Annotated in this window: 40 protein-coding genes and 1 tRNA gene; 36 read left to right on the forward strand and 5 right to left on the reverse strand. The window is 42.7% G+C overall.

The window, feature by feature from the left end:
• Positions 1–216: 216 nt before the first annotated feature.
• From PLF31_03065 to PLF31_03100, 8 genes are all read left to right on the forward strand, one after another.
• The gene (locus tag PLF31_03065) at positions 217–594 is read left to right on the forward strand and encodes a hypothetical protein (GenBank protein HRH26420.1); all 378 of its coding nucleotides are present in this window, start codon (positions 217–219) and stop codon (positions 592–594) included.
• A 55-nt stretch (positions 595–649) separates the two neighbouring features.
• Positions 650–1,420 (forward strand): peptidoglycan-binding protein, encoded by a 771-nt coding sequence (locus PLF31_03070; GenBank protein HRH26421.1) that lies wholly within the window; start codon positions 650–652, stop codon positions 1,418–1,420.
• 62 nt (positions 1,421–1,482) lie between these two features.
• Entirely contained in the window at positions 1,483–2,019 is a 537-nt protein-coding gene (locus PLF31_03075; protein ID HRH26422.1) for an RpiB/LacA/LacB family sugar-phosphate isomerase, read from the forward strand.
• Positions 2,007–2,702, forward strand: a complete 696-nt coding sequence (locus tag PLF31_03080; GenBank protein ID HRH26423.1) for a hypothetical protein — start codon at positions 2,007–2,009, stop codon at positions 2,700–2,702. The genes PLF31_03075 and PLF31_03080 overlap by 13 nt, the downstream gene beginning before the upstream one ends.
• Positions 2,703–2,709: 7 nt before the next feature.
• Positions 2,710–3,585 (forward strand): transketolase, encoded by an 876-nt coding sequence (locus PLF31_03085; GenBank protein ID HRH26424.1) that lies wholly within the window; start codon positions 2,710–2,712, stop codon positions 3,583–3,585.
• Positions 3,582–4,574, forward strand: a complete 993-nt coding sequence (locus PLF31_03090; protein HRH26425.1) for a transketolase C-terminal domain-containing protein — start codon at positions 3,582–3,584, stop codon at positions 4,572–4,574. Before PLF31_03085 ends, PLF31_03090 begins: the two co-directional genes overlap by 4 nt.
• Before the next feature lie 63 nt (positions 4,575–4,637).
• On the forward strand, positions 4,638–4,859 hold the full coding sequence (locus PLF31_03095) for a hypothetical protein (protein HRH26426.1): 222 nt from the start codon (positions 4,638–4,640) through the stop codon (positions 4,857–4,859).
• Positions 4,860–4,864: 5 nt separating this feature from the next.
• Positions 4,865–5,734 carry a type II secretion system protein gene (locus tag PLF31_03100; protein HRH26427.1) on the forward strand — a complete coding sequence of 290 codons (870 nt, stop codon included), beginning with the start codon at positions 4,865–4,867 and terminating at the stop codon, positions 5,732–5,734.
• 2 nt (positions 5,735–5,736) lie between these two features.
• Here PLF31_03100 and PLF31_03105 read toward each other — a convergent pair whose 3' ends face one another.
• Positions 5,737–6,759: a carbohydrate kinase family protein gene (locus tag PLF31_03105; protein HRH26428.1), complete on the reverse strand. Its 1,023-nt coding sequence runs from the start codon at positions 6,757–6,759 to the stop codon at positions 5,737–5,739.
• Positions 6,760–6,819: 60 nt separating this feature from the next.
• On the opposite strand from PLF31_03105, the gene PLF31_03110 reads away from it, so the two are divergent.
• The 14 genes from PLF31_03110 (at position 6,820) to PLF31_03175 (ending at position 20,374) form a co-directional block, all read left to right on the forward strand.
• Positions 6,820–7,689 carry a class II fructose-bisphosphate aldolase gene (locus PLF31_03110; protein ID HRH26429.1) on the forward strand — a complete coding sequence of 290 codons (870 nt, stop codon included), beginning with the start codon at positions 6,820–6,822 and terminating at the stop codon, positions 7,687–7,689.
• 51 nt (positions 7,690–7,740) lie between these two features.
• Positions 7,741–8,400 carry a 50S ribosomal protein L25 gene (locus tag PLF31_03115; GenBank protein ID HRH26430.1) on the forward strand — a complete coding sequence of 220 codons (660 nt, stop codon included), beginning with the start codon at positions 7,741–7,743 and terminating at the stop codon, positions 8,398–8,400.
• A gap of 76 nt (positions 8,401–8,476) precedes the next feature.
• The gene (locus PLF31_03120) at positions 8,477–9,859 is read left to right on the forward strand and encodes a lytic murein transglycosylase (protein HRH26431.1); all 1,383 of its coding nucleotides are present in this window, start codon (positions 8,477–8,479) and stop codon (positions 9,857–9,859) included.
• A 13-nt stretch (positions 9,860–9,872) separates the two neighbouring features.
• On the forward strand, positions 9,873–10,163 hold the full coding sequence (rpmE, locus tag PLF31_03125) for a 50S ribosomal protein L31 (GenBank protein ID HRH26432.1): 291 nt from the start codon (positions 9,873–9,875) through the stop codon (positions 10,161–10,163).
• A gap of 54 nt (positions 10,164–10,217) precedes the next feature.
• Positions 10,218–11,213, forward strand: coding sequence for a PCRF domain-containing protein (locus tag PLF31_03130; protein ID HRH26433.1), 996 nt, complete (start codon positions 10,218–10,220; stop codon positions 11,211–11,213).
• A gap of 46 nt (positions 11,214–11,259) precedes the next feature.
• Positions 11,260–11,973, forward strand: a complete 714-nt coding sequence (gene rpsB / locus PLF31_03135; protein HRH26434.1) for a 30S ribosomal protein S2 — start codon at positions 11,260–11,262, stop codon at positions 11,971–11,973.
• A 37-nt stretch (positions 11,974–12,010) separates the two neighbouring features.
• Positions 12,011–12,601 (forward strand): elongation factor Ts, encoded by a 591-nt coding sequence (tsf, locus tag PLF31_03140; GenBank protein ID HRH26435.1) that lies wholly within the window; start codon positions 12,011–12,013, stop codon positions 12,599–12,601.
• A 9-nt stretch (positions 12,602–12,610) separates the two neighbouring features.
• On the forward strand, positions 12,611–13,012 hold the full coding sequence (locus PLF31_03145; GenBank protein HRH26436.1) for a hypothetical protein: 402 nt from the start codon (positions 12,611–12,613) through the stop codon (positions 13,010–13,012).
• Positions 13,003–13,075 (forward strand) — tRNA-Thr (locus tag PLF31_03150). Before PLF31_03145 ends, PLF31_03150 begins: the two co-directional genes overlap by 10 nt.
• Positions 13,070–14,611 (forward strand): glycosyltransferase family 2 protein, encoded by a 1,542-nt coding sequence (locus PLF31_03155; protein ID HRH26437.1) that lies wholly within the window; start codon positions 13,070–13,072, stop codon positions 14,609–14,611. Before PLF31_03150 ends, PLF31_03155 begins: the two co-directional genes overlap by 6 nt.
• Positions 14,612–14,632: 21 nt before the next feature.
• Positions 14,633–15,448: a hypothetical protein gene (locus tag PLF31_03160; GenBank protein HRH26438.1), complete on the forward strand. Its 816-nt coding sequence runs from the start codon at positions 14,633–14,635 to the stop codon at positions 15,446–15,448.
• Positions 15,449–15,467: 19 nt separating this feature from the next.
• Complete coding sequence (locus PLF31_03165; GenBank protein HRH26439.1) at positions 15,468–16,148, forward strand: phenylalanine--tRNA ligase subunit alpha; 681 nt, start codon at positions 15,468–15,470, stop codon at positions 16,146–16,148.
• 1 nt (position 16,149) lies between these two features.
• A complete protein-coding gene (locus PLF31_03170; GenBank protein HRH26440.1) occupies positions 16,150–18,096 on the forward strand; it encodes a phenylalanine--tRNA ligase subunit beta in 1,947 nt (648 codons plus the stop codon).
• 214 nt (positions 18,097–18,310) lie between these two features.
• Positions 18,311–20,374: a DNA topoisomerase subunit B gene (locus PLF31_03175; protein ID HRH26441.1), complete on the forward strand. Its 2,064-nt coding sequence runs from the start codon at positions 18,311–18,313 to the stop codon at positions 20,372–20,374.
• Between the two features lie 497 nt (positions 20,375–20,871).
• Here the strand turns inward: PLF31_03175 and PLF31_03180 are convergent, their stop codons facing one another.
• Positions 20,872–22,011 (reverse strand): hypothetical protein, encoded by a 1,140-nt coding sequence (locus PLF31_03180; GenBank protein ID HRH26442.1) that lies wholly within the window; start codon positions 22,009–22,011, stop codon positions 20,872–20,874.
• Between the two features lie 167 nt (positions 22,012–22,178).
• On the opposite strand from PLF31_03180, the gene PLF31_03185 reads away from it, so the two are divergent.
• Positions 22,179–23,294: a sortase gene (locus PLF31_03185; GenBank protein HRH26443.1), complete on the forward strand. Its 1,116-nt coding sequence runs from the start codon at positions 22,179–22,181 to the stop codon at positions 23,292–23,294.
• 101 nt (positions 23,295–23,395) lie between these two features.
• Positions 23,396–26,230 carry a PKD domain-containing protein gene (locus PLF31_03190; GenBank protein HRH26444.1) on the forward strand — a complete coding sequence of 945 codons (2,835 nt, stop codon included), beginning with the start codon at positions 23,396–23,398 and terminating at the stop codon, positions 26,228–26,230.
• Between the two features lie 73 nt (positions 26,231–26,303).
• On the opposite strand, the gene thrS is transcribed toward PLF31_03190, so the two are convergent.
• On the reverse strand, positions 26,304–28,058 hold the full coding sequence (gene thrS / locus PLF31_03195; GenBank protein HRH26445.1) for a threonine--tRNA ligase: 1,755 nt from the start codon (positions 28,056–28,058) through the stop codon (positions 26,304–26,306).
• 127 nt (positions 28,059–28,185) lie between these two features.
• On the opposite strand from thrS, the gene PLF31_03200 reads away from it, so the two are divergent.
• Positions 28,186–28,782, forward strand: coding sequence for a hypothetical protein (locus tag PLF31_03200; GenBank protein ID HRH26446.1), 597 nt, complete (start codon positions 28,186–28,188; stop codon positions 28,780–28,782).
• 72 nt (positions 28,783–28,854) lie between these two features.
• Here PLF31_03200 and dnaE read toward each other — a convergent pair whose 3' ends face one another.
• Positions 28,855–32,100, reverse strand: coding sequence for a DNA polymerase III subunit alpha (gene dnaE, locus PLF31_03205; protein HRH26447.1), 3,246 nt, complete (start codon positions 32,098–32,100; stop codon positions 28,855–28,857).
• 54 nt (positions 32,101–32,154) lie between these two features.
• Between dnaE and PLF31_03210 the strand changes: the two genes are divergently transcribed.
• The 5 genes from PLF31_03210 to PLF31_03230 are packed head-to-tail and all read left to right on the forward strand — an operon-like array spanning position 32,155 to position 37,030.
• On the forward strand, positions 32,155–32,781 hold the full coding sequence (locus PLF31_03210) for a ribonuclease HII (protein HRH26448.1): 627 nt from the start codon (positions 32,155–32,157) through the stop codon (positions 32,779–32,781).
• A gap of 50 nt (positions 32,782–32,831) precedes the next feature.
• Entirely contained in the window at positions 32,832–33,098 is a 267-nt protein-coding gene (gene rpmF, locus PLF31_03215) for a 50S ribosomal protein L32 (GenBank protein HRH26449.1), read from the forward strand.
• Between the two features lie 33 nt (positions 33,099–33,131).
• Complete coding sequence (gene nusB / locus PLF31_03220) at positions 33,132–34,034, forward strand: transcription antitermination factor NusB (protein ID HRH26450.1); 903 nt, start codon at positions 33,132–33,134, stop codon at positions 34,032–34,034.
• A 4-nt stretch (positions 34,035–34,038) separates the two neighbouring features.
• On the forward strand, positions 34,039–34,752 hold the full coding sequence (gene rnc / locus PLF31_03225) for a ribonuclease III (protein HRH26451.1): 714 nt from the start codon (positions 34,039–34,041) through the stop codon (positions 34,750–34,752).
• Between the two features lie 7 nt (positions 34,753–34,759).
• Positions 34,760–37,030, forward strand: coding sequence for an AAA family ATPase (locus PLF31_03230; protein ID HRH26452.1), 2,271 nt, complete (start codon positions 34,760–34,762; stop codon positions 37,028–37,030).
• Position 37,031: 1 nt separating this feature from the next.
• On the opposite strand, the gene rnr is transcribed toward PLF31_03230, so the two are convergent.
• The gene (gene rnr / locus PLF31_03235) at positions 37,032–39,035 is read right to left on the reverse strand and encodes a ribonuclease R (protein ID HRH26453.1); all 2,004 of its coding nucleotides are present in this window, start codon (positions 39,033–39,035) and stop codon (positions 37,032–37,034) included.
• Between the two features lie 110 nt (positions 39,036–39,145).
• On the opposite strand from rnr, the gene PLF31_03240 reads away from it, so the two are divergent.
• The 6 genes from PLF31_03240 to PLF31_03265 form a co-directional block, all read left to right on the forward strand.
• Entirely contained in the window at positions 39,146–39,649 is a 504-nt protein-coding gene (locus PLF31_03240) for a hypothetical protein (protein ID HRH26454.1), read from the forward strand.
• 120 nt (positions 39,650–39,769) lie between these two features.
• Positions 39,770–40,129, forward strand: a complete 360-nt coding sequence (gene rpsP, locus PLF31_03245) for a 30S ribosomal protein S16 (GenBank protein HRH26455.1) — start codon at positions 39,770–39,772, stop codon at positions 40,127–40,129.
• A gap of 91 nt (positions 40,130–40,220) precedes the next feature.
• Positions 40,221–40,526 carry a KH domain-containing protein gene (locus PLF31_03250; GenBank protein ID HRH26456.1) on the forward strand — a complete coding sequence of 102 codons (306 nt, stop codon included), beginning with the start codon at positions 40,221–40,223 and terminating at the stop codon, positions 40,524–40,526.
• 128 nt (positions 40,527–40,654) lie between these two features.
• Complete coding sequence (locus PLF31_03255; GenBank protein HRH26457.1) at positions 40,655–41,143, forward strand: hypothetical protein; 489 nt, start codon at positions 40,655–40,657, stop codon at positions 41,141–41,143.
• Positions 41,144–41,251: 108 nt separating this feature from the next.
• Entirely contained in the window at positions 41,252–41,932 is a 681-nt protein-coding gene (locus PLF31_03260) for a tRNA (guanosine(37)-N1)-methyltransferase TrmD (GenBank protein HRH26458.1), read from the forward strand.
• A 57-nt stretch (positions 41,933–41,989) separates the two neighbouring features.
• The coding region (locus PLF31_03265; GenBank protein ID HRH26459.1) for a hypothetical protein at positions 41,990–42,929 on the forward strand (940 nt) is incomplete at its 3' end.

Below are 42,929 nucleotides of genomic sequence, written 5' to 3' on the forward strand. Positions count from 1 at the left end.
TGGGGTATACACACACACTTGTTGATCATGTGGTGAAGACAGCGGAATCGATACGGTAATATAAAAAAAGCTTTTACAGCACTAAGTATTATTGTTGTATTAGTTTTGATAGGTATAGTTGGAATCAATTTGTATATTAAGTTCCAAAACTCAATATTCTATAGTAGCCCTTCTTATTTTCCACCTACGATTCAAAAAACAGGATCGTACGGTTTAGTGTACCCAGCATTTGTTGATCCTACAGATGATACTCGTATTGATTATTATGTATGTAATGAAGGATATAACCTTCAAATTGTTCAAAATAGAAAAGGAGTAGAAAACAAAGGAAGGTATATAGAATTTAGAGGTATTAAGGCAGAAGATTATGTTTACATTCCTAGTAATTTTACTTTTGGCGAGGTGAAAACAATAAGCAGAAAACAAGATTATCGGTTTCTGGAATATTCTCAGATTGACACTAATCGTAAAATATATGTATTGTCGTGGCAAACTGAAAAACTGAATGCTGAAATTAGAGCTGTTAATACCTGTCTGTCTCAAAACAATGCAGTTGATGAATTAGTTAAAATCGCAGAGTCGCTAGAAGGGTAGTTTACAAATGTAACTGAAGCGGTAAGAGTTTTAAGGGTGTACCGTCATAAGGTATATGACAAAACTAATATCAGGTTTCTTTGCGTTGAGCCTTATTCTTGGCGGTTTATACGTACCAACAAGCGCCCATGCGTGTTCTTGTATTGCTAGGGCGTACACTCCACAAGAAAGACTAGATGAATCTCAGGGGGTTTTTATAGGTAAAGTTACTTCCGTAGTTAACGAATCATCAGATGAATATAGCGATAAAATTGCTACGTTTGAAGTAAGTACATATTGGAAATCAGTCGGAGAGATACGTAAAACAGAAAAAGTTCGCACATCTGGAAGTAGTGCATCGTGTGGACTAAATTTTGAAGTTGGGGAGACTTACATTGTTTTTGCGAGTGCATATCTAAGCTCAATGCCACAGGGAACTGAACCAGATCCTAATGCACCTAGATATGTTGGAATGTTGTGTTCTGCAACCGCCCCAGTTTCTCAATCTGGTAGCCTGATTGCGTCCTTAGGTGCGGGAACGACTGTTACAGGTAATGGCGGAACTCCAACTCCTACACCCACACCACCTGTAAATGATCCATTCCTAAAAAACCTTTCTCTTGGAATGTCGGATGCAGATGTATTGAAGTTACAAAAGTATCTCAATGCAAACGGATATGTAATTTCAGCAACTGGCGCAGGGTCAGTTGGAAATGAAACAAGTTATTTCGGTGCACGAACAAAGGCAGCTCTAATAAAATTTCAAACATCACGTGCAGCTGAACTTGGAATTGCAATTGGAACAGGATTCTTCGGACCACTCACACGCGCACTCTTAAACAAATAAAATAATTTATTTGTGTACAAAAAATCCCAGGGTTTCTGGGATTTTTTGATACACTTACATATATGAAGATATATGTTGCCGCTGATCATGCTGGATTTGTACTCAAAGAAGCACTCATTCCGTATATTTCATCATTAGGGTTTGAAGTTCAAGATTGTGGTGCACATATATTTGACCCGCTTGATGATTATCCTGATTACATAAAAAGAGCGGCTGCTGCAGTGTCTGATAATCCACAACAATCGCTTGGAATTGTAATTGGTGGATCAGGACAAGGAGAAGCAATTGTGGCAAACAAATATCCTCATGTTCGTGCAGCGCTCTATTATGGAGGAAACAAAAAGATCGTGTCACTCTCTCGAGAACATAATGATGCGAACATTCTTTCTCTCGGTGCTCGATTTATGACCACACGAACCGCAAAACAGATTGTTCGAGTGTGGCTTTCAAGTCACCACACGCTCCATGCACGCCATAAAGAGCGTATATCAAAGATTGCTGAGATCGAAGGAGATATCCTCCAAGCTGGCATCGCTGAGCAGATCACTGGCTTTGCAGAGACTGCATTTGGTAAGATCAAGGGTATATGGAAGAAATAAAGCCCACAATCGTACCTGCAATTATTCCCAGAGACTTTTTTGATGTTAAGGATGGAGTAGCACAGATTGCTGAGGAGGCAGATATTGTGCACATTGATATTTGTGACGGTAAATTTACCAAGAAGCCAACGTGGCCGTACGTTAAACACGACAAAATTTTTGAAGGCATTGTTGCTCAAGAAGAAGGATTGCCACGATGGGATGAGGTTGATTATGATATCCATCTCATGTGTTCTGACCCAGCCCCACTTGTAGAACAATGGATGCAAGCAGGTGCACAACGTATTTTTGTGCATTATGAAGCTGCAGGAGACTCACTATCAGAGTTACTCAATATGAGTAATGCATTTTCAGAAATTGGAGTTGCATTAAAAATTGATACTCCTGTTTCAGTACTTACACCATTTGCGGATCGTATTAAATCGATCTTGCTCATGACGATTGCTTCAATTGGGTCACAAGGAGAACCATTTGATGATCGATCTGTTGAACGAATTAAAGATGCAAAGACACTTTTTCCACAGGCACGAATTATTGTTGATGGTGGAATACACGAAGAGACATTGCTTGTCACGCAGAGCGCAGGAGCTGATACGTTTGTGATTGGCTCAACAATTTTTGATGCAGATAATCCTCTTTCTGAAATACGGGAGTTGAAAAGAATTTCTAGACAGGCTGTATAATCTATACATGCTTCCGCCGTTCTTGCATTCAACAGACGAGCATATTCGCTCACTTGAACTTATTGCCAATCGTATTCGGCAATCAATTATTGAAATGCTTCTTGAGGCTGGCTCGGGGCATACTGCTGGTCCACTTGGTATGGCGGATATTTTCACGGCGTTGTATTTCTCACTTCTTCGACACGATGCAAAACGACCAACATGGGATGACCGTGATCGAGTGGTGCTTTCTAACGGACATATTTGCCCAGTACTGTATGCAACACTTGCGCACGCAGGATATTTCCCAGTTAAGGAATTGTTAACACTCCGTAAATTTGGATCACGACTCCAAGGTCATCCACACCGTGAGTTTTTGCCAATCCTTGAAAACAGCTCAGGTCCTCTTGGATCAGGTCTTTCACAGGCAACTGGTATGGCACTTGCTGACAAGATAGATGGGATTACACACCGATATGTGTACTGCTTGATGAGTGATGGAGAACTACAGGAAGGAAACACATGGGAAGGAGCAATGCTTGCTGGAAAAGAACGACTCCATAACCTTGTTGCAATTATTGACCGAAACAACATTCAAATTGACGGTTTCACTGAAGACATTATGCCGCTTGAGCCGCTTCGCGCAAAATGGGAAGCGTGGAATTGGAATGTACTTGAGGTTGATGGACATGACATGGAAGATATCATCACAAAAGTGAACCAAGCAAAAAGTTCATATGGAAAGCCAAACATGATTATTGCGCACACGATTCCAGGAAAGGGCGTACCTGAATTTGAGCGAAAGTTTGAGTGGCATGGAAAGCCGCCAAATAAAGAAGAGGCTGCGCTCGCTCTTGAATCACTACGTAGCTTTGCGGGACAAATTCAACACGAAGGACAATGATGCTTAATAAAAACATATTTTCAAAGACTCCAGACGTTTCTCCTATTCGAAAGGGGTTTGGTGAAGGACTTGCGCTTGCTGGTAAGGAAGATACACGCGTTGTGGGTCTTTGTGCTGACTTAACTGAGTCAACACACATGTCGCTATTTAAGGAGCAATTTCCAAAACGCTTTATTGAAGTTGGTGTTGCAGAACAAAACCTTGCAACGGTTGCGTCAGGCTTGGCAGCGATGGGAAAAATTCCATTCATCACCTCGTACGCCATGTTTTCTCCAGGAAGAAACTGGGAACAAATAAGAACAACGATTGCGTATAACGACAGGCCGGTAAAAATTGCCGGGTCTCACGCTGGTATTTCAGTTGGTCCTGACGGTGGAACCCACCAAGCAATTGAAGATATTGCACTCATGCGTGTTATGCCAAATATGACTGTGGTTTCTCCATGTGACGCAATTGAGGCAAGAAAGGCAACACTTGCGCTGGCTAAAACGGATAAGCCTGCGTACATTAGACTTTCTCGTGAAAAAACTCCCATCATTACACTTGAAGATACCCCATTTGAAATTGGTAAGGGAAGTGTGATCTATGAGAATGATGCGTCAAAGAAGGGGCACAAGGATGTTGCGATTATCGCGACGGGTCCAATTTTGTTCCAAGCGCTCAAAGCAGCTTATTCCCTTGATCAAGACAGGGTTGGTGTAGTTGTTGTAAATATTCATACAATTAAGCCAATTGATCAGAAGCTAGTTGTTAAAGTTGCACAAGAATATAAAAGTGTAGTGACCGTTGAAGAACACCAGGTTTCAGGCGGTCTTGGAAGTGCGGTCTGTGAAGTATTAGCAGAACATGAGCCTGTACCAGTTGAACTTGTGGGAATTAGAGATCTGTTCGGACAGTCTGGTACTCCAGATGAATTAATTAAGCATTATGGACTTGATGCGGAATCAATTATTGAAGCGGGCAGACGAGCAATCCACAGAAAGAAATAACAGTGCAGTGCAGTGATATACTCAGTGCACGGTCTATTTATCAGCGTAAAGAGGGACCACTATATGGAAGAGCAGTACAACAACCCAGTCGAATTTGAAGATATACACAGTATCCACAGGTCCCTTCGTCCAGTCGAAGGACCCTCTTCAATGGAGAAAATGTTGTTAAAATTAGGCATTACCACCTCAAAAGACACTGCTAATTTCATACTACTATCCATCTCTATCATTTTCTTCGTAATCTCTTTTATTATTATTGCTGCTACAATTGGCCTAGGACAATAACATTTATGCATACCATACACATATTCAAGCAATATATAAGTCAGAAACTATCTCATCGTTTTAAAGTTGGATCATCAGGATTTACTCTTGTTGAACTCATGGTGGTGTTATCCATCATGTCTTTACTTTCTAGTATTATTTTTGCTTCAACACAGTACGCTCGTGCCAAGGCAGTAGATACTGCGCAGGTAAATACGGTAAAACAAATTAACACCGCTATTCAAGCAAAGATGTTGGCAACGGGTGGAAGTGCTCCGGCAAACCCGCTCGATGGTCAATCTGGTTGTGGTACAGGAACTGCGTGTGTTGCATATAGTAGTGGAACGGATGCTGGTGCAATTCCAGGGGACGGGAAAAATGCGTTTAATGAAGTGATGCAACAATTGGTAAACGAGGGATACCTCTCTTCGATTCCTGTTATACCAAATAAAAATTCAAGTATTGGGTATTACAACTTTGGTCCAAACAACCCAGTAGGAGCTGTTGTCTTTGGTTCACAAAAATTAGCTACTCCAACGTATGCTGGCCCTGTAAATACATGTAGACTTTTAATCGGAACAACGGCTCAGCAGCAACAGCAAAATCAAAGTATGAATATTCCAGTTACTCCAACAGAAATTGTAAAGAATCCACTTGTTTCTGTGGCGCATGCCATGGTTCCACCGAGCGGTCCTACAATAGAAGAACAGTTTCCTCGAATTGGTCCAAATGAAAGAGTACAGATGCTGACTTTTGCTGCTCAATACGAACAAATGTGTTATGACGGCGGAACACAATCATGCAATGATGGTGATCTTGGAGATGAAGACGAACAGTTCCCATCGTGCTCTTCTGAATACGCAAATACTAGCTACTGCTTGTGTGCTCCGTATTAGTTCTAGATTTCTGTAACTTTGTAATTTGAAGGAGCAGCAGATAGATATTCTGTAAGCTTTTTCTGGGAGAGTAGACCTTCTTGTGCACCTACACATTGCACCACAGACATTGAATTGATTGGTGCCCACGAAAGTGCAGTTTCCATTGGAAGTCCTTTTGCAAGTGCCACAACAAATGTTGATGCAAATGAGTCGCCTGCACCTGTGCGTTCAAGTGGCGGTTTCACGTCTGGGTAGGGGGGTTGGAATAGTGTCTGCTTTCCATCAAATGCGTATGCTCCCTTTGGTCCATCTGTAATGAGGACAATGTCTGGACCTACATCTTTCATCATAGACAGAAGTTCTTTTACTGTTGCACCTGCAATTTTTTCAGCGTCCTTTGGAGTGTAATCAGTAAGTAAAATATGTGCTTCTTCAACGTTGCAGACAAATACACTTGTTCGCTCATACAACTTTTTAAGGCGTTTTATACCGAGCTTAATCTGAAATGTTCCCGGCTGGAACGCTACCTTCATGTCTGGATGAGATTCGGCATACGCAATAATTTCATCGTGGTAATTTTCGGTGTTAGCTGCAAGAGAACTTACATACAGCCATTTAGGAGTATCAATAATGTTTGGCCAGACGTATTCGAATGCTTCGTGTTTAATGAGGATGGTACGTTCGCTTTCAAACCAAAGTACGTAGTGGTAGTTCGTATTTTTTCCCGTGTGACTTTTTACATATTTAGTCGAGACCCCATTTTTAAGAAGCTCAGCCATTGCTTCTTTGCCATGCACATCGTCACCAATGTTACTGATGAGTCCTGAAACAAGTCCGAGTCGTGCAGCTGAAACAGCAGCATTCGCGCTATTTCCAACCGCTTTAACTTCCTTGGCAAATTCAAATGGAATTTTGTCCCCAAAGCGCATGCATAATTCACACGTGTCCTTTTTCAGGTTACATGAAACGTGTGCGTCTTTGAGGCGGATGAATGCATCGGTTACGAGATCACCAATAGCAAGGAAATCAACGGGTTTGTTCATATGTAAAAAGTATATCATCGGCCCAAGGGAATTTTATTTCGAATGGGGTATACTTTGTGTATGAATACACCGACAGACTTGATGGGAGAAGTTCTCCAGGCTCGTGAAAAGGGAATTGCAGTAGGACATTTTAATATTTCTACAATCGACATGTTCCACGCGGTCGCTGACACGGCTCGCGCACTCTCTCTTCCTGTAATTATCGGAGTCTCTGAAGGTGAGCGCGACTATGTTGGGCTTCATGAAATAGTTTCTTTGGTTCGCATGCGTCGAGCAAACGGAGAACGGATATATCTCAATGCTGATCATACATATAGTGTAGAGCGCGTTAAGGAAGCAATTGATGCTGGGTATGATTCTGTAATCTATGATGCAGCAAAAGAGCCATTAGATAAAAATATTGCAGATACAAAGTTGTGTGTTGAGTATGCTACGTCAAAAGGTGGCTCAGTTCTCATTGAAGGTGAGGTTGGATATATTGGATCTTCATCAAAAATCTTGCATGAGGTTCCTGCAAATGTTGCCAAGGAAGAGTTTATGACAAAGCGAGAAGATGCCATTCGATACGTTAAAGAAACTGGCGTACATATGCTTGCACCAGCAGTTGGAAATCTCCACGGAATGCTTGCCTCAGGTCACAATCCTGAATTAAACATCAAAAAAGTTGAAGAAATTGCCGGAGCTGTACAGGCACCCCTTGTGCTCCATGGTGGCTCTGGGACAAGCGATGCTGATTTTAGGAATGCGATCAAGGCTGGTATCTCTTTGGTGCATGTAAGCACTGAATTACGCCTTGCATACCGTACTGCGCTCCACACATACCTCAACGAACACCCAGAAGAAGTGGCACCATACCGGTACCTACAACCAGCTAAAGATGCTGTAGCGAAGGTGGTTGAAAATAGACTTAAATTGTTCGCCGGGCTATAGTATCCTTCGTATTGATTGACTTTTTTCCTTTTCACGTTACAATCACAGCTCATGATTTCATTATCTGTCACAAAGCGCGATCCGAAGACCTCAATGGCATCTCTTAAGTGGGATGGCCGTATTGCGGGTGTTTTTTACGGAAAGAAGGAAAAGTCTACCCCTATTAGTATTTCACTTGTAGATTTCCAAAAAGCATTAGACGAAGCTGGAGAATCAACGGTACTTTCACTTACTGGTGACGGTGTTGCTGTAGAAGCCCTCATCCACGATGTTCAGTACAACCCAATCACTGATGTTCCTCAGCATGTTGATTTCTATGTAGTAGAAAAGGGACAGAAGGTGCAAGTAGGTATTCCTCTTGAATTCGAAGGTGTTTCTCCTGCAGTGAAGGATCTTGGTGCAACACTTGTTAAAGTGCTCCACGAAGTTGAAGTTGAAGCTGAACCACGAAATCTTCCACAGAAGTTTGTTATCGATATTTCTGCACTCACTACAATGGATAGCCAGATTCTCGTAAAGGACATCAAGCTTCCCGCTGGTGTTGAACTTGTTACAAAAGAAGACGATGTTATTGCATCAGTCTCAGAAGCTATGAAGGAAGAAGAGACTCCTGTAGTAATGGATATCTCACAAATTGAAGTTGAGAAGAAGGGTAAGGTTGAGGAAGAAGGAGCTGAAGGTGCTGATGCGGGAGGAGACGACAAGAAATAGTTTCAAACTACATATCAATTCAAGAACCGGACATGTCAAGGGTGTGTCCGGTTTTTGTTTCAGGTACAATGTGTATATGAGAACCGTGAAAGTGGTAGGAACGTATATATCTACAGCAGTACTAGCTCTTACTGTACTTACCCTCATTGCATCTGCACCCCTTGAACTTATATCTCTACACAGTGCGCAAGCTCAAGTTGTCCCAGCTCCAAACGAAGCGCAAATTGTTGAACAAGAAAACCGACTTAAACAAGAGCTAGAAGCTGTACTTAAGGAAATTGATGCACAGCGAGCTATCTTGCAACAAGAACAAGCCAAGGGATCAACGTATGCTGGTGAGTTGGCAAAGCTCACTGCTCAAATTAAGCTTGCGCAAAGCAACATCCGTGCCAAAGAAATTGCCATTACTGGTATTGGTAAGGATATAAATAGTAAGACTTCACAAATTCAGACCCTGTCTTCTCGTGTAGAAAAAAACCATGATTCACTTGCGCAGCTGATGCGAAAGACAGATCAGATGGATGATTTCAGCTTGAGTGAAGTGGTGTTGAGTAACCAGAATTTCTCAGACTTTTTTCAAGACTTTGATTCGTACCATTTTATAAAGCAATCACTCAACCAAACACTGACTGATATTAAGGAAAATAAACAACAGACAGAAGCACAGCGTGCAGAGCTCGATAAAAAGCGTCTCCAAGAGATTGATGAGAAGGTTTCAATCGAAGGGGAAAAACGAAAGATTGAAGTTGCAGAAACTGAAAAGAAGCGATTGCTCAATCTTTCTAAACAGCAACAAGCAAACTACCAAAGCCAGATTAATGTTAAAAATACACGTGTAGCACAAATCAGAAATGCACTCTTTGCGCTTCGAGACACCAGCTCAATCCCATTCGGAACTGCACTTGAGTATGCTAACGAAGCATCAAAGGTAACCGGAGTACGTCCAGCATTCATTTTGGCCATTCTTAAGCAGGAAAGCGACCTTGGAAAGAATGTAGGTCGTTGTAACCGTCCTGGAGATCCAGTTGAAAAGCAGTGGAGGAATATCATGAAGCCAACACGGGACATTGAGCCGTTTATTCGTATCACAACCGCACTTGGAATTGATCCAGAAACACAACCATTATCATGTCCCCTTGGATCAGGATACGGAGGCGCTATGGGGCCATCACAATTTATTCCATCAACATGGGAAATGTATGCTCCACGAATTGCCCGAGCAACAGGAGCTGATGTGGCTAACCCATGGAATGCCCGACATGCTATTTTTGCAACAGCAATTTATATGAGTGACCTTGGTGCAACCGCTCAAACCTTTACCGCTGAGCGTACCGCTGCACTACGCTATTACGCTGGAGGAAATTGGAGTTTACCTGCGAATGCATTCTATGGAAATCAGGTTATGGCCAAGGCCCAAGAAATTCAAGAGACTATGATTGACGTAATCCAAGGAAACTAGTATAATGCCCTCTATGAAATCTGATACACACCCTACATACACTCCCGCTGCCAAGGTTACTTGCGCATGTGGAAAATCATTCACTCTAGGCTCAACTAAGAGTGAAATTAACGTGGAAATCTGCAGTAACTGCCATCCGTTTTATACTGGAATGGAAAAGATGCTCGATGCTGCTGGACGAGGAGAAAAATTTAAGGCACGCAGTGCTGCAAAGAAGACTGACCTCAAGAAAAAGTCTGACGTAAAGGCTGAGAAGCGCGCAAAGCGAGTAGCAAAAGGACCTTCTATCTCAAAGAAGAAATAGATACTGTTTTTGAAAAAAGCGTCTCAATTGGCGCTTTTTTTATTTCACACAACCATGACTCTAGACATTGAAAAGTACAAAAAGAACCACCGAACGTCATATTTGGCGTCTCAGTATGAAGAGCAACTTAAAAAGGAGGAAGAATTAAAGCGTTTGGCATCTGAAGATCCTTCGTTTGCAGAATTAGCTGTCGAAGACTTGAAAGCTGTTGAAGAAGAAAAGAAACGACTTGCTGACCAGTTAACTGCAGTTGAACGTGCTGAAGAAGAAGAGGACCGGTATCCAAATGAACTTGTCCTTGAAATTCGCGCTGGCGCAGGTGGGGAAGAAGCTGCGCTCTTTGCAGCTGAGCTTGCCGAAATGTACAAGCGATATGCAGAGACTAGAGGCTGGACATGGGGAGTGGTTGACGAGTCAGCAAGTCCACTTGGAGGATACAAGGAAGCGAGCTTTGAAGTTCGTGGAAAGGAAGTATATCGATATCTCCGGTTTGAAACTGGAGTGCACCGAATTCAGCGTATTCCTGCAACTGAAAAATCAGGACGAGTACACACATCAACTGCATCCGTTGCTATTTTGCCGATCCGAAAACACTCAAAGATTGAAATTAATCCAGCAGATTTGGAGATGGAATTTTCTCGCTCAGGTGGAGCTGGAGGACAGAACGTGAACAAGGTTGAAACTGCAGTTCGACTCATCCACAAACCAACTGGTATTGATGTGCGCTCAACTTCAGAGCGAAGTCAGCTTAAGAACCGTGAAAAAGCTATGACTATTCTTACGGCAAAACTCGAAGCACTGAAAGCAGAGGAAGAAGCAAAGAAATTCTCAGCTGATCGAAAGGGACAGATCGGTACAGCTGATCGTTCTGAGAAAATTCGTACCTATAACGTCCTTCAGGACCGTCTCACTGACCACCGAATCAAGGAATCGTGGCACAACCTCCCAACCCTTATGGCTGGTGCTATTGAGGAGCTTATATCCACAGTTATAGATAAGATGGAGCACCCAGAGAAGATTGGAGCAGGAGAAGACGAAGATACTGACTAAGGTATCTTGCAATATAGCCCTAATACTGGTACAGTATCCGGACATTATGGAAAAAACAGCAGGAACCCCAACAACTGGAAGCGCTCTCGTTGAGAGCCTCTTTTCAGCAGGTGTCCATTACGGACAAGTTCGATCACGAAGACATCCGTCAGCCAAGAAGTTTATCTTCGGAACAAAAGAAAAAGTAGAGATTTTTGACCTTGAAAAGACTGCAGCTTCAATTCTTGAGGCAAAGGAATTCATCTCAAAAATCACATCACAAGGTGGTCAAATTCTATTTGTAGGTGGAAAGCCAGAAGCAAGAAATTCTGTCATTAAGTCAGCTCAGGCTGTCGGAATGCCCTATGTTGCTAACCGTTGGATCGGAGGAACATTTACAAACTTCGGTGAAGTAAAGCGTCGTGTAGCTCGTCTCGAGACACTCCGAAGTGAAAAGGAAAAGGGTGATTTTGCTAAGTACACAAAGCGTGAACGAATGATTCTCGACAAAGAAATTGAGAACCTCGAAAAATATTTCTCAGGAATTGTAACAATGAGAGAGCTTCCAAAAGCACTTATCATTGTTGATACAAAGCGTGAACACATTGCAGTTGAAGAGGCTAAGAAAGTTGGTATCCCTGTGATCTCACTTTCTAGCTCAGACTGCGACTTTAGCAAGATTGATATTGCTATCCCTGGAAACGATGCATCAATGGCTGCTGTGGCCCTCATCCTCGATGAGCTCACAAAGGCATTTACAACTCCTGGAGCTGTAAAGTAATTGGCGGCTTTAGAATCTCGATAAACTATATTTTGCCATGTCTATGGTAACAACAGAACAAATCAAGGAATTACGTGACATGACTGGTGTTTCAGTCATTCAATGTAAGAAGGCACTTGAAGAAGCTAATGGTGATAAGGAAAGAGCATTAGATATTCTTCGAAAGAAGAGTAAGGACATCGCAGCAAAGAAGGGTGATCGAGTATTTGGTGCTGGATCAGTTGCTTCATACATCCACTCAAACGGAACAGTTGGTTCACTTGTTGAACTAGTTACAGAAACTGATTTCGTTGCAAACAACCAAGAATTCAAAGCGCTTGCACGTGAAATTGCAATGCATGTCGCTGCGTCAAACCCTTCATTTGTTCGGTCTTCTGAAATTCCTGAAGCTGAACAAGTAAAGGCAAAAGAGCTCTTTGCAAGTGAAGTGGAAGGAAAGCCAGAAGAGCTAAAGGAGAAAATTCTCTCTGGAAAAATCAGTTCATATTTCAAAGAGCGAGTTCTTTTGGAACAGCCGTACATTAAGAACCCTGATATAACTGTCAGTGGTTTGATCGAACAGGCAATTCAGAAGTTCGGAGAGAAAATTGATGTGGGACGTATCGCACGTTTCGACATACACGGGTAATTGTTTTTTATGGCATTATCTTTGATCATTTTCGCCTGTGCAATTCTTGCCATGGTACTCATGGTCGGACTCAAGATGTTGTCATTGTCTGGTAGACCAATTAGGATTGTTACTGTTGCTAGCCGAAAGGCAGATGCGAAAGTGTCAGTCTGGTCTGATAAGGCAAAAGATGTTTTGAAAGATTGGAGAACAGCAATGCTTCTCAAGTTCCATGATTTTGTATATGATACCTTTATTCCTTGGACACAACGGCGGTACCGCTTCCTAGCAAGTACTGTCTACCGTATCCATAGAAAACTGTGGTCATTACTTGAGTATTCAAAGCAGTCATCACATAAGGTATCTGATTATCTACGACAGGTTTCAGATAAGGAGGAGAAAAAAGAAGACAACAAAAATACGCCACTCTAGCTCAGTTGGTAGAGCAACTGTTTTGTAAACAGTAGGTCGTCGGTTCGAATCCGACGAGTGGCTCAAGTGGAATACAAGGATACTAAATATTTCCATGCTGCTCATGCAGCTGACTTTCAAGGTAAAGATTATGTTCTCTACAGGTTCTTTGAAATTATCCCTGGTCTTCTTGCGTGGGGAACATTGATTGGCGCTGCGGTGCTCTCTTTTTTCATACCTCTATGGGTTGCGTATTTTATTATTGCTTTTGACTTGTACTGGCTTTTAAAAAACGCATATCTTTCAATCCACCTTCGTCACAACTGGAAACGTCTCAAGCACAACATGAAAGTTGATTGGAAGGGAATGCTTTCAAACCTTAAGTATGAGCACTTGCACCACATGATCCTTTTACCTTTCTACAAAGAAAGCGAAGAGGTTGTCTCTCATAGTATTGATGCGTTACTTAAGACCAACTACAACAAGAAGAAGATGATTGTGGTTTTGGCAGGTGAGGAAAGTGCGGGTGACCATGCACAAACTATTATCCAAGAGATGCAGAAGCGATACGGATCGAGATTTGAACATTTTATCGGTACGCTTCATCCCAAAGGATTACCAGGAGAAATTCCTGGAAAAGGATCTAATATTTCCTTTGCAGCAGAAGAATCAAGGAAGCGTGTCCTTGATGCGCAACAGATTCCATACAAGGATGTTATTGTTTCTGCGTTTGATATTGATACTGTGGCGTATCCCGCATACTTTAATTGTTTAACATGGAACTTCCTCACAGCTGAACATCCATATAAGTCATCATTCCAACCAGTTCCTTTATATAACAACAACATCTGGCAAGCTCCAGCAATTTCTCGTGTCGTTGCAACCTCATCTACGTTCTGGCAGATGATCCAACAGGAGCGTCCAGAAAAACTCGCTACCTTCTCTTCACACGCGGTTGCTTTTACAACACTCTACGAGGCAAATTATTGGCAACGAAACATGGTTTCAGAAGACTCACGTATATATTGGAATCTATTTTTGGCACACAATGGTGACTACCGTGTGGTTCCACTTTCATACCCAGTATCAATGGATGCAAACCTTGCACCAACATTTTTCCAAACATTTAAAAATATCTATAAGCAACATAGACGTTGGATGTGGGGTGTAGAAAATATTCCATACATCCTCATGGGTTGTGTGAAGAATAAAAGAATTCCGCTTCGGAAAAAGATTAAAGCTGTCACAACACAACTTGAAGGTTTCTGGTCTCTTTCAACAAACCCACTCATTATTTTCCTTCTCGGGTGGTTGCCACTTGCACTTGGTGGTCACGATTTTAACTCAACACTCTTGGCTCGAAACCTTCCAATCATTACCCGTGATTTGATGATGATCACCATGGTTGGACTAATACTTCTCGCTGCTATTTCACAGTCACTACTTCCACCTCGACCGTCTAATGTAAAAGCATCAAAAGGTGTAACTGTGTTACTCCAATGGATTCTTGTACCGTTTACTATTACACTCTTTGGTGCAATCCCTGGACTAGATGCACAGACTCGCCTCATGCTTGGAAAGTATCTCGGGTTCTGGGTAACTCCAAAGCATCGCGGATAACGAGCGCTATACTTACACTCTATGAAGCCACTAGATCACCAAGTACGTTCACGCTATCGCATTATATTTTTTGCGGCATTCCTGTTGATCGTACCGATATTGTTTTTGTATAGTGCAGGATATCGGTTTGATAAAGACTGGAAATCTCTTGTAAGGACTGGTGGAATATATATTTACAGTAATACTGATGTACGAATTAGTGTAAACGACTCAGAAGCGCGTGAGACTAATTTTTTCAGGCGTGGAATCTTTGTGCAGGAGCTTCGACCCGGAACATATTCTGTAGTGGCAGAAAAAGATGGATACCAGAGATGGTCAAAACAGCTTCCAGTTGAAGCATCTCGTGTGACCGAAGCATCAGCGTTTCTTGTCAGATCTTCACCAATACTTGAGATTGTCTCTACATCAACAGCCACTTCAACTCAACAACTTTCATACTTAAGCGGGTTATTCAAAGCTGCTTCAACCACACAACTGACTGCAAAACAAAAAGAGCAGGTGAGGGTGTACATTGCAACCAGCACAAGAAACATCCATGTTTCGACAGACATGGCCACGTCTTCATTGCCTGCATATTTTTGCGTAGGTACATGTGGCAAAGACATTACAATCTACACAAGCGGAGCAACAAATACTCGACCGGTTCACTTCGAGTTCTTTCCAAATCGAGATGATGTAGTCATTGTTCAAACCGCGGACGGAATTTATGCATATGAAATTGATATACGATCACCACAAAACTCATACCAAATTTTCCCTGGAAAAGCTGAGTTTGTAATTAGTGATGAGGTAATATATATACGCACCAACACAGGCCTCTATAGAGTGATCATGTAGGTGTGCTAGGCTACTCACTATGCATGTGCACCCAGTAACACAAACGATCCGGGAAATCGCTTCAATCGCTGCGAAAATTGGTTTCACTCCGGAATTAGGACCTGAACTTGAAACGGAATTCTATAATTTTGATGCTTTAAACGTTCCCAAAAATCATCCTTCACGAGATATGCAGGATACATTTTGGGTAAAAGATACCGGACAAGTTTTGCGCACGCACACATCTTCTGTTCAAGTACGGTATTTAGAAAAGCATGACGGTCCGTTTCGAATCATTGCTCCAGGACGTGTGTTTCGTAACGAAGCGACTGATGCAACGCACGATGTGCAGTTCTATCAACTAGAAGGTCTTCTTGTTGGTGAAGAGGCATCAATGGCAACACTAAAAGGAACCATACTCCATATCCTCACTGGTCTTTTTGGAAATGAAGTTGGAATTCGTTTTCGACCAAGTTACTTTCCATTCGTAGAGCCTGGGGTAGAGGTTGATATGTTTTATCGCGGTAAATGGATGGAGGTGATGGGTGCCGGAATGGTTCATCCAAAAGTATTTGAAGCAGCAGGAAAGGATCCAAAGAAAATGAAAGGTTTTGCTTTTGGAATGGGTGTCGATAGGTTGGTAATGCTTAAGTATGACATTCCGGATGTTAGATTACTCTACTCCGCAGATCTTAGAGTGCTGTCACAATTTTCTTCATAACATGAAATTTTCATATTCCTGGTTACAATCATATTTCGACACACCACTTCCAGATGCGGAGACGCTTTCTTCTCGTATTACAAATCAACTAGCAGAAGTTGATGGTGTAGAAAAAATACCAAATAGCAACCATACACTTATTGATATCAAAGTACTTCCTGATCGGGCGGGATATTTGTTGTCACATGCATCAATGGCAAGAGAGATTGGTGCAATACTCGGTGTGTCCACAGTTAAGAGTGTATTAATACAGGTCCCTACTGTTTCGTATGTAAATGTTCCCGTGTATCCATTACAAGTTCAATCAGGGGCTTGTTCTACATATATTGCGATTGAGGGAACTGTTGCAGAGGTGGCGAATATAGAGGTATATGATCGTATTAAAGATGCACTTGCTTCTGTCGGACAGCGGTCTATTAATCCACTTGTTGATATTGCGAACCTTGTGATGCTTGATATTGGTCAGCCGATGCATGTCTTTGACGCGCATAAGCTTGATGGCACTATTGTTGTTCGTTCTGCACAAAAAGGTGAGTCGATGACAACGCTTGATGGGAAGGAGCTATCACTAACTCAAGATGATTTAGTTATTGCTGATAATTCTAGTGTCCTTGGTCTTGCTGGAATTAAAGGTGGAAGAAAAGCAGAAGCAGGGCTCGACACAACACATTTTATTTTTGAATCAGCAAACTTTGACGCAACAAGTATTCGAAAGTCCGGGCAAGCTCACGGTATTAAAACTGATGCCTCAAAGCGATTTGAAAATGCTATTTCTTCATACTGGACTACAGTCGCAATGGAGTATGCAATGGCACTTGTACAAGCTGTGTACGGTACGGTAACTATTGTTTCATATGGTCAACACGGAACACCTGCTGTTGGTAGTGTATTTAAAACTGTTTCATCAAAAGAAATTTTTCGCTTTTTAGGTGTTCCTGTTTCAGATGAACAGTGTATATCAACCGCGCATATTTTTGGATGGGAGTGTGAAAAGAAAGATGACAAACTATTGTGGCACGTACCTGTGTGGAGAAATGACATGGTAATCGACCAAGACTTTGTTGAAGAAGTTGGACGAATTATTGGATATGAAGAAATTACACCTGTTGTTCCTGAAGTTCAATCAGTATCTACAACCAAAATCGCATCCGTTTGGCAGTTTTTAGAAATTCTTAAGAATGAATTAGTTGGCGTAGGTGCACACGAGATTCTTGCGTACTCACTTGTACCTAGTGGTGAATTAGAGGTACTTTCCGCACCAAGTCCACAGCGGATGAAATTACGCTCGTCACTTGTACAGTATGTGGCAGCTGAGGCAGAAAAAAATGCACGTAATGGCGATCTTCTTAGAATGGATCCAGTTATTGTATTTGAAATCGGAAGTGTGTTTACTCTACACGGTGAGTCACTGTGGCTTGCGGTTGCAGTTTCTTCAGCGCGACAAAAAGCTAAAGTTGTAACTGCTAAGGCAGAAGAGATTCTCTCTGTGATTTCACAAAAGATACAAGCAATGATTCCTACTGTTTCTATAACTACAACTATTGAAACAAAAGAAAAAACTGCTTCTTTTGAGATTCCACTTGATGAACTAGTTGCGATCGTAAAAGAAAAAAATATTGCAACAGAACCACTCCAGACAGTTATTCATCCAATGGAAAAATATCAGCCATTTTCTCCATATCCTTACATTGTCCGAGATATCGCAGTGCTTGTTCCAACGGGGCAAACAGATGAAAAAATTATCTCTTCGATTAAACATCGAGCGGGAGAGTTAGCGGTGCATTCGTCACTCTTCGATGTGTTTGAAAAGAAAGACTCTGGTCAAACATCGTATGGATATAGAGTAGTGTTTCAGTCGCACGAAAAGACACTCCTTGCAGAAGACATTGATGCGATAATGGCAGATATTTCAAAAGATATGACGGAGGCAGGATTTGTGGTTAGGTAGTTTTTTGCTGCTAAGTATATATTTGACAGGTAAGGTTTGCAGCGTATGATTTGACACAATGTGACGTTTTGCGGAGGCGTCATGTGGCCGGTAGCACCACCCCAGTGTCTATCGGCTTTTTATGTGTCCAAACGGCTTAAAAACGACCCAGGTCAGGCGTTTTTGGGTACTTATACCCAAAGACAAATGGTACGTATTTTGGTATAATTACCGGATGGCAAAAAACAGTTCTAAGGACGCATCAGGACATAATTATAATGCTCAGGACATTACCGTCCTTGAAGGACTAGAGCCGGTACGTAAGCGTCCCGGAATGTACATTGGAACCACTGGTCCAGATGGTTTCCATCACCTCATTACAGAAATTTTCGACAACTCACGTGATGAAGCCATGGGAGGCTTTGCTGATGATATTGAAGTCGCGCTTCTTCCGGGAGAGCGAGTACGTGTAGTTGATAATGGACGAGGTATTCCAGTTGATCTCCACAAGCAAACAAAAGTTTCTGCACTTGAAACGATTATGACAACACTCCATGCCGGAGGAAAATTCGGAGGAGAAGGATATAAGGTTTCAGGAGGTCTCCATGGAGTGGGAGCATCAGTGGTAAACGCGCTTTCAGTACTTTGTCGTGTTGAAGTTAACAAAGATGGTGGTAGGTACATGCAGGAGTATTCACGAGGAGTGAAAAAGGCTTCTGTTAAAAAGATTGGTACGTCAGAATCAAACGGTACGATTGTAATGTTCGAGCCCGACGAACAAATCTTCGGAAAACAGACATTTGATTTCCATCGTCTTGTAACCCACATGCGTCAGCAGGCGTATTTGGTTCGATCTCTTAGAATTTCAGTGCTTGATGCACGTGGATATGAAGGTGAAATTAACCTTGAAGGTGTTAACTACATTCGAGAATTGAACCTCGATGTTCCTTCACAAACATTCTATTTCGAAGGAGGATTAAAATCATTGATTGCCTTCTACAACCAGATGCAGAAGCCGTTGCATAAGAATATTTTCTATACTGAAAAGAAGACAAATGAGTATGAGTCTGTTGAAGTGGCGCTTCAATATGTTGATGACATCACTCCACGAGTGCTCGCGTTTGCAAACAACATCTACACAGCTGAAGGAGGAACACATATCACTGGATTTAAGACAGCACTTACTCGAACAATTAACGCGTACGCACGAAAGAATAATCTAGTTTCAGAGAAGGAAGATAACTTCACCGGTGAAGACGTGCTTGAAGGATTGACAGCGGTTATCTCAGTTAAGATCCGCGAAATTCAGTTCGAAGGACAGACCAAAGCAAAGCTTGGAACAGTTGAGGCTCGTGCAATGGTGGAATCTGTATTTTCTGAGGCGTTCTCATCATTTCTAGAAGAGAATCCTGACGACGCACGGCAAGTTGTTGGAAAGTCACTTTTGGCACTTAAGGCTCGTAAGGCTGCAAAAGCCGCAAAAGACTCAGTGCTTCGAAAGGGAGCTCTTGAGGGAATGACACTTCCAGGAAAGCTAGCTGATTGTCAGGCAAAAGATCCAGCAGAGTCAGAGATCTTCATTGTAGAGGGAGACTCAGCTGGGGGTACTGCAAAGACAGGACGTGACCGCCGAACACAGGCAGTTCTTCCACTTCGAGGAAAGATCTTGAACATTGAGCGCGCTCGCCTTGATCGAATGCTTGCATCCGAACAGATTAAGAATCTTGTGCTTGCTATGGGAACAGCTATTGGAGACACATTTGATATTAGTAAGCTTCGATATCACAAGGTAATTATTGCAACGGACGCCGATGTTGATGGAGCACACATCCGCACACTTATCTTGACCCTCCTTTACCGATATTTCCGCCCACTACTAGATGGAGGATTTATCTATATTGCCCAGCCACCTCTATATAAAATAAAAAAAGGAAAGGAGGTTCACTATGTGTATTCTGAAGAAGAAAAAATTAAAATCACTGGATCAATGGGTGCAGAGATTATAACTGAAGAAGAACTTCCTGAAGGAGAAGGGGGGGCATCTGAAACAGAAGAGGAAGCAACAGCAAAAGGAAGGACTCCTAAGATTTCAGTACAGCGATACAAAGGTCTTGGAGAAATGAACGCTGAGGAGTTGTGGGAAACAACCATGGATCCTGAAAAGCGTGTGCTTAAGCAAGTTGATATTGATGATGCACAAGAGGCAGACAAGATCTTCGACATGCTTATGGGAACTGATGTTCCTGCACGAAAGAGTTTTATCCAGTCAAACGCAAAACTCGCAAACCTAGATATCTAATTGTTACATAGGAAAAGCCCCCGAGATTCGGGGGCTTTTTTCGTTTCCGCTCAGTACCGCACGATAGCGGAGATTATTGCAATCGATGCCACGAGGAGTAGACCTGCTATCAGAAGGTATTCAAGAACTGGGGATCCAGTTTGTGATTCGGATGTTTTTTCCGGCACAATAGAACTCCTTTCGGTAAAAAATTGAACTTTGTCACATCATGAGCCTTTCGCAGAAGGAAGTCAATTAGTGCAAATAGAAACACCCAACATATCACCAGTGGATACGTTGGGTGTTTAAGTCGATCAGTACATCGTCAGCCAAATGATTACACCGACGACGATGGCGGCACCAAGTGCCCACCAGTATTTCGGGTTAACCTTAGGCTGGGACTCTGCGGGCTTAGACGACTGCATATAGAAGTCTCCTTCTGTGTAAAACGGTGACGGAAACGATCCGTCCTGACTTATGCCCAGTACGCTACCGCTACCTCGAATCTAAGTCAACTGTTATTGATTGACTTGGAGAACGTTGTTTCCGTAGTTAGATTCAGTGACAGATCGGTCAGCATTAACTGCAATTACTGCAGTTCCACCGTTTGCTCGAGGGCTATATCCGAGTGTGAATTCAACTCGTGATGTTGGTGCAAGAGATGTCTGAACTGGAGATGTGTATGTTGGGTCTGTATCACTTGGGAGGGATGCTGAGAATGACCATGGTCCTGAAAGGCGTCCACCTCCGTTTGTTACAACGAAGCGTAGTGCCGCCATTCTGCCTGATGGAATGTTTTGGTTTCGGATAAATACGTTGTTTCCATCAAGGTATCCAGTTTCAAGTAGATACACCTGAAGATCGGCTGGACTTGATGTCTGTGTTGGAGTTGTTGGTCGAGGTGTAGTTGGAGTTGGTTCTACTGGAGTTTCTTCAGTAGGTGTTTCGGGTTCTTCATAGACAGGCTCCTCGTTTACAGGTTCTTCTTCGGTTGGCTCGTTTGTATTTGTTGAACCATTGTTACCAAAGAGTGATCCCAAGAATCCACCGTTTGATGTACCTGTTCCTTCAACTGCGATAATAGCATCACCGATGATTGAAGTATTTTCTTCGATGTCTTTGTAATTAATATAGAGAGGGACATCAACATTGCCAGTATTTGTAGAAGCGAGGCGTACAGCTACTGTGTTATCAGTAGAAGAGAAGAAGAATGGTTCTTCACAGACCATTTCTTCGCCGCTGTGGAAGGTTGCTGAAATACCTGCCTTACATGGGTATGAAATTGTATATGCTCCTTCAAGGCGAACTGGACCGTCCCATGAGATGAGGACGATATCACCAGATTGTATTCGGCTCCTGTCAGATGTGACGGTTGCAATACCTTCATTTGAGTCATCCATACGATCTGAAAGGAGTTTTGCGATACGAGGAACGAAGATAACGGTTAGTACCATAATACCGATAAGGAATACAAGAAGTGCAATAAGACCGAGGAGTTTTGTTACGGTCTTCTTCTTTTGTGGTGGGGGAGCAATAGGTTGTGGAGGGGTATATCCAGGAAATGCTTCACCTTCTGGGGAAGCATCAACATGAACATGTTCGTTTATGATAACTGCTCCTGGGAGCTCCGGCATTTGGTTTATCTTTGTATCTTCCATAGTGGGTATATTATATCAATAAATGTATTACTTGTCAAGAAATTGCGCCTGGAATATCTCCTGTATGATCGGTATCTGATATTTGTCAGCCAGTACTAAAAGCTTATCGGATAACGATAAGGAGGGGTACTTGACTTTTCAATCTAATAGTGTATAATGTGGATATTATGAGTTTTAGTAAACACATCGCAGATCTTGAAGAAAAGTTCGCTGCTTTCAAAAAAGCGAACTCCCGTGGCCGTACAAGGCCGTTTTCAGAGCGAGCATATATCATTCCATCTGATGCTATCAAAGCCATGCAGGCAAATGGTAAGCCAGAAGGAAGGAGAATGATGGGTCTATTTGGTCCTGCATCAGCTCCAACTCCGGTTGTACATCAGGAGGTAATAACACCATATAACGTCTCTCCTACACGGATGCCAATCAGCGCACCTAGTGCTTTTGCGTCCACCAACCCAAATCTATTTCCTCGTCTTACTCCAGCACTGGTTTCAGGAGGATATTATGTTGAATCTCAGCAAGATTCATTTACCAACAACATGGTTCATGTACTCTGGGCACATAAAGTAGGGCTCTCAATTTGTGTCTACACAGTATTCTGTATTGTCTACGCTGTCATGTATGTAGCAGGATTTGTTCCCGAAGTACTTATGGCTGAGGCGTCTCTCCAGACAGTGAAGAAAGGAGACAGGGAAGCTGCTATTGAGCGAGCACTCGCGACACTTCCTTCAAATGAAATTGCTACAACCTCAACTACTCCAGTACAAGGAAACGAACCAACTCGTACGCAAGTACAACCAGTGGTTGCCGCTCCACAAACCGTGCAACAAGGTAACGACCCAGTTCGAATCATCATTCCTAAAGTGGGTGTTGATGTGAAGGTTGCAAACCCAAAGAGTACAGCAATTGCTGTCATGGACGACTATCTTACTCGTGGAGTGGTTCGCTATGCGGATTCTCCATCACTTGGTGAAGGAAACACACTTATCTTCGGACACAGCACTAGTTTCAAGGTTGTAAACAACCAGGCGTACAAGGCTTTCAATGGACTTAAACTTCTTAAGAGCGGAGATGCTATTACTGTTCGATCAATAAGTCACGAATATACGTACCAAGTCAAGAGTGTACGCCTTGCCAAAGACAGTGATATTTATGTAGATTTTACTGCAGGAAAGAACATGCTCACCCTTGTGACATGTAACGTACTTGGACAGAAGGAGGATCGTTATGTTGTAGAAGCAGAACTTGTCTCAACCGCTACGCTTCCCGGGGTAAATATATAAGTCTGGCGCCGTTGGACTGTCAAAATCTTATATTTGACAAAATCATAAAGTATGATATAATTGACAGTGCAATTACAAATAGTTGCCATTTAACAAACATTATGAAAAACATTACAAAAATCGCATGTTTCGCCCTCGCGGCTTTTCTTGCAATCGGTGTAAGTGCATCATTTGCACAAGCAACCGAGACAGGAGCCCGACTCGAAATTTCAGCTACTGCTGACAAGACTATCGTCGAACGAGATGGTAAGGCAGGTTTCACTATCCGTGTTAAAAACACAGGAAGTGTTGCTGCTTCAAACGTTCATGTCGTCGACCCTATGACAAATAGCGGTGTTACGTTCCTTTCAAACGAAAGTTCAGGAAACTGTTCTCTTGTTGGAAATAACATCGAGTGTCGTATGAACACACTTAACCCCGGACAAGAAATCAACCTTTGGTTGGTGTTTAAGGTTAAGAATGATGCAACATGTAATTCAGAGATCAAGCATCGTGCAACTGTAACAGCAAACGGAATCGCTTCTGTTACATCAAACGAAGCAAAGACTCGTATCTCATGTCCTACACCAGCTGACTGTGTGCCAAACCAGGAAGTTGACCTTCGGGCACATTTTATTGGAACATCAGGTGCTCAGATTACAAACACATCTGAACACTGTAGCTATAAAGTCGGTCTTGCTTCATACAAGATGTTCGACAGGGTTATTGTTAACCAGCAACTATTTGACAGTGAAGTTGTTACAATCGCACCCCGACAAACAATTACATTGAATGTCGATGCTCCAACTTGTGCATACCAAATCGACGCCTTCTACGGTGATTTGATTACAAACTTCTCTGGTACAAATCTCTACGGAGATCGTCTCCTTACAGGTGAAATGCGAGTAACAAATGATAATTTTTGTTCAAATACTCCTAATCCACAACGAGTTACAATCGTAACTGATAAGGTTGTGTGTGATTCTGAAGCTGACCTTCCTAACTGGAGCGCTGGTTCAACAAACATCACTGAATCAACTGCACGAAACTTCGTGAATTCAAGTAACGGTAAGTGCCGACTTGTATCAGGATGGGATTTCCAATGGGGTTATGGACCAAATAACAACTCTAATGTTGGCCGTGGTGGTGTAATCAGCACTCCAGGTGACCATATTGGTAACGCACCTACAAACCGATTCTCTAACGATGCGTATGATCAGTGGAAGACACTCGGAACAACCAACTCAAATGGTCGCGCACAGACAACAGTTGATCTTAACGGCGCACGATACCTTTGGGTACGTGAAGTACTTAAGTCAGGATATGTACCATTTAGCGTTGGAGAAAGCATTCCAGCTGTCTCACAACAGAGCAACTATAGTGCTGAAATGTGGTGTGGCGTAGACGTATTAAACTACGACAACTACGATCGTATTGATAATCCACAAGCTGGCCAGACATATTATTGTGCAGCATTCAATGCTCTCAAGAATAATCCAAACCCAAACTTGGATGTAACATGTGAACCAAACAACCAAAGCTATAACGTAGGATCATCAGTTAACTGGAATGCAAATGCTACCGGTGGAAACGGATCATACTCATATTCATGGACTGGAACAGACGGTCTTTCAGCAAACAGCCGAAGTATCTCAAAGACATACAACTCGACTGGATGGAAAACTGCCACAGTAACTGTTACATCTGGAAACCAGAGTGACTCAGCGCAATGTGGAGTTAACATCGTGAATCCAACATCTAACCTCGCGGTTACATGTGAGCCTAACAACCAGAACTTTAACACTGGTTCAACAGTGAACTGGAGGTCAAATGCAACTGGCGGAAATGGTTCATACTCATACTCTTGGAATGGAACAGACGGGCTTTCATCTAATGACCAGAATGTCTCACGTTCATACAGTTCAACTGGATCAAAGAACGCAACTGTTACAGTTACATCTAACGGTCAATCAGCCTCAGCACAATGTGTAGTTAACATTGTTAATCAAAACAACGATAATTTCTCAGTAACTTGTGAAGCTGATGACCGAAGCATCGATGAAGGTGAACGAATCACATGGTCAGCAGACGTACAGAATGCTCCTGGATCAGTAGATTATGATTGGAGTGGTTCAAACGGTCTTGATGGCGATGAACGACGTGTTACAAAGCGATATACATCTTCAGGTGATAAATATGCTGAAGTACGTGTAACCTCAAATGGTCAGACACGAACAGCACGTTGTGAAGCTGAAGTTGATGACGAGGATAACAATGACGACGATGATCTTGATGGTTATTGCCGAGCATCAGAAACTCGTCCTAAGGTTGGTGAATCAGTACGATTCACAGCATACCCTGACAACGGTAGAAATTACCGATACGACTGGGAAGGTGACGATGGAATCTTATCAGATGACAAGTCATTTACTCATTCATTCGACACTGCAGGCCGAAAGGATGTAGAAGTTGAAGTACGATCAGGAAGCGAACGAGAAACATTCAAGTGTCCAGTTACGGTTGTTGATGACAACAATAACCAGGTTGCTGGAATCTATCTCACTCAGATCCCGTACACGGGTATTAAGGAAAACGCCGCAGTCGCAGGCTTCGTAGCAGCTCTTATGACTATTACAGGTGGCGCAGCGTATGTCTTCCTTAAGCGAAAGACAGCACTCGCAACAGCATCAGTTGCTGCGAGTGTTGCTCCAGTACTATCAGCTACACCAGTAGTTGATCCAAAGATTGGATTCTCAGCTTCTATTGAAGACTTTGCTTCTTCACTCCAGACTTCAGTCTCAGCTGACCTCATTGATGCACTCTATGTATCAGGAAAGGGAAATATTGATTGGGCTAAGTCTGCACTTTCACAAATTGCGAAAGTGCAGGAATCAGAGACTGAGTGGAAATTCGTCACACTGGACTCAGCAAAAAAGGTTTATCCGTACCTAGGTTAATAGCCAAAACGGATCTTTAATGACAAAACAAAAAACCCTGCGAAAGCGGGGTTTTTTGTTTGAGTAAGAAACGTTACCGAATTTGCTTCTCAGTAATCTCTTTAATCAGAGATTCGGCTACGTTACCAACAGACATTGCTTCGGATTTTGTACCGGAACGGTGCTCGAGTGAGTATGTCCCACTTTCAATTTCCTTATCTCCAACAACAATCCAATAAGGAGTTTTTTCTTGTTTAGCAGCACGGATTTTCTTTCCAAGTGAGTCTTTGTCATCTCGAATATCAACACGGATATTTGAATTTTTGAGTGTGTTACCAAGTTTTTGTGCAGCTTCAACATGCGCATCGCTCACTGGAATTACTGAAACTTGTGTTGGTGAAAGCCAGAGAGGGAAGTTTCCAGAGAAGTGTTCGATAAGGAATGCAACAATACGTTCAATTGCCCCAATTGATGAGCGGTGGATAACAATGGCTTGTTTGTCCTTTCCGTCAGAATCTACGTAAGTAAGATTGAAACGTCCTGGCATAACGAAGTCATACTGCACAGTAAAGGCAGTGTTATCTTTTCCTCGAACATCCTTCATTTGGATATCAATTTTTGGTCCGTAGAATGCTGCTTCTTGAGGTGCTTCAACAAAGTGTGCGTTTCGGGCTGTGAGTACTTCACGTAGTTTTGATTCAGCCTCATCCCATGAAGCATCATCTTTGAAGTATTTCTTGTCATCTGCTCGGTCTCCAAGTGAAAGGCGATACCAGTAGTCTGTTCCAAGTTTGAGTCCAAACGTATTACAAATATACTCAATTAAATCGAGCGCACCATTAACTTCAGTTGCGGCTTGTGCACTGTCTCTACAAATAATATGTGCATCAGCGAGACAGAAACTACGTACACGAATTAAACCTGTTAATTCACCAGATTGTTCATAGCGGTATAGCTTTGCCATTTCTGCGATACGCATCGGTAGGTCTTTGTAACTGTGAGGTTTACTCAAATACAGCTCAAAGTGATGGGGGCACGTCATTGGACGAAGCATAAATTCATCGTCATCAATAGTGATCGGAGCGTACATTGAATCTTTGTAATACGGATAGTGTCCAGATTTTTTGTACAAATCAATCTTTGCGATGTCAGGAGTGTACACATGACGATATCCACGGCGAATTTCTTCATCGACAATAAATCGCTCAAGTTCTCGTCGAACAGTTGCTCCACGTTCAGTCCAGAGAGGAAGTCCTTTGCCAACAACATCAGAAAACACAAAGAGGTCTAGTTCCTTACCAAGTTTTCTATGATCTCTTTTTTCTGCCTCAGCTTGTTGGGTAATATGTGCATCAAGCGCTTCTTTTGTTTCAAATGCGAGTCCGTAGATGCGTGTGAGCATCTTATTTTTCTCGTCACCTCTCCAATATGCTCCGGCAATACGTTCAAGCTTGTAGCTATCAGAAGGAATTTCTTTCATGTGTTCAACATGACCACCGCGACAAAGGTCGGTAAACTCACCTGAAGTGTAAAGAGTGATTGGTTCACCACTTTTTTCAATGTCACCAATTAGTTCAAGTTTGTATTCGTTGCCTGCAAACTGTTTTCTTGCTTCATCTGTTGAAACTTCTGTTCGATCAAATGTGTCCCATTTAGGTTGGATTGCGCGCATCTTTTTTTCTATAGCAGCAAGGTCTTTATCTGAAATTGGAGATGAAAATTCAAAGTCATAATAGAAACCGTTTGAGGTGAAAGGACCAATTGATGGTTTTGCGTCAGGGTAGAGGGTGGTTACCGCCGCAGCTAGAAGGTGGGCAAGGGAATGGCGTTTGTTATCTAAATTGTTCATATGGGAATGATAACAGAGGGTTAGCACATACCTTTTATTGACAAATATATTTTTAGTAGCATAATTTACAGGTTCCGAAGATCGTCTTCGGATTGAGCATAGTACTGTAGCAATAAGGAGCTACATAATGACAGCCGATATCCAAGGATTGGGTACGGGTCGTTCGTCCTCGTCACAGATTCAAGGAACGCAGCAGATGCGTCGACGACAGGGGTCGAACAGAGTGCAGCAGTTAAAGGTGGCCCAGCAACCATTGGGTCAGGAAGGAGGTTCGGTTGATGCGCTGACAGCGGCAATCAATGCCATCCAGCTAATGGGGGGCAAGCGATGGGAGGTTGGCGTAAGGCCCAAGCCTATTGCCGACATCACAAAACGGGTTGCCGATGTGGTGAAGGCAAGAAAAATGTCTATGATCCAATTTCCACAAATCGGTGGTTACGTGGATCCTCAGCACATCTCGCAGGAGCTCAAGGAACGTATGGGCATTGAAAAATGCGGTACGGTTACCGAAGCACTTCTGTGGCTTACCGAACCGATCAACTTCAATCACTACTTCTCAGAAGACAATCGTCAAAAGATGATTGTTTGTGCGGGAAGTGTGTACGAAGACGGTACGGTACCTTGCGTCTTGATTGGTACGGGTCGCGATCAGCCGTATTCACTGAAGTTCTTGGTCACTGAGAGCTCTACCGTTAACCGTTTTGGGTTTGGTTTGCAATACTAATGCATTCGACAGTACGTCGGGTGTAACAATTAAATACAATACCACAAGTCTCTCGGATTCTTGTGGTGTTTTTTATTCACCAACTAATACTGGCTCAGGTTGTGTGTTGGCTGGTTGTTGCCCAAGTTTTTTAATCTTATCAACCACAACAGAATGTATTCCGTTTCGCATAGATAGTCGTCCTTTAATCGCGATACATGTATCAGGAACAATAATCTCAGCAAATTCCTTTGCAAGTTTTGGAAACACGACCGCTTCAATCGAGCTTGTATAGTCTGCAATTTTTAAGAAAAACATCTTGTCACCTTTCTTTGTGAGAAATGGATTTGCTGATTCCAGTAAGCCGTAGACAACTGCTTGCATTCCTTCACGCAGGTTTTCCTTAATATCTTTAATAGTCATTTGAGACTTCTTCATTGCTTCACCGTGCATATCAAGTGGGTGACCTGAGATATATAAGCCGAGGAGTTCTTTTTCCCATACAAGCTTGTCAGGAAGTGTCGCTTCATCAGCTGAAACCATGCGGAGACTGTCTATTTCGCTTCCTGCAAACGCTTCACCAGAAAATAAACTGTCATGTTGTTTTCCGGTACTGTGTTCCTTGTGATATTCGAGTAGGTACTCAAGGTTTGCAAGCATTTTCCCTCGCTCTGAAAAGGCATCTAGTGCTCCCGCTTTGATGAGGGATTCGAGGGATTTTTTATTGAGATTTTTGTCTGTTACACGCTCAAGGAAATCAGCGAGGGATGCAAACTGGCCACCACGTTTTCGCTCTTCAATAATGGCAGCTGCAATTCCTTCTCCGAAGTTTTTGATTGTTGTTAGTCCGAAACGGATCTTGTCTTTTCGTTCGCCAGCAATAACAGTCTCACCTTTGATGGCGGCAAATCCTGTGAGACTTTCGTTGATGTCTGGTGGAAGTACTTCAATACCCATACGTTTACACTCAGCAATAATTTCAGCGATCTTTTCTGTGTCTCCCGAGTCAGCAGTGAGTACGGCACTCATATAGATTGCAGGGAAGTTCGCCTTCATATATGACGTTTGGTACGCCACACGTCCATAACTCGCTGCGTGGGCTTTGTTAAATCCGTATGCAGCAAACGGTTCGATCAGTTTCCATAGTTGGTCTGCTTTTTCTTGTGTCATTCCATTTTCAAGAAGACCTTTCATCAGTTTTTCTTTCTGGGCTTCCATTTCTGCTGGAATCTTTTTACCCATTGCCTTACGCAACTTATCAGCTTCAAGCCATGAGTATCCTGCGAGGTGAATGGCAATTAACATCACGTCGTCTTGGTATGTAATAACCCCGAATGACTGAGAAAGAATATCCTTCATTCGAGGGTCGAGGTATTGAACGAGAATTGGTTTGTGTTTTCGTTCAATATATTGAGGAATAGATTCCATTGGACCTGGACGGTACAAAGCCACCATGGCATTAATATCGTGGATTGAGGATGGTTTAAGTTCCTTAAGAAATCGTGTCATTCCTGATCCATTCAACTGGAAAAGACCAATCGTTTCTCCCTTTGCGAGCATGTGGAATGTCTTTTTGTCATCGAGTGGAATATTTTCAATATCAACATGGATTCCTTCCGCCTCCTCTACTCTTTGGACCGCATCAGAAAGGATGGAGAGGTTCTTGATTCCGAGGAAGTCGAACTTAAGAAGACCAGCATCTTCAACGGCATGCATATCAAACTGGGTGATAATTTTTGCTTCACCTTTTGTATCAAGTTGAAGTGGAGTGAAATCGGTGAGTGCAGTTGGGGCAATAACAACACCAGCTGCATGCACTGAGATGTGTCGTGCGCAGCCTTCAATTTTCTTTGCCATGTCGATGATTGTTCGAGTGTCTTCGTCCTTGTCGTATTGCGCTTTTAGGTCCGGAGTCGTCTCAAGTGCTTTATCGATAGTCATTGGGAAACCCTGTGAGCCCATAGGAATGAGTTTTGAAATGCTGTCAGCAAGTGCGTACGGGAATCCCATGGCGCGTGCTACATCACGAACTGCTCCGCGAGCCATCATGGTTCCGAATGTTCCAATTTGTGCCACTTTGTCTGCTCCATATGTACGCTTGGCGTACTCAATCATTTCGTCACGTCGGTTATCGGCGTAGTCCATGTCGATATCAGGTGCTGATGGTCGTTCTGGGTTTAAGAATCGTTCAAAGGGGAGTTTGTATGCAATTGGATCTACATTTGTAATACCGGCAAGGTATGTGACAATCGATCCAGCAACTGATCCTCGAATAGTCGTGAGAATTTTGTTCTCATGGGCGTGGCGCAAGAGGTCTGATACTACAAGGAAGTATGGTGCGTATCCTTTGTTTTTAATAACATTTAGTTCGTACTCAATACGTTCCTTTACTATAGGGGTCAATTCCATTTTTCGTCGAGCAAGACCTTTTTCATATACGATGTATCGAAGTTCGTCGTCGTATGAGCGACCACTTTCAACAATGTACGCTGGGAATCTCCATGCGCCGAGGTTGAGTTTCACTTCACATTGGTCAGCAATTTTTTTGGTGTTTGCAATTGCTTCAGGAATATCCGCAAACAATTTCTCTGCTTCTTCACCAGTAATGAAATGAAACTCTCCGTCGTTTCCAAACTTTCTCTCACTTGAGTCACCTCCACTTTGAATCGAGAGAAGGGTGGTTCTGGCAGGTTTGTCTTCTTTTGAGAGGTAGTACACGTCTTGTGCTGCTACAAGTTGGATGTCGTGTTTGCGTGCAAATTCTATAGTTTTCTTAGTTAACTCATTGTGGTTTTCAATTTCAGGGTGGTGGGTAATTTCAAGGTACGTATCGTCTTTACCAAAAATTTCAATGTAGTGGTTCAAGGTTTCGAGTGCCTTTGCTTCGTTGTTGTTTTTAAGTGCTTGCTGCACTTCACCGGAAAATGATGGAAGTATTGCAATCAATCCTCCGATGTTTGCTCGAAGTACTTCTTTGTCTATGCGGGGCTTGTAATAAAAGCCTTCAAGGTGTCCGGCAGTTACAATTCTGATGAGGTTTTTGTACCCATCGTCAGTCTTTGCAAGGAGTACGAGTCGGCTCCATTTGTTATCTACGCCGTGCTGTTTGTCGTGTCTCCCTCGTGCTGCCATATATGTGTCACTTCCAAGGATTGCTTTGATCCCAGCGTCTTTGCACTCTTTATAGAATTCAATTGCACCGTACAAGTTACCGTTATCAGTGAGAGCGAGCGCGGTCATCCCTGCATTTTTTGCAGCTTCTACAAGGTCAGGAATCTTTGGAAGGGCCGCAAGAAGTGAGTAATGGCTATGGGTATGAAGGTGGACGAAATCGCTCATGTGCTGACATTATAACTCATGAAAATATCCCATAAAAAAGGGTAAAATAGGGCCATGAAAAGCAAGGGTAACTTCCGTCCGGAATACATAATTGGCATCGATGAGGTTGGGCGAGGACCGCTTGCTGGTCCCACCACTGTTGGTGTCTCTGCTGTATGTACGTATGGCAAAAAGCCACCTGTACTTACGCTCGCAGACGACTCAAAAGCAATGAGTCCTGAAATGCGTGAGTATATTTTTGCTGAAGCGACACGAGTGAGAAACAAAACGGTGTGGTTTGAAGTGTCCTCTGTTGCAGCATCTGTAATTGACACTGTCGGAATTAACAAAGCAATTTACCAAGCAATGGTGAGTGCGTTAAAAAAACTTGAGGCACGTGGTATTGGTCCACATAATTCATTTGTATATCTTGATGGAGGATTACGTGCACCCGAAGGGTATCATCAAAAAACAATTATTAGAGGAGACTCAAAAGTGAAAGTAATTTCACTTGCCTCCATTGTTGCGAAAGTTACTCGAGACCGATTGATGGATCGAATGGGTAAAAAATATGCTGCATATGGCTTTGGTCAGCACAAAGGATATGGAACAGCGGGGCACAGGCAGGCAATCAGAGAGTTTGGTCTTTCTAACATCCATAGACGCTCTTTTTGCTCCCGTTACGGCCAATCTCAGGCGTAGCTTGCCAGGAAGCTAATTTATGTTATGATCTGACGACTATGGTAGTACGAATGAGACACACGCGGTCACAGACCGCTAGCCGACGAAGCCACCACGCGCTTACAGCTGCGTCACTTTCACTATGCTCAGAATGTGGAAACGCAAAGCTTCCTCACCGAGCATGTGCAAACTGCGGTACATACGCAAAGGGTAAAAAGGTGGAACTTAAGAATTCAGCAGCAGCACGACTAGAAAAGAACAGTCAGAAAAAGGAAGGCCGAAAAAGTGCAATTGCAGAACGGGCTGAAAACGCTGGAAAGGTTGAGGCTGGCAAATAGCCAAATCCTAGACTTTTAGTACAATATATTTATATGTCCAATCGGCACCTTGCACGGGCTGTGGTTCTACAGTCATTATACGAATGGGATTTTAACGACACCCATCCGATTGAGAATTTCTCAGACATGATCGCCCGTAACTCATTGGACTTTGCTCCAGGAGTTGGACAGCAAGCATATATGGAAAAATTGACTGTAGGTATTGCAGCCAAGAAAGCTGATCTCGACCAAATTATTGAAAAAGCCGCACCTGAGTGGCCAATTGATAAAATTTCAATCATCGACCGAAACGTGCTCCGTGTCGGTCTCTATGAGCTTCTATTTTCTGACCGAAAAGAGGTTCCTCCAAAAGTTGCCATTAACGAGGCAATCGAACTGGCAAAAACATTTGGTGGAGACACGTCTGGAAAGTTTGTAAACGGTGTACTTGGTGCGGTCTATAAAGAGATTGGTGAGCCAGGTAAAGATGAAGTATCAAAAGGCAAAATTGACCTCCAATCACTGCCTGTTGAGAAACTAGGTGGTGCTGTTGTGTTTTCTATTAAAAAGGACACTGGTGAGGTGTTTTTGGCCCTTGTGCACGATGTATTTGGTCGTTGGACACTCAGTAAGGGTCATCTTGAGGAAGGAGATAAGGACGAGGATGGTACAGCACGAAAGGTTAAAGAAGAGCTCGGAATCGATATCAAGGTTCTTGAAAACATTGGTGAGCATGAATATATCGCATCAAACCCAGAAACTGGAAAGCGACGAAAGCATGTTACATATTTCCTCGCTCAGGCGGAATACAAGGAATTAAACCTAGAAGAAAAGGGTGGACTTGATGACGCTCGTTGGTTTAAACTCAAAGATATTGTTGATTTAAATTTCTACGATGATATTTTGCCAATAGTTACCAAAGCAGTGAATTTGATTGTCGAAAAATACGCAGCATAGTCCTATGAACTCAATTTTAGATGAACAATCAGCGCTTACACTAGAGAAGTCGCTTTCATACACCTTTAAAGATAAGTCACTCCTACTTAGATCTGTGACGCATCGTTCGTATGTAAATGAAAACCGAGAGTCAGCAGCATTGGGTCACAATGAACGACAAGAGTTCCTTGGAGACGCAGTCCTTGAACTTATCGTCACTTCATATTTATACGAACATTTTCCAGAAAGCCCAGAAGGAGATTTAACGGCGTACCGCTCTTCATTAGTTAATTCAGACACACTTGCGCAAGTTGCCTCAGAACTTGGCATGGGAGAGAGTCTCCGTCTCTCCCGTGGTGAAGCAAAAGATGCAGGTCGTGCTCGCACATATATTTTAGCGAACACATTTGAAGCAGTACTTGGCGCTGTATACCTTGATGGTGGATATGAAGCTGCAAAAGCAATTGTACATACGCACGTACTTCCGAAACTTGAAGCTGTACTCGCAAATAAGAGTTGGATTGATTCCAAGAGTCTTTTCCAGGCACGGGCGCAAGAGTTTGTTGGAAGCACTCCTTCGTACCGAACCACAAAAGAAACAGGACCTGATCACGACAAGAAATTCACTGTAGGAGTATTTATTGGTACCGAACAAATCGCAACTGGTGAGGGTAAATCAAAGCAAGAAGCAGAGCTTGCCGCAGCAAGAAAAGCACTAGAAGAGAAAGGTTGGTTATAATAGTGACATGCGACTCGCATCACTAGAACTCGTTGGGTTTAAGTCTTTTGGAAAAAAGACTACTCTTACCTTTGAAAGTTCTATTTCCGCAATCGTGGGTCCAAACGGATCGGGTAAGTCTAATGTTGCTGAAGCTTTCCGGTTTGCGCTTGGTGAACAGTCACTTAAATCACTTCGCGGAAAGAAAGGAGAAGATATGATCTACAACGGTGGAACCGGTGCAAGTCGTTTAAATCGTGCGTCAGCAAAGCTAACATTTGATAATGGAAACAGAGTCCTCCCAATTGATTTTGACCAGGTATCACTTGAGCGGGTGGTGCACCGAGATGGTCTCAATGAATATTTTATAAATGGTACTCGGGTGCGTCTAAAAGATGTCACTGAGCTATTAGCTCACGCAAATATTGGTGCCTCAGGGCATCACATTATCTCCCAAGGTGAAGCTGATCGGATTTTGATGGCTTCATCAATTGAGAGACGCGGGATGATTGAGGATGCGTTGGGACTAAAGCTATTTCAATACAGAAAACGAGAAAGTGAGAAGAAACTTGAAAAGACAGAAGAGAATATTGAACGAGTAGAATCACTCCGACGTGAAATCGGTCCGCATATTTCATTTTTAAAAAAGCAGGTAGATAAACTTGAAAAAGCTGCTGAGTTACGAAAGGAGCTTGTAGATAAAGCAGTAACATATTGCACCCAAGAAGCGGCATATCTTAGGCACGCTCGAAATATACTTGATACTGAATATACGGGGCCTCATGCGGAATTACAAAAATTGACCGAGCGAATTCATCATGTGCAAGCTGATATCCGCTCCAGGCAAGAAGGAGATGCACAGAAGCAAAAACATGAGCATACAATTGCGCATGAAATGGATGCTGAATTAAGAAGTCTGCGTTCAAAATCTGAGGCATTTCGACAAGACATTGCAAAAAAGGGTGGAGAAATTAGCATCCTTTCCCAGATGTTAAAGCGAGCTGAAGATTCTGCTGCTTCAGAAAGTAGTATCACAATCAGCCGAAATGAATTGACACATGTTGTTTCAACTATTGAATCAATCGTAGGTCGCTTGGAACACGCAGCTGATCTTTCGGCTGTAAAAGAACTCTCACGACAACTAACCGTTGCACTTCAAACCCTTCACGAGAAAGTCTCACTGACATCAAGAAATCGAGAAGAAGAAAAATCCCTCCATGAACAGATTGAGCGAAAAAATGTTGATATTCAAGTGCTTCAACAAGAATTAACTTCTGTAGAAAAGGAACGAGAAGAGTTAGAGGCAAAGGTAAAAGCTACTGAAAAGGCAGAAGTACAGTCTAGCTATGAACTTCTTGCGCTGGAGCGTGAGATGGTTTCGCTTCAATCAGAAGTAGCTCGATTGCAGTCTGTTGTTAGTCAAACTGCAGTAAAAAAGCAGTATCTTTCGGATGAGGAGGCGATGTTTAAACAAGACGTCACTGAACTTGCACACTTGTGTGGTAGACAGGTTTTGGAATATGAACAGCTGTCATCTGGTATTGAAAAGTCGATATTTGAGGACAGAGGTGCACAGAAAGAAGCACGACGAGCGCTTGAAAGAATGCGTATGCGTATCGAAGACGCTGGTTTGGGTACTGGAGATGAGGTTATAAAAGAATACAAAGAAACGTCAGAGCGAGATGAATTCTTAAAGCGAGAATTACAGGACTTAGAGATGTCCAAAACGTCACTCTCTGGAATGGTTAAGGAGTTGGACAATGAACTTGGTCGCAGGTTTACCGAAGGAATGAAGAAGATTAACGATAAATTCAAAGAATTTTTCACCCTTATGTTCGGAGGAGGAGATGCAAAGCTTTCTGTTGAACAGAAGCAAGTAAAAACGTCTGCTGACCCGGAAGAAGGTGAGGAGGTTCCTCTTGAAGTTCTTGATGAAGAAACACTTCCTGGAATCGAAGTGTCGGTTTCACTCCCACGAAAGAAAGTGAGTGGCCTCACCATGCTTTCAGGAGGAGAGCGAGCGTTAACATCTATCGCACTTCTCTTTGCACTCTCTCAGGTTAATCCACCACCATTTATTATTCTCGATGAAACTGATGCAGCGCTCGACGAATCAAATTCTCGAAAATATGGAGATATGATTGAGGCACTCGCAAAACACTCTCAACTAATTTTAATTACCCACAATAGAGAAACAATGTCTCGCGCAACTATTCTTTACGGAGTGACAATGTCGACAGAAGGATCATCCTCGGTACTTTCAGTGAAGTTTGATGAAGCAATTCGAGTAGCGAAATAAACTATTCTTCTAGTTTTTTGACGATTGCGTAATCAAGTGTTCGGTCTTCAATGTTTGCAGAAACTACGCGGAATATAACTTTGTCTCCAAGTGAGTATGTCTTCTTCTTGTTCATTCCAACAGCACGCATCATACGCTCTTCAACTGCGTAATAGTCGTCAGTAAGGTCTTTAAGACGTGCCATACCTTCAGATTTTGTTTCTGCGTCTTCAATGTAGAGTCCCCATTCACTAATTCCAGAAATGACACCAGTAAATTCTTGTCCGATAAATCGACTCATGTACTCAACTTGCTTCATTTTGATAGATGCTCGTTCTGCATCAGCTGCTGAAATTTCTTGGAGGGTTGATTGTTCCGCAATGCGCATCAATCGAGCTTTGTCTTTGTGCTCACGACTAACTTTTCCATCGATGACCGCCTGAAGAAGTCTGTGTACTTCAAGGTCAGGGTATCGTCGAATTGGAGATGTGAAGTGTGTGTAATATTGGAATGCGAGACCATAGTGTCCAGTATTTTCTGTTGCGTAAATTGCCTTTGACATCGCTCTAATTGTTGCGGTTTTAATGAGTGATGCTTCCGGTTTTCCTTCGAGTTTTTGGAGAACCTGTTGGATTGCACGGGGGTCTTCTTCAGCCAATTTTACGTTCAAATCATAGCCAAGTGCCTTGTAGAGGAGTAACAAGTCAGCCATTTTTTCTTTTGTAGGGCCTTCGTGGATTCGGTACATTCCAGAGGCTCCAAGTTTTTTGTGTGCGGCAGAAATATGTTTAGCAACTTCTTTGTTTGCAAGAAGCATTAAGTCTTCAATAAGTCGGTGTGCTTCAAAACGAGTTTTTTTCTCAACTCGAAGCGGGCTACCATTTTCATCGAGTATAAACTTAACTTCTTCAGTATCGAAATCGATTGCACCTTCACGCATTTTTTGTTCACGAAGTTTGCGGGTGATGCGAGAAAGTACCCCCATTTCTTCAGCAAATTGTCCGGCCTGGTTTACGATCACTTCTTGCGCATCTTCATAGCTGTAGCGGTGCTTTGAGACAATTGCAGTTCGTCCAAACCAGCGAGAGAAAATCTCTCCATTTTCATTCATCTCAAATACTGCAGAAAATGCCCGGCGTTCTTCGTATGGATTCAAGCTACAGAGGTCATTTGAAAGTACCTCAGGAAGCATGGGGATTACACGGTCAACCAAATATACAGATGTAGCGCGCTTCTGTGCTTCGTCATCAAGTGCAGTGCCAGAGCGCACGAAGAATGATACGTCCGCAATGTGAATTCCGATAATATAGCGAGCTTCACCGCTTGGATTTTGTTCACTTTTTCCTACTGGTAATTTTTCAACTGAAATAGCATCATCAAAGTCCTTGGCGTCCTTGGGGTCGATGGTAAATGTGACAGCTTTTGTAAAATCTCGTCGTGTTTTACGCTCACTCTCGGGAATTGTTCGTTCTTCTGCGTTAATTTTTGCAGCGTCACGTTCAACAGCAGGAGGGAAGATTGCCTGGATGCCTTTGTCGATCATCAAAGACTGAATTTCAGCGTTATGGTCACCTTTGTTTCCAATAACTTGGATGATTTCACACATCGGTGGTTGCATTCCGTTCTCCCATTTTGTAATTCGGGCAATAACTTTTTTGCCAAGCGCAATATCTTCTGTTGGATAAAAGAATGTGTAAATACGTTTGTCGTCGGCAACGAAAATTTTCTTCCCTTCGTATTCTTTGGTGTATCCGACGTGCTGTATTCGTGCTCTTTGAATAATGCTTTTGACTTGAGCAAAGCGTTCCATTACTTTCGGGCTTCTTTTTTGTGGGACAGGTGAACCCGGTTCTAATTGGTACTCAATAACGTCCCCAGGGAGGGCAGTGTTAACAAATTCTGGCATGACAGTGATGCGTACTGCGTCGTTTGCTTGAAATAGCTTTCCTTTAGGTATTTCAGCACCGTCTTCAATTGGAATAATGCGGCCGTAGCCCTTGTTTATGGTAGTTATAACTCCTCTCATTGGACTACTCTAACAGACATGGTTAATTAAGGGAATCTGTGGCATAGTAGGCACGGGTATTTGTTCATTCTTTTTTTACTGAGTTGTGTAAAACCACAGAAGGGAGACGTATGGCTGTTTCAGAAACCACACAAGGATGTCGTGGAATCATTACTGCTGAGTCTCGTGATGTCTTGGCGCTACTTTCCAATCCGGCATGGAGAATTCACCCCGCACTTGTCGAGTATCTCATGCGGGAGCATACACGAGGTGTGTTCCATCAAGAGCCACTGGTAGCTCATTGTGTTCCATACGATCGGTGTATGTTTCGGGGCACAACTGTAGATACTTCAAACCTGTACTTTGTGATCGATGGCATATGTTACCGGTCTCCAAGGAATGTGTTTGAGGTTTTGTTGGGGGCGATGAGTTTTTCGCTACAAGGTCGTCCATGTGTCGCACTCGGTCCTGTAATTGAAACTTCCACTTGTGTCGGCATGCCAACTGAAGCATACATGCCAATGTTTTGTTCATCTGATGGACAAAGGACTGAGATAGGTCTTGTGACCCACCGTCGTAGTCGAAATCGATTTCATATGGAAGGAGGGCAATTTCTTGCGTTTGAAGTCTCATAACACCACCCTCCGTTTCTCAGCAGTTACTCGTCACACTCATTCTCCACCATTGCCGCCTATAGGACTCCCTAAGGCGGCTTTCTTTTGACTGAATCATAGAAATACTGTAGTATGCGCTCCATGCTGAAAATAAGACTTCAAAGGACTGGCCGAAAGCACGAACCTACCTTTCGCGTGGTGTTAACTGAATCAACTAATAGCACCAAGAGCGGACGATACCAGGAAGTGCTTGGATCACATGATCCTCGTCACCCTGACGCAACGGTTCTTAAGGAGGATCGTATTAAGCATTGGATTGGACAGGGTGCCCAGGTTTCTGGAACTCTTCACAACATGCTTGTTTCTAAAGGCGTTATTGCTGGAAAGAAAATTAACGTTCTCCCTAAGAAGCGCCCTATCGTAAAGGAGGGAGCTGAAGCTGCTGCACCTGCACCAGTCGCTCCTGTTGCCGCTGAGCCTGAAACTCCTGCTGCTGAATAATTTAAAAACAGTGGAAAAGCTGCCACCACGTGGCATCTTTTTGCTATACTAATTAGTGCAGTTCTCTGCATTACCCATAAACCGCAACCATATGAACCCAGATCAGCAATTTCTTGAGCAGGTAGTGAAGGCACTTGTAGATAACCCAGGAGATGTAAAAATTGACCGCACAGTTGATGAAATGGGAGTACTTCTCACACTTTCCGTAAACCCTGGAGATATGGGAAAGATTATTGGCCGGGCTGGTAATACCGCCAAAGCCATCCGTACACTCCTGCGTGTGGTAGGTATGAAAGGCAATGCACGAGTAAACCTCAAGATTAACGAACCAGAAGGTGGTTCACGTGAACATACTATGAAAAGTGTGGATGATGCAGTTTCTGACTTGGGAATGTAAATAACCTTACATGTTTGAAAAGGGCACCCTCTGGTGCCCTTTTCTTTTTATAAAAATGTGTTATAATATATATAGAGTACGTTCACATATAATCTAACTTGCAGCAATTGCTGCGCACGGAGGCTACGATGAGCAGTGGAAAAATTCTCGCAGAACGAGTAGTTGGCCTGAGTGGTTGGAGCTTTCAAGCAGTAAAAATTACTGTTGACTGCTTTATGTCACCCGGGATGATGGTTGTTGCGGGTGAGTACGATAGTGCAGATGTCATTAGTAACAACACATTTGAAATTCAGAGGAGTGGGGCACGGCAAATCGAAGTGTCACTTGTGCTGCCGGGACAGGAACTGGGTGAATTGACTGTAACGTCTTGTTTGGATGAATACAGTCTTGTTCCCGGAAGGATTGAGCATTTACTGGCTCTCGGCGCTCAGCACCCAGATATTCAGCGAAAATTTCCTATCGTCGCGTTAGGCTCAAAAACTCGTACGGGAAAACCGCGGGTTGGCATGCTGAAAGCACAAGAGATCAAAAGGACTGTCTACCGGGAGTTTAAGTTAGTACATCGGAACATGGTTTTCCCGGCTTACAGTGCATTTTTGGCCATTCCAAAGCCATGATACGAGTAAAAATATGTGTATAACCGCAGTAGCCAGTGGCTAGTGCGGCTTTTTTAATGCGAATAATGTTATTGATTTTTTACACAAATATGGTATAATATGTTTTCAATGAAAAAAGTTCGACCAACAACATTTCATATCGTTTCGTTATTTCCTGATGCTGTTAAGGCATATGTAGGGGAATCTATCCTAAAACGAGCAATCGAAGACGGAAAAATCCGTGCTTTTTTCTATAACCCAAAAGAATTTGCTGATCGGTCAGCAATGGGACTCTATGAGCGTATTGATAAAAAGCCATATGGAGGAGGTCCTGGTATGGTAATTCAAGCTGAACCCATACTTCGTGCTGCAGCTGCTGCAAAGAAGAAATTTTCTAAGAAACGTGGTGATAAACCATTATATATTTTCTTCTCTCCACAAGGAAAACAGTTTTCTGCACCTGACGCACAAATAATTGCAAAAAAATACTCTGACATTGTCCTAATTTCAGGAAGGTACGAAGGAATTGATGCTCGGGTAAGAAAAATTCTCAAGTCAGTTTCATATTCAATTGGTCCGTATGTTTTAACTGGTGGTGAGGTTCCATCAATGATTGTTATTGATGCTGTTGCACGACAAATTGAAGGAGTTTTGGGTGACTTTAATTCTCTTGAAGATTCACGTGAAGCAAGTGATGAGGTGTACACCCGTCCAGAGGTCTTAAAAGTGGGTAAAAAAAGCTATAAAGTCCCTAAAGTTTTGCTTTCCGGAAACCATAAAAAAATTGAGGAGTGGAGAAAGGAGCATTAGCTCAAAATACGGGGAAAACTCGGGGTCTTTTCAATAGATTATTGCTATGATTAAGGAGTGAAATCGTATATTCGGATTGCGGCATTTTTAGTTGCAATTTTATTTGCAACCCATACACCTGTATACGCTGCAGATTCTATAGGAATCCGAGATGTTCTAAATGCTTCAATTGAAACAGTAGCTGAAAAAGTTTATTGTTTTTTTGCGCCATTATTTGGTGAAGAATATACGTGTGAAAAAGATCGAGTGCCCGGTGTTACAACTGGAATAATTGTTGACCCGGGAGAAGTGGTTGTTAAGTTGCCAACACAACAGGTTACTCCGGTTGAACCATATCCATTTGTTGTAACACCACAAGTACCTGAAATTGTTGAGCATTTTTATAATACTGAGACTGTTCAAATTATTCGTGAAGTTAGTGTTCCTGGAATTACACGTGAAGAAGTGTTGGCACAAATTGACGCTCGCTTTAATGAATTAACTACAGCTTCAACTTACAACTTATTAAACCGTCGCTTAGAATCACTTCGAGAAGATGTGGGAGACAGAATCTCTGATTTAAGTGGTGATATCAATAATTTGGAGGACGATCTAGAGAATATTGATTTCGATGTAGACCTCTCGGCAGCACTTGCTGTTACAGATACAAGTACTTCGTCCATTGCTGGACCGCTATCGCTTGCTCAATATATTTTGCTTGAGTCGGTTACGTCACCAGCTGATACAACTAATTCGTTATACAACGACGGGGGTGATTTGTACTGGCAGGGTACTTTACTTGCTGGGGGAATTGTTGGTACTTGGGACTCAAATGGCACTGATGTGTATCGATCAACAGGCAACGTCGGCATCGGCTCAACCACCCCAGGATACCTCCTCTCAGTCGCAGGAACTTCACGCTTCACTGGAGCATCAATCTTTGACTCAACAGTTAACATCACAGGCCAAACCACCCTCGCCAACGCCTCCTCAACAAACTTCACCGTCTCAACAAACT

The sequence above is a fragment of the Candidatus Paceibacterota bacterium genome, from assembly GCA_035438625.1.
GTDB lineage: Bacteria > Patescibacteriota > Minisyncoccia > Phycocordibacterales > DAORIS01 > DAORIS01.

Excerpts from the sequence above, each read along its gene's own strand:
- PLF31_03070 (HRH26421.1), top strand. The coding sequence starts at position 650 with ATGACAAAACTAATATCAGGTTTCTTTGCGTTGAGCCTTATTCTTGGC.
- PLF31_03075 (HRH26422.1), top strand. The coding sequence starts at position 1,483 with ATGAAGATATATGTTGCCGCTGATCATGCTGGATTTGTACTCAAAGAA.
- PLF31_03080 (HRH26423.1), top strand. The coding sequence starts at position 2,007 with ATGGAAGAAATAAAGCCCACAATCGTACCTGCAATTATTCCCAGAGAC.
- PLF31_03085 (HRH26424.1), top strand. The coding sequence starts at position 2,710 with ATGCTTCCGCCGTTCTTGCATTCAACAGACGAGCATATTCGCTCACTT.
- PLF31_03090 (HRH26425.1), top strand. The coding sequence starts at position 3,582 with ATGATGCTTAATAAAAACATATTTTCAAAGACTCCAGACGTTTCTCCT.
- PLF31_03095 (HRH26426.1), top strand. The coding sequence starts at position 4,638 with ATGGAAGAGCAGTACAACAACCCAGTCGAATTTGAAGATATACACAGT.
- PLF31_03100 (HRH26427.1), top strand. The coding sequence starts at position 4,865 with ATGCATACCATACACATATTCAAGCAATATATAAGTCAGAAACTATCT.
- PLF31_03105 (HRH26428.1), bottom strand. The coding sequence starts at position 6,759 with ATGAACAAACCCGTTGATTTCCTTGCTATTGGTGATCTCGTAACCGAT.
- PLF31_03110 (HRH26429.1), top strand. The coding sequence starts at position 6,820 with ATGAATACACCGACAGACTTGATGGGAGAAGTTCTCCAGGCTCGTGAA.
- PLF31_03115 (HRH26430.1), top strand. The coding sequence starts at position 7,741 with ATGATTTCATTATCTGTCACAAAGCGCGATCCGAAGACCTCAATGGCA.
- PLF31_03120 (HRH26431.1), top strand. The coding sequence starts at position 8,477 with ATGAGAACCGTGAAAGTGGTAGGAACGTATATATCTACAGCAGTACTA.
- rpmE (HRH26432.1), top strand. The coding sequence starts at position 9,873 with ATGAAATCTGATACACACCCTACATACACTCCCGCTGCCAAGGTTACT.
- PLF31_03130 (HRH26433.1), top strand. The coding sequence starts at position 10,218 with ATGACTCTAGACATTGAAAAGTACAAAAAGAACCACCGAACGTCATAT.
- rpsB (HRH26434.1), top strand. The coding sequence starts at position 11,260 with ATGGAAAAAACAGCAGGAACCCCAACAACTGGAAGCGCTCTCGTTGAG.
- tsf (HRH26435.1), top strand. The coding sequence starts at position 12,011 with ATGTCTATGGTAACAACAGAACAAATCAAGGAATTACGTGACATGACT.
- PLF31_03145 (HRH26436.1), top strand. The coding sequence starts at position 12,611 with ATGGCATTATCTTTGATCATTTTCGCCTGTGCAATTCTTGCCATGGTA.
- PLF31_03160 (HRH26438.1), top strand. The coding sequence starts at position 14,633 with ATGAAGCCACTAGATCACCAAGTACGTTCACGCTATCGCATTATATTT.
- PLF31_03165 (HRH26439.1), top strand. The coding sequence starts at position 15,468 with ATGCATGTGCACCCAGTAACACAAACGATCCGGGAAATCGCTTCAATC.
- PLF31_03170 (HRH26440.1), top strand. The coding sequence starts at position 16,150 with ATGAAATTTTCATATTCCTGGTTACAATCATATTTCGACACACCACTT.
- PLF31_03175 (HRH26441.1), top strand. The coding sequence starts at position 18,311 with ATGGCAAAAAACAGTTCTAAGGACGCATCAGGACATAATTATAATGCT.
- PLF31_03180 (HRH26442.1), bottom strand. The coding sequence starts at position 22,011 with ATGGAAGATACAAAGATAAACCAAATGCCGGAGCTCCCAGGAGCAGTT.
- PLF31_03185 (HRH26443.1), top strand. The coding sequence starts at position 22,179 with ATGAGTTTTAGTAAACACATCGCAGATCTTGAAGAAAAGTTCGCTGCT.
- PLF31_03190 (HRH26444.1), top strand. The coding sequence starts at position 23,396 with ATGAAAAACATTACAAAAATCGCATGTTTCGCCCTCGCGGCTTTTCTT.
- thrS (HRH26445.1), bottom strand. The coding sequence starts at position 28,058 with ATGAACAATTTAGATAACAAACGCCATTCCCTTGCCCACCTTCTAGCT.
- PLF31_03200 (HRH26446.1), top strand. The coding sequence starts at position 28,186 with ATGACAGCCGATATCCAAGGATTGGGTACGGGTCGTTCGTCCTCGTCA.
- dnaE (HRH26447.1), bottom strand. The coding sequence starts at position 32,100 with ATGAGCGATTTCGTCCACCTTCATACCCATAGCCATTACTCACTTCTT.
- PLF31_03210 (HRH26448.1), top strand. The coding sequence starts at position 32,155 with ATGAAAAGCAAGGGTAACTTCCGTCCGGAATACATAATTGGCATCGAT.
- rpmF (HRH26449.1), top strand. The coding sequence starts at position 32,832 with ATGAGACACACGCGGTCACAGACCGCTAGCCGACGAAGCCACCACGCG.
- nusB (HRH26450.1), top strand. The coding sequence starts at position 33,132 with ATGTCCAATCGGCACCTTGCACGGGCTGTGGTTCTACAGTCATTATAC.
- rnc (HRH26451.1), top strand. The coding sequence starts at position 34,039 with ATGAACTCAATTTTAGATGAACAATCAGCGCTTACACTAGAGAAGTCG.
- PLF31_03230 (HRH26452.1), top strand. The coding sequence starts at position 34,760 with ATGCGACTCGCATCACTAGAACTCGTTGGGTTTAAGTCTTTTGGAAAA.
- rnr (HRH26453.1), bottom strand. The coding sequence starts at position 39,035 with ATGAGAGGAGTTATAACTACCATAAACAAGGGCTACGGCCGCATTATT.
- PLF31_03240 (HRH26454.1), top strand. The coding sequence starts at position 39,146 with ATGGCTGTTTCAGAAACCACACAAGGATGTCGTGGAATCATTACTGCT.
- rpsP (HRH26455.1), top strand. The coding sequence starts at position 39,770 with ATGCTGAAAATAAGACTTCAAAGGACTGGCCGAAAGCACGAACCTACC.
- PLF31_03250 (HRH26456.1), top strand. The coding sequence starts at position 40,221 with ATGAACCCAGATCAGCAATTTCTTGAGCAGGTAGTGAAGGCACTTGTA.
- PLF31_03255 (HRH26457.1), top strand. The coding sequence starts at position 40,655 with ATGAGCAGTGGAAAAATTCTCGCAGAACGAGTAGTTGGCCTGAGTGGT.
- PLF31_03260 (HRH26458.1), top strand. The coding sequence starts at position 41,252 with ATGAAAAAAGTTCGACCAACAACATTTCATATCGTTTCGTTATTTCCT.